The 55046-nt window shown below is 68.2% G+C and carries 63 protein-coding genes and 1 riboswitch (2 of these 64 running past the window's edge); of the genes, 18 read left to right on the forward strand and 45 right to left on the reverse strand.

Translation table 11 applies throughout. The features are described from left to right. The 9 genes from AC04MD_RS14320 to AC04MD_RS14360 all read right to left on the reverse strand — a co-directional run. Positions 1-254, reverse strand: partial view of a YbhB/YbcL family Raf kinase inhibitor-like protein gene (locus tag AC04MD_RS14320; protein ID WP_475497944.1) — the 5' portion only. The gene continues 361 nt to the left of window position 1, outside the view; only the first 254 of its 615 coding nucleotides appear in the window; the start codon lies at positions 252-254; the stop codon falls past the left edge of the window. A gap of 28 nt (positions 255-282) precedes the next feature. Then, positions 283-2346 carry a tetratricopeptide repeat protein gene (locus AC04MD_RS14325; RefSeq protein WP_475497945.1) on the reverse strand — a complete coding sequence of 688 codons (2064 nt, stop codon included), beginning with the start codon at positions 2344-2346 and terminating at the stop codon, positions 283-285. Between the two features lie 50 nt (positions 2347-2396). Further along, positions 2397-3389, reverse strand: coding sequence for a YheT family hydrolase (locus AC04MD_RS14330; protein WP_475497946.1), 993 nt, complete (start codon positions 3387-3389; stop codon positions 2397-2399). Between the two features lie 88 nt (positions 3390-3477). Beyond that, on the reverse strand, positions 3478-4275 hold the full coding sequence (locus AC04MD_RS14335; protein ID WP_475497947.1) for a lysophospholipid acyltransferase family protein: 798 nt from the start codon (positions 4273-4275) through the stop codon (positions 3478-3480). 109 nt (positions 4276-4384) lie between these two features. Beyond that, positions 4385-4807 (reverse strand): hotdog fold thioesterase, encoded by a 423-nt coding sequence (locus AC04MD_RS14340; RefSeq protein ID WP_296278608.1) that lies wholly within the window; start codon positions 4805-4807, stop codon positions 4385-4387. A 146-nt stretch (positions 4808-4953) separates the two neighbouring features. Next, the gene (locus AC04MD_RS14345; protein WP_475497948.1) at positions 4954-6918 is read right to left on the reverse strand and encodes a phospholipase D family protein; all 1965 of its coding nucleotides are present in this window, start codon (positions 6916-6918) and stop codon (positions 4954-4956) included. Next, on the reverse strand, positions 6915-7502 hold the full coding sequence (locus tag AC04MD_RS14350) for a YceI family protein (protein WP_475497949.1): 588 nt from the start codon (positions 7500-7502) through the stop codon (positions 6915-6917). Before AC04MD_RS14350 ends, AC04MD_RS14345 begins: the two co-directional genes overlap by 4 nt. Next, positions 7499-7975: a SixA phosphatase family protein gene (locus AC04MD_RS14355; RefSeq protein ID WP_475497950.1), complete on the reverse strand. Its 477-nt coding sequence runs from the start codon at positions 7973-7975 to the stop codon at positions 7499-7501. Before AC04MD_RS14355 ends, AC04MD_RS14350 begins: the two co-directional genes overlap by 4 nt. A 21-nt stretch (positions 7976-7996) precedes the next feature. Further along, positions 7997-8629, reverse strand: a complete 633-nt coding sequence (locus AC04MD_RS14360) for a ParA family protein (protein WP_192274192.1) — start codon at positions 8627-8629, stop codon at positions 7997-7999. 157 nt (positions 8630-8786) lie between these two features. Here AC04MD_RS14360 and AC04MD_RS14365 point away from each other — a divergent pair, with 157 nt between their 5' ends. After that, on the forward strand, positions 8787-10286 hold the full coding sequence (locus tag AC04MD_RS14365; protein ID WP_475497951.1) for an AAA family ATPase: 1500 nt from the start codon (positions 8787-8789) through the stop codon (positions 10284-10286). A 431-nt stretch (positions 10287-10717) separates the two neighbouring features. Here AC04MD_RS14365 and AC04MD_RS14370 read toward each other — a convergent pair whose 3' ends face one another. From AC04MD_RS14370 to AC04MD_RS14440, 15 genes are all read right to left on the reverse strand, one after another. Then, a complete protein-coding gene (locus tag AC04MD_RS14370; RefSeq protein WP_475497952.1) occupies positions 10718-11122 on the reverse strand; it encodes a VOC family protein in 405 nt (134 codons plus the stop codon). Between the two features lie 393 nt (positions 11123-11515). Beyond that, the gene (locus AC04MD_RS14375) at positions 11516-12025 is read right to left on the reverse strand and encodes an HIT family protein (RefSeq protein WP_475497953.1); all 510 of its coding nucleotides are present in this window, start codon (positions 12023-12025) and stop codon (positions 11516-11518) included. A gap of 51 nt (positions 12026-12076) precedes the next feature. Continuing rightward, positions 12077-12610: a hypothetical protein gene (locus AC04MD_RS14380; RefSeq protein WP_475497954.1), complete on the reverse strand. Its 534-nt coding sequence runs from the start codon at positions 12608-12610 to the stop codon at positions 12077-12079. Positions 12611-12645: 35 nt separating this feature from the next. Continuing rightward, positions 12646-13017 (reverse strand): hypothetical protein, encoded by a 372-nt coding sequence (locus tag AC04MD_RS14385; RefSeq protein WP_475497955.1) that lies wholly within the window; start codon positions 13015-13017, stop codon positions 12646-12648. A gap of 58 nt (positions 13018-13075) precedes the next feature. Beyond that, positions 13076-13477, reverse strand: a complete 402-nt coding sequence (locus tag AC04MD_RS14390) for a hypothetical protein (RefSeq protein WP_475497956.1) — start codon at positions 13475-13477, stop codon at positions 13076-13078. Positions 13478-13540: 63 nt separating this feature from the next. Further along, positions 13541-13780, reverse strand: coding sequence for a hypothetical protein (locus AC04MD_RS14395; RefSeq protein WP_475497957.1), 240 nt, complete (start codon positions 13778-13780; stop codon positions 13541-13543). A 6-nt stretch (positions 13781-13786) separates the two neighbouring features. Beyond that, positions 13787-14203, reverse strand: coding sequence for a hypothetical protein (locus tag AC04MD_RS14400; protein WP_475497958.1), 417 nt, complete (start codon positions 14201-14203; stop codon positions 13787-13789). 16 nt (positions 14204-14219) lie between these two features. Beyond that, positions 14220-14657, reverse strand: coding sequence for a hypothetical protein (locus tag AC04MD_RS14405; RefSeq protein ID WP_475497959.1), 438 nt, complete (start codon positions 14655-14657; stop codon positions 14220-14222). 57 nt (positions 14658-14714) lie between these two features. After that, a complete protein-coding gene (locus AC04MD_RS14410) occupies positions 14715-14996 on the reverse strand; it encodes a hypothetical protein (RefSeq protein ID WP_475497960.1) in 282 nt (93 codons plus the stop codon). Between the two features lie 13 nt (positions 14997-15009). Continuing rightward, positions 15010-15375, reverse strand: a complete 366-nt coding sequence (locus tag AC04MD_RS14415) for a hypothetical protein (RefSeq protein WP_475497961.1) — start codon at positions 15373-15375, stop codon at positions 15010-15012. A gap of 58 nt (positions 15376-15433) precedes the next feature. After that, positions 15434-15844: a hypothetical protein gene (locus tag AC04MD_RS14420; RefSeq protein ID WP_475497962.1), complete on the reverse strand. Its 411-nt coding sequence runs from the start codon at positions 15842-15844 to the stop codon at positions 15434-15436. 18 nt (positions 15845-15862) lie between these two features. Further along, on the reverse strand, positions 15863-16207 hold the full coding sequence (locus tag AC04MD_RS14425) for a hypothetical protein (protein WP_475497963.1): 345 nt from the start codon (positions 16205-16207) through the stop codon (positions 15863-15865). A gap of 55 nt (positions 16208-16262) precedes the next feature. Then, a complete protein-coding gene (locus AC04MD_RS14430) occupies positions 16263-16883 on the reverse strand; it encodes a hypothetical protein (RefSeq protein WP_475497964.1) in 621 nt (206 codons plus the stop codon). A 99-nt stretch (positions 16884-16982) separates the two neighbouring features. Then, on the reverse strand, positions 16983-17195 hold the full coding sequence (locus AC04MD_RS14435) for a hypothetical protein (protein WP_475497965.1): 213 nt from the start codon (positions 17193-17195) through the stop codon (positions 16983-16985). A gap of 517 nt (positions 17196-17712) precedes the next feature. Beyond that, positions 17713-18204: a hypothetical protein gene (locus AC04MD_RS14440; protein ID WP_475497966.1), complete on the reverse strand. Its 492-nt coding sequence runs from the start codon at positions 18202-18204 to the stop codon at positions 17713-17715. A 756-nt stretch (positions 18205-18960) separates the two neighbouring features. Between AC04MD_RS14440 and AC04MD_RS14445 the strand changes: the two genes are divergently transcribed. Genes AC04MD_RS14445 through AC04MD_RS14465 form a run of 5 tightly spaced genes read left to right on the forward strand, consistent with a single transcriptional unit; the run spans position 18961 to position 24100 of the window. Continuing rightward, entirely contained in the window at positions 18961-19635 is a 675-nt protein-coding gene (locus AC04MD_RS14445; RefSeq protein ID WP_475497967.1) for an ABC transporter ATP-binding protein, read from the forward strand. Next, entirely contained in the window at positions 19622-20599 is a 978-nt protein-coding gene (locus AC04MD_RS14450) for an HlyD family secretion protein (RefSeq protein WP_475497968.1), read from the forward strand. Before AC04MD_RS14445 ends, AC04MD_RS14450 begins: the two co-directional genes overlap by 14 nt. After that, positions 20596-21567: an HlyD family secretion protein gene (locus tag AC04MD_RS14455; RefSeq protein WP_475497969.1), complete on the forward strand. Its 972-nt coding sequence runs from the start codon at positions 20596-20598 to the stop codon at positions 21565-21567. The genes AC04MD_RS14450 and AC04MD_RS14455 overlap by 4 nt, the downstream gene beginning before the upstream one ends. Further along, the gene (locus AC04MD_RS14460; RefSeq protein WP_475497970.1) at positions 21564-22853 is read left to right on the forward strand and encodes an efflux RND transporter periplasmic adaptor subunit; all 1290 of its coding nucleotides are present in this window, start codon (positions 21564-21566) and stop codon (positions 22851-22853) included. Before AC04MD_RS14455 ends, AC04MD_RS14460 begins: the two co-directional genes overlap by 4 nt. Further along, the gene (locus AC04MD_RS14465; protein ID WP_475497971.1) at positions 22850-24100 is read left to right on the forward strand and encodes an ABC transporter permease; all 1251 of its coding nucleotides are present in this window, start codon (positions 22850-22852) and stop codon (positions 24098-24100) included. The genes AC04MD_RS14460 and AC04MD_RS14465 overlap by 4 nt, the downstream gene beginning before the upstream one ends. Before the next feature lie 198 nt (positions 24101-24298). Here the strand turns inward: AC04MD_RS14465 and AC04MD_RS14470 are convergent, their stop codons facing one another. The 13 genes from AC04MD_RS14470 to yczE all read right to left on the reverse strand — a co-directional run bounded on the left by AC04MD_RS14470 (position 24299) and on the right by yczE (position 32488). Continuing rightward, positions 24299-24790: a hypothetical protein gene (locus AC04MD_RS14470; protein ID WP_475497972.1), complete on the reverse strand. Its 492-nt coding sequence runs from the start codon at positions 24788-24790 to the stop codon at positions 24299-24301. A 105-nt stretch (positions 24791-24895) separates the two neighbouring features. Continuing rightward, entirely contained in the window at positions 24896-25243 is a 348-nt protein-coding gene (locus AC04MD_RS14475) for a hypothetical protein (RefSeq protein WP_475497973.1), read from the reverse strand. Between the two features lie 151 nt (positions 25244-25394). Continuing rightward, on the reverse strand, positions 25395-25952 hold the full coding sequence (locus tag AC04MD_RS14480) for a dihydrofolate reductase family protein (protein ID WP_475497974.1): 558 nt from the start codon (positions 25950-25952) through the stop codon (positions 25395-25397). Between the two features lie 54 nt (positions 25953-26006). Then, the gene (locus tag AC04MD_RS14485; RefSeq protein ID WP_475497975.1) at positions 26007-26354 is read right to left on the reverse strand and encodes an antibiotic biosynthesis monooxygenase family protein; all 348 of its coding nucleotides are present in this window, start codon (positions 26352-26354) and stop codon (positions 26007-26009) included. Between the two features lie 86 nt (positions 26355-26440). Next, complete coding sequence (locus AC04MD_RS14490; protein ID WP_475497976.1) at positions 26441-26848, reverse strand: hypothetical protein; 408 nt, start codon at positions 26846-26848, stop codon at positions 26441-26443. A gap of 66 nt (positions 26849-26914) precedes the next feature. Beyond that, positions 26915-27322 carry a hypothetical protein gene (locus tag AC04MD_RS14495; RefSeq protein WP_475497977.1) on the reverse strand — a complete coding sequence of 136 codons (408 nt, stop codon included), beginning with the start codon at positions 27320-27322 and terminating at the stop codon, positions 26915-26917. A gap of 54 nt (positions 27323-27376) precedes the next feature. After that, a complete protein-coding gene (locus tag AC04MD_RS14500; RefSeq protein WP_475497978.1) occupies positions 27377-27736 on the reverse strand; it encodes a hypothetical protein in 360 nt (119 codons plus the stop codon). A 76-nt stretch (positions 27737-27812) separates the two neighbouring features. Then, a complete protein-coding gene (locus AC04MD_RS14505) occupies positions 27813-28238 on the reverse strand; it encodes a hypothetical protein (RefSeq protein WP_475497979.1) in 426 nt (141 codons plus the stop codon). A gap of 366 nt (positions 28239-28604) precedes the next feature. Then, positions 28605-29105 carry a hypothetical protein gene (locus AC04MD_RS14510; RefSeq protein ID WP_475497980.1) on the reverse strand — a complete coding sequence of 167 codons (501 nt, stop codon included), beginning with the start codon at positions 29103-29105 and terminating at the stop codon, positions 28605-28607. Between the two features lie 88 nt (positions 29106-29193). After that, positions 29194-29679, reverse strand: a complete 486-nt coding sequence (locus AC04MD_RS14515) for an MgtC/SapB family protein (RefSeq protein ID WP_475497981.1) — start codon at positions 29677-29679, stop codon at positions 29194-29196. A gap of 58 nt (positions 29680-29737) precedes the next feature. Beyond that, on the reverse strand, positions 29738-30892 hold the full coding sequence (locus tag AC04MD_RS14520) for a hypothetical protein (protein WP_475497982.1): 1155 nt from the start codon (positions 30890-30892) through the stop codon (positions 29738-29740). A gap of 82 nt (positions 30893-30974) precedes the next feature. Then, positions 30975-31814, reverse strand: coding sequence for a PhzF family phenazine biosynthesis protein (locus tag AC04MD_RS14525; protein ID WP_475497983.1), 840 nt, complete (start codon positions 31812-31814; stop codon positions 30975-30977). After that, a complete protein-coding gene (gene yczE / locus AC04MD_RS14530) occupies positions 31811-32488 on the reverse strand; it encodes a membrane protein YczE (protein ID WP_475497984.1) in 678 nt (225 codons plus the stop codon). Before yczE ends, AC04MD_RS14525 begins: the two co-directional genes overlap by 4 nt. Before the next feature lie 60 nt (positions 32489-32548). Here yczE and yczR point away from each other — a divergent pair, with 60 nt between their 5' ends. After that, positions 32549-34000, forward strand: a complete 1452-nt coding sequence (yczR, locus tag AC04MD_RS14535; protein ID WP_475497985.1) for a MocR-like transcription factor YczR — start codon at positions 32549-32551, stop codon at positions 33998-34000. Positions 34001-34010: 10 nt separating this feature from the next. Here yczR and AC04MD_RS14540 read toward each other — a convergent pair whose 3' ends face one another. Continuing rightward, positions 34011-35162 carry a hypothetical protein gene (locus tag AC04MD_RS14540; RefSeq protein ID WP_475497986.1) on the reverse strand — a complete coding sequence of 384 codons (1152 nt, stop codon included), beginning with the start codon at positions 35160-35162 and terminating at the stop codon, positions 34011-34013. Positions 35163-35230: 68 nt separating this feature from the next. Further along, positions 35231-36148 (reverse strand): AEC family transporter, encoded by a 918-nt coding sequence (locus AC04MD_RS14545; protein ID WP_475497987.1) that lies wholly within the window; start codon positions 36146-36148, stop codon positions 35231-35233. Between the two features lie 319 nt (positions 36149-36467). Between AC04MD_RS14545 and AC04MD_RS14550 the strand changes: the two genes are divergently transcribed. The 4 genes from AC04MD_RS14550 (at position 36468) to AC04MD_RS14565 (ending at position 39773) form a co-directional block, all read left to right on the forward strand. Next, positions 36468-37127 carry an alpha/beta hydrolase gene (locus tag AC04MD_RS14550; protein WP_475497988.1) on the forward strand — a complete coding sequence of 220 codons (660 nt, stop codon included), beginning with the start codon at positions 36468-36470 and terminating at the stop codon, positions 37125-37127. Continuing rightward, positions 37127-38278 (forward strand): cell division protein ZapE, encoded by a 1152-nt coding sequence (gene zapE / locus AC04MD_RS14555; RefSeq protein WP_475497989.1) that lies wholly within the window; start codon positions 37127-37129, stop codon positions 38276-38278. The genes AC04MD_RS14550 and zapE overlap by 1 nt, the downstream gene beginning before the upstream one ends. A 4-nt stretch (positions 38279-38282) precedes the next feature. Continuing rightward, the gene (locus tag AC04MD_RS14560; RefSeq protein ID WP_475497990.1) at positions 38283-39038 is read left to right on the forward strand and encodes an SIR2 family NAD-dependent protein deacylase; all 756 of its coding nucleotides are present in this window, start codon (positions 38283-38285) and stop codon (positions 39036-39038) included. 66 nt (positions 39039-39104) lie between these two features. Then, positions 39105-39773: a hypothetical protein gene (locus AC04MD_RS14565; RefSeq protein WP_475497991.1), complete on the forward strand. Its 669-nt coding sequence runs from the start codon at positions 39105-39107 to the stop codon at positions 39771-39773. Positions 39774-39928: 155 nt separating this feature from the next. Here the strand turns inward: AC04MD_RS14565 and AC04MD_RS14570 are convergent, their stop codons facing one another. From AC04MD_RS14570 to ompR, 3 genes are read right to left on the reverse strand one after another with little or no spacing between them, the layout of a single operon-like run. Further along, positions 39929-40834, reverse strand: a complete 906-nt coding sequence (locus AC04MD_RS14570) for an alpha/beta hydrolase (protein WP_475497992.1) — start codon at positions 40832-40834, stop codon at positions 39929-39931. A gap of 22 nt (positions 40835-40856) precedes the next feature. Beyond that, positions 40857-42122, reverse strand: a complete 1266-nt coding sequence (locus AC04MD_RS14575; protein ID WP_475497993.1) for an ATP-binding protein — start codon at positions 42120-42122, stop codon at positions 40857-40859. Then, a complete protein-coding gene (ompR, locus tag AC04MD_RS14580) occupies positions 42119-42838 on the reverse strand; it encodes an osmolarity response regulator transcription factor OmpR (protein ID WP_475497994.1) in 720 nt (239 codons plus the stop codon). Before ompR ends, AC04MD_RS14575 begins: the two co-directional genes overlap by 4 nt. 193 nt (positions 42839-43031) lie before the next feature. On the opposite strand from ompR, the gene AC04MD_RS14585 reads away from it, so the two are divergent. The 6 genes from AC04MD_RS14585 to AC04MD_RS14610 all read left to right on the forward strand — a co-directional run bounded on the left by AC04MD_RS14585 (position 43032) and on the right by AC04MD_RS14610 (position 50578). Further along, complete coding sequence (locus AC04MD_RS14585) at positions 43032-43556, forward strand: hypothetical protein (RefSeq protein WP_475497995.1); 525 nt, start codon at positions 43032-43034, stop codon at positions 43554-43556. Between the two features lie 111 nt (positions 43557-43667). Continuing rightward, the gene (locus tag AC04MD_RS14590; RefSeq protein ID WP_475497996.1) at positions 43668-43961 is read left to right on the forward strand and encodes an EF-hand domain-containing protein; all 294 of its coding nucleotides are present in this window, start codon (positions 43668-43670) and stop codon (positions 43959-43961) included. 9 nt (positions 43962-43970) lie between these two features. After that, positions 43971-44822 (forward strand): sterol desaturase family protein, encoded by an 852-nt coding sequence (locus tag AC04MD_RS14595; protein ID WP_475497998.1) that lies wholly within the window; start codon positions 43971-43973, stop codon positions 44820-44822. Positions 44823-44895: 73 nt separating this feature from the next. Then, positions 44896-46260: a 2-oxoadipate dioxygenase/decarboxylase HglS gene (gene hglS, locus AC04MD_RS14600; protein WP_475497999.1), complete on the forward strand. Its 1365-nt coding sequence runs from the start codon at positions 44896-44898 to the stop codon at positions 46258-46260. Between the two features lie 173 nt (positions 46261-46433). Further along, positions 46434-46649, forward strand: a riboswitch (cobalamin riboswitch). 273 nt (positions 46650-46922) lie between these two features. Beyond that, positions 46923-49274, forward strand: coding sequence for a ribonucleoside-diphosphate reductase subunit alpha (locus AC04MD_RS14605; RefSeq protein ID WP_475498174.1), 2352 nt, complete (start codon positions 46923-46925; stop codon positions 49272-49274). 284 nt (positions 49275-49558) lie between these two features. Continuing rightward, entirely contained in the window at positions 49559-50578 is a 1020-nt protein-coding gene (locus AC04MD_RS14610) for a ribonucleotide-diphosphate reductase subunit beta (RefSeq protein ID WP_162336075.1), read from the forward strand. Positions 50579-50764: 186 nt separating this feature from the next. Here the strand turns inward: AC04MD_RS14610 and AC04MD_RS14615 are convergent, their stop codons facing one another. After that, complete coding sequence (locus AC04MD_RS14615; protein ID WP_475498000.1) at positions 50765-52813, reverse strand: S9 family peptidase; 2049 nt, start codon at positions 52811-52813, stop codon at positions 50765-50767. A gap of 287 nt (positions 52814-53100) precedes the next feature. On the opposite strand from AC04MD_RS14615, the gene AC04MD_RS14620 reads away from it, so the two are divergent. Beyond that, the gene (locus AC04MD_RS14620) at positions 53101-53508 is read left to right on the forward strand and encodes an acyl-CoA thioesterase (RefSeq protein WP_475498001.1); all 408 of its coding nucleotides are present in this window, start codon (positions 53101-53103) and stop codon (positions 53506-53508) included. Between the two features lie 125 nt (positions 53509-53633). Here AC04MD_RS14620 and AC04MD_RS14625 read toward each other — a convergent pair whose 3' ends face one another. Continuing rightward, positions 53634-54260: a nicotinamidase gene (locus AC04MD_RS14625; RefSeq protein WP_475498002.1), complete on the reverse strand. Its 627-nt coding sequence runs from the start codon at positions 54258-54260 to the stop codon at positions 53634-53636. Positions 54261-54359: 99 nt separating this feature from the next. Further along, positions 54360-55046, reverse strand: the end of a protein-coding gene (metE, locus tag AC04MD_RS14630) for a 5-methyltetrahydropteroyltriglutamate--homocysteine S-methyltransferase (RefSeq protein WP_475498003.1). It continues 1605 nt past the right edge of the window; only the last 687 of its 2292 coding nucleotides appear in the window; its start codon lies off the right edge, out of view — the gene reads right to left on this strand; it ends in the stop codon at positions 54360-54362.

The raw sequence follows: 55046 nt of genomic DNA on the forward strand, positions 1-55046 counted from the left end.
TCGGCCATCGCCCAGTGGATGAAATGCGCGCGAGGCTGTTCGACCGGGATCTGCAGGTCGTCGCGGCCGACCGTGTCGGGCACGGTCGGAGCGTCGGGATCGATGCACAGCAGGGCGAAGGACGCCGTCCCGTCCGGCACGCCATCCCAGGCGAGATGCGGATTGCGGTTGCCGGCGAAACCGTCCGGCTGGCCCATCGCGAACTCGGCCGGGATGGGCTTCATGTGCTCAAAACTGTCGCTCCACAGACGCATGCGTCGCTCCTGCTGGAAAAGGAAGGAATCAGGTTTCCGGATAACCCAGGCGCACCGCGACCGGCGTCAGTGCGGCGAACGGACCGGCCAACGCCTGCGCGTAGTGGCGCCAGTGGCCTTCCGGGAAGCGGCGCGCGCCGGACGACGGCGGCAGGGGCAGCTGCGCGCCCAACGCCTGGCCCAGCGCCTGCGCGACGGCACCGGCGTCGTCCTTGATCGCGTCCATGCGGATCAGGCGGCTCGGGTAGAGATCCTGTTCGTGCAGGTCGGCGATCTGCGCGAACAGGCCGGCCAGCCACGCGGCGCCGGCGTCGAGATCGTCCAGCGCCAGCGGCGCGGGCGAGCCGAACGCCAGCCAGTCGACCAGCGCATCGCGCGGATCGCGCACGGCCACGATCAGCAGCGCTTCCGGCAGGTGCGGACGCAGCGCGTGCAACAGCGCGTTGTCCCACGAGATCAGCCAGTCGACCACGCCGGTATCGACCGAGCGGTGCTTCAGCGTCGTGCGCCAGTCGGCGATCAGCGCCTCGCCGGTCAGCTCGCCCGACAGCAGGCGCGCCGGCGTGAAGTAGCTCTGGAAGCCGTCCATCGGAGGCTCCGGCAGGAAACGATCGCCGCGCAGGCGGTCGCTGACATAGCCCAGCACGCCGGCGAGCGACTCGACCACCGTGCCCGGCGGACCCCACAGCAGGATCGGGCGCGGCTGCGACGACGCGGCGACGTCGCCCAGCTCGGGCCACGGCCCGGTCGCGCCGGTCTGGGTCCACAGCGGCAGGCGCGACGGCGCGAGTTCGTGCGCCAGCGCGGCCCAGCCGTTGACCGCTTCGGCGTAGCGACCGGCGCGATCGCGCACGAACGCCTGCCAGCCACGCAGGCTGCGCTGCTGGTCGGGATTCTGCGCCTTGCTCGCCAGCTCGCCGACGCGCGCGATCGCCGCCACCGGATCGCGGCGCAGCAGGCCTTCCACCAACCGCTGCTCGCCGCTGGCGCGGCCCGGATCCAGCTCGACGATGCGGCGCGCCACCGCTTCGGCGGCCCCGTCGTCGCCGGCGGCGTCCAGCACCGACATCTGCGCTTCCAGCGCGGGTACGTGCTGCGGCATGGCCGCCACCCAGCGGTCGACGACGGTGCGCGCTTCCGCGCTGCCGACGGCTTCGAACAGCAGGCGCGCCAGCCACAGGTCGTGCGCATCGGCGGTGGTGGCGAGCGCGGCGTCCAGCGTATTGCGCGCGTCGTCCTGCGCGCCGAGACGGCTCCACGCTTCGATGATCGCCAGCACGGTGTCGCGGTCGCGCGGCTGCCCGGCGAGGGCGATGCGCAATGCAGCGAGGGCTTCCTCGTTCTGGCCAGCCGCCAGGCGCAGGTGGCCGATGTAGCGGTGCAGCGCCGGCGCGTTGTTGATCGCGACCAGCGGCAGCAGTTCGTCGGCCGCCTCGGCGGGACGGCCCTGCCGGCGGATCAGGTCGGCGATCAGGCTGCGCAGGCTGTCGGAGCCGGGCACCTTCTCGACCACGCCGCGGAACGCCTGCTCGGCGAACGCCCAGTGGCCCAGCGCCATGTGGATGAAGCCCAGCGCGTAGCGCAGCTGCACGTCGTCCGGCGCGTCCTGCAGCGCGGCCGACACGATCTTCAGCGCGGCGTCCGCGTTGCCGCGGCGCAGGGCGACCATGCCGGTGATCGCCGCCAGCTGCGGATGGTCCGGCGCCACGCGCGCGGCCAGGCGGGCGAGGCGTTCGGCTTCGTCCAGGTCGCCGCGGCCCAGCGCCAGCTGGCCCTGGATCAGGTAGGCGGTGAACTGGTTGGGATCGAGCACCGTCGCCTGGCTCAGCGCGGCCTGCGCGTCCTCGTTGCGGCGGCTGCCCACCAGCACGCCGGCGCGGGCCAGGTGCAGGTCGGCATTCTCGGGCGCCAGTGCGATGGCGCGGTCGATGGTCGCCAGCGCCGCGTCGGCCTGGCCGCCCTGCATCTGCGCGGTAGACAACCAGCGCAGCGCCTGCGCGTCGTCGGGGCGTTCGGCCACCAGGGCTTCGGCAGCGGTCAGGGCTTCCGCCACGGCGCCACGGCGCAGAGCGTCCAGAATCGGGTCGTACATTGCGGTTACCAGCGTTCGGTCAAACGCCGATTGTACCGGGGCTTCCCGGCTCAGGCGGCGCTGCCGGCCAGGCGCTCGGCCACCCAGCGCTCGGCGTAGCCATCGCCGGCGGCGTTTTCGATGAAGGCGCAGTGGCCGCCCCACGGCGCGATCTCCAGCGTGGCCTGCGCCGGCAGCGCCCAGTCGCGGAAGGTGTCGAAGGGGATCACCGGGTCGTCCTCGGCCATCAGGATGTGCGTGGGCACGGTGAGGCCGGCCAGTCGCTCGCCGGCGATGGCGTAACCGTCGAAGTAGGCGTCCAGGGTGCCGAACCCGGTGTGCCGCTGCACCAGCCAGTCGGTCAGCGCGCGGATGTCCAGCGCCAGCACGGTGTCGTCGAAGTCGTGCCGCTGCGGGAACAGGCTGCGCTTGCGCAGCAGCGAGCGGCGCCATTTGCGCGCGAAGTACCAGTCGTACAGCGGCAGCCCGTTCTCGATGCTGTCCATCGTCGTGGCCGGGTCCAGCAGCGGGCAGACCGCCGCCACGTGCGCCAGCGCCAGCCCGGCCTGCGGCGCGCGCAGCGCCAGCCGCAGGGCGAAGTTGCCGCCCAGCGAGTACCCCGCCACCCGCATCGGCAGGTCGCCGGCGAAGCGCCGCGACACGTCGAGCGCAGCATGCACCACTTCGTCCAGCCGGTTGGAGTGGAACAGGTCTTCGTTGAGGTGGTGGGTGTCGCCGTGGTCGCGGAAGTTCAGCCGGAACACGTCGAAGCCGCGCGCCAGCAGCTGCGCCGCGGTCAGCCGCATGTAGCTGGAATCGGCGCTGCCCTCCCAGCCGTGCAGCAGCAGCACCAGGCCGCGCGACGTCCGTCCGGCCACCTGGCTGTGGAAGCCCTGCAACCGCACGCCGTCGCCACCGTCGACGATGTGCTCCAGCGTCACCGCGCCGCTGCCCGCCAGCGCGCGCAGGCCGCGACGCCGGCGCAGCGCACTGGAACCCAGCACCGATTGCAGGTGCGGGTTGCGCAGCCAGCGCGGGGGGCGGAAATCGGCGGCAGTGATCATGGGCTCATCGCGGCAGCGTTGGTGCGAATGTGGCACCGGAGGATGGAGTATTCCCTCGAATACGTCGCAATGCCGTCACGGCGGCCGCTCAGGCCTCGGCCATCGCCTGCACGATGCGTTCGCGCGAGAGGTCGGCGATGCGCCGGCGACCTTCGACGTCGGCGACGCGGATCGGCTCGAGGAAACAGATGTCGGCCGTGCGCGCCGGTTCGCCCAGCAGGCGCAGGAAGTTGGCAAAGAAGCTTTCCTTCGGCCCGAACGCCACCACCGGCTGCGCGCTGCCACGGGCGCCGTAGCGCAGCGCCACCGGCTGCACCGGCACGCCCGCCTCGACCGCGGCCAGGAAGATGCGCGCGTGGAACGGGCCCACCGCATGGCCGTCGCGGGTGCGGCCTTCGGGGAACACGCCGACCGGCCGGCCCTCGCGCAGGCGCTGCATCATCGCCTGCAGCACGCCGCCCAGCGATTCCTGGCTGCCGCGCTGGTGGAAGATGGTGTGCCCCTGCGCCGCCAGCCAACCCACCACCGGCCAGCCGCGGATCTCCTGCTTGGCCACGAAGCCCATCATGCGCTGACTGTGCAGCGCCTCGATGTCGATCCAGCTGACATGGTTGGCCACGAACATCGTGGGACCCGGCAACGGCGTGCCGACCCGGCGCAGGCGGAATCCGAAGATCCGCATCAGCCCACCGGACCAATGCCGTACCGCCACGTCGCCGATGCTCTCGTCGCGCACGCGGATCCACACCAGCACCGGCGACAGGCACAGCAGGACGATCGGCAGGAAGAGCAGCAGGTGGATGAGCAGCAACGGCACGCGGTACGCGTAACGGAATACCCGTGCCACGCCGCTGCCGCCAGCAACATGAACAGGGGGCGGCGTCATGCGCTCAAGATAGCAGGAGTGAGGGGGGGAGGGGCAGGAGTGAGTGAAGAGGAGTGAGGAGAGCCACAGCCTTTGCCTTCGCTCACTCCTCACTCCTCTCCGCTCCCCACTAGCTCCTGGGTACAACCGCCAGCGTCAGCCGCGACACGCAGACCAGCTTGCCGTCGTCGTTTTCGATGCGGATCTCCCACAGCTGGGTGCTGCGACCGACATGCAGCGCCCGCGCCGTACCGGTGACCACGCCGCTGCGCATCGCGCGCACGTGGTTGGCATTGATCTCCAGGCCCACGACCATCTCCTTCGTGGTGTCCACGCACAGGTTGCCGGCGACGCTGCCCAGCGTCTCGGCCAGCGCCACCGACGCGCCGCCGTGCAGGATGCCGTACGGCTGCACCGTACGCGCATCCACCGGCATGGTGCCGCGCAGCCAGTCCTCGCCCGCTTCGGTCATCACGATGCCGAGGTTCGACACCAGCGTATTGGCCGCATGCGCGTTGACGGCGGCGAGATCGACGGGAGCGCGGAAAGCCATGGGGCAAGGACCGGAATGGATGTCGCCACGATTCTACGCAAGCCGTGGTAGGAGGGGCTTCAGCCCCGATGCTTTCCGATGACGAACGCGTCCTCGGCATCCGGTCGCCAGGAAAAAGCATCGGGGCTGAAGCCCCTCCTACACGTCTACAGGATCGGCACCAGGCCCGCGCCGAATGCGGTCAGCACGCGCGTATACAGCCACTTCGGGCCGACATCGACTTCGGGAAAGTCGCCCACGGCCACGTAGCAGCGCTGGAAGGCCGGATCCTTCGGACCGACCGGCAGCGGGCATTCCGGACCCGGCCGGAACTCGTAGCTGGTCGCGTAGCGCCAAGGCCAGATGTCGAAGATCGGCAACGCCTCGGAGACCTTGCCCAGGCTGTAGTCCAGGCCGGAGAACACCGGCGGCTTGGCGCGCGGCGCGATCGTCCACGCATTCTTGGGCGACATGTCGCGGCGGATGCTGCCGGCCAGCGCCTGCGCGAACGCCGGATCGTCGATCACCACCGCCGCCTCGGTGTTGTAGTTCTCCGAGCGCGGGTCGAAGTTGTGCGTGCCGATCACCGCGATCCCGCCGTCGATCACCATCGACTTCGCATGCAGGCCCATGCGCACGCCGGCGCGCTTCAGCGGCAGCGGCTCGGCAGCGGCGCCGCTGCTGAAGAACGACGGCCGCGACTCGGTGCGCTGCAGGCGGCGCGTGTTCTCGCCACTGGCGTCGGAGGCGCTTCCGCCCGACGGCCCGATCGACCCCGACGGTCCGCGCAGCGCGCTGCCGGTGTTGCCGTCCGGCGACGCCACCGGCGGCCCTTCCGGCATCAGCGCGGCGTAGTCGACCGGCGCATCTTCCGGGAACGGCTTGTATTCGTGGATCTGGAAACCGAACTCGCGCAGGTAGCGGCGCTTGTACTTGAACGACATCGAATAGACGATCGGGTTGTCGGTCGCGGCCAGGCTGTTGGTCGACACGATCACCTGCGGCGGGGGCTGCCGCTTGCGCATGTCGCGGAACATCCTCTGCGCCTGCTTCGACATCACCAGGTACGGCGTCTGCAACAGCACTTCCTTCTGCGCGCCGCGGATCAGGGCCTCCAGTTCCGGTGCCGCGGGCGCATCGTCGTCGCGGCGCTCGCGCCGGTGCTTCTGCGGCAGGTCGGCGATGTAGCGCACGGCGCCGACGGCGAACGCCGGTTCCACGAAGCGCGCCCGCACCACCTCCGGATCGCTCGCCTCCGCGATGGCTTCCTGCACGCGCTCGGGACGCAGGTAGCGTGGTACCGGCATCGCCGGCACGCCTTCGTCCAGCAGCGTGCGGCCGACATCGTTCAGGCGCTCGGCCGGCACGCTGCGCCGCGCATCCCAGAACGCCTGGAAGTTGGTCGCCATCGCCGCCGCTTCCGGCCCGGCGACCAGCACGTCGCGGTCGCGGAAGTTGTACTCCGCATCCCAGTCGTAATAGTCGTCCTGGTAGTTGCGACCGCCGCTGATGCCGATGCGGTCGTCGACGAGCAGGAGTTTGGTGTGCATGCGCTGGTTGAAGCGGCGGAAGCAGCACAGCACGCTGCCCGCGTAGTCCAGGTAATTGAGCTTGGCCTTGCCGAAGCTGGGGTTGTAGATGCGGATGGCGAAGTTCCGGTGCGAACCGGACAGCGCGGCCAGGATCTCCAGGTCGGCGATCGCCGACAGCTGGTCGATCAGCAGCCGCACCTTCACCCCGCGCCGCGCCGCGGCCAGCAGTTCGTCCAGCACCAGCCGCGCGCTGTCGTCCTTGTCGAAGATGTAGGTCTGCAGGTCGATGCGTTCGCGCGCACTGCGGATCAGGTTCAAGCGCGCCAGCAGCGCGTCCGAGCCCTTGTCCAGCATCACCGCATAGTGGCGCGGTGCGGTCGGCGTGGAATCGGCGTTCGCCTTCCCGGCCAGGTCGTACAGCGGCGACGGCAGCGCACAGGCATCGGCCTGCGTGCAGTCGACCACCTCCGAGCGGGCGGCGGCGGCGATGCCCGCCGCGCGGTCGCGCTGGCGGTCGGACAGGCTGGCGCAGGCCGTGCCCAGCAGCGCAAGGCAGAGCACCGCGCAGCGCACGGCGAGCGTGGGAAAACGGGCGGTCACTGGCGTTTTCCGCTCCGGACGCGCGCGCGCAGCACGAACACCACGCGGTCGCTGACCGCCAGCATCCAGTCGTCCATGTCGTAGTCGCTGCGGCGCACCGCGCCGGTCGCCACCACGTCGCAGTCCACGGCAGGACGCGAACACGTCGACGCCGCCACCTCCAGGCTGCGCGGCCGGCTGATGCCCTTGATGCTCAGGTCGCCCTCCAGCGTGCCGCCGTCGTACAGCAGCATCGGGTCATAGGGTTTGGAGGTGAAGGTGACCACCGGGTAGCGGTCGGCATCGAAGAACTTCTCGCTGCGCGCCCAGTCGCCGTAGCGCGGGTGGTCGACGATCTCCACCTCGCGCGTGTACATGCGCAGGCGCACCTGCTGGCGACCGTCCGGCAGGTGCTCGACCGAACCCTCGTAACGCGGGAACACGCCATCCAGCACCTGGCCCCAGCGAGTGCGCAGTTCGAAGCCCAGCCGCGTATGCGCGGGATCGAAATCGTTCCGCCCCTGCTGCGCCCACGCGGGCGCGGCGCACAGCAGGGCCAGGCACAGCAGGGCCAGCCAGACGGCCAGCGGCAGATCCGACTTCATGGCCACCAGAAAGCGGAGAGCTGCGCCACGCCGGGTTCGATCGCCGCATCCACCGGCAGCGTCAGCACCACCACGCCGCCGGGCGGCATGCCGCGGTACTCGCTGGTCACGCCGGAATACATCAGCGCCGCCAGCTGCTCGAAGCCGGGGTTGTGCCCGACCATCAGCAGGCGCTCGGCCTCGCGGTGCTGGTCGGCCAGGTCGGCCAGCGTGCCGGGCGTGGCTTCGTAGATGCGCTCTTCCAGCCGCTGCTCCACGTAGCCGATCGCGGCCAGCACCGCTTCCAGCGTCTCGCGGGTGCGGCGCGCCGGCGAACACAGCACGCGGTCCGGCACCAGGCCCTGCTCCTTCAGCCAGCGCGCGGCGGCCTCGGCCTCGGCCAGGCCCTGCGGCGACAGGGGACGGTCCAGGTCGGATTGGCCGGTGGTCGCCGGTTCGGCATGCGCATGGCGCAGCAGGATCAGTTCACGCATGGGACGCTTTCTCCTTAGGCCTCAGGCCTTCTTGATCCATTTCAGCAACGGTTCCCAGTCGGCCTGGTGCTCCCGCACCTGCGCCGAGCGGTAGTCGAACAGGCTGCGGCCCAGCCCGGCCATGACCACGTAGGCCTGCGTATCCCGCAACTGGGTGATGACCGGGTAGGGCCAGGTCTTCAGCATCTCCACCGCCTGCTGCGAGGCGTTGGTCCACGGCTTGCTGCGGTTGACCACCAGCCCGACCGGCAGCTTGCGCTTGTGCACGCGCGGCACCTTGGCCATGGTGTTCAGGAAACCGACCGTCGCCTCGATATCGAGCGCCGACGGCAGCACCGGCACCACCACGGCGTCGGCCTGTTCCAGGAAGCTTTCCAGGTCGTCGGCCATCGCACCGGCCGGGGCATCGATCACCACGCGCTCGGCGTCTTCCGGCAGCCAGGCCTTCCAGGCGCGCTTGCCGCTGGCGTCGATCGGCAGCACCGCGGTTTCCAGTTCCGCCCGGCGCTCGGCCCAGCGGGTGGAGGAATGCTGGGGATCCACGTCCACCAGCACGGTGCGCTTGCCATCGAGTGCGAAGTACGCGGCCAGATTGGTCGCCAGGGTGGTCTTGCCCGCGCCGCCCTTGGAGCTGGCGACCAGAATCGTCTTCATGCGCGCACCTCGTTGCTGGAGAACCCGGAGGGTACACCGCGACAAGTGAAGCGGGAACCGGCGTGTCCGGCCCCCGCGACCCGCTGTCGCGCGGCGTCCGCCTCCCCGTTCCGTACGCCGCTTGCTATCGTGCCGGTCCCCACGGACCGGACGCCCCATGAACGAGCTGCAGGACCTGACCGCGCTGATCCGCGCCAACACCCCGCTGATCGTCATCGAGACCCAGGACGAGGGCCGCGTGGTGGAACTGTTCCGGCAGGCGCTGGGCCAGGTGTGGCGGGCGCTGTTCCGCTGGAGCATCACCGAGGGCCTGCGCCGGCTGGACATGGACCGCGAGGACGACGCCGTCGGCCCGCCCGATGCCAGCGCCGCCCTGCAGGCCATCAAGCAGGCCGAGCAGCGCGGCATCTACCTGCTGCTCGATTTCCACCCTTACCTGGGCTACGCCAGCAGCCAGCGCCAGCTGCGCGACATCATGCAGCGCCGCCACAGCCTGCCGCACGTGGTGGTGCTGGTCGGCGCGAAGATCGAGCTGCCGGCCGAACTCGAAGCCCTGGCGGTGCGCTTCAACCCGCGCCTGCCCGACGGCCCGGCGCTGTTGAAGATGGTGCGCGAGGAAGCCGAGCACTACGCCCGCGAACACGGCGGCCGTCGCGTCGAGGCCGATGGCGAGGCGGTGAAGCAGATCGTGCGCAACCTCCAGGGCCTGAGCCTGGTCGACGCGCGCCGCATCGCCCGCCAGCTGATCTTTGCCGACGGTGCGCTGACCGCCAGCGACCTGCCGGCGCTGAACAAGCTGAAGTTCGAGCTGCTCAACCGCAGCGGCCACCTGCATTACGAATACGACACGGCGAAGTTCGCCGACGTCGCCGGCGCCAGCCGCCTGAAGCGCTGGATCGAGCAGCGCCGCGCGGTGTTCGTCTCCGGCAATCCGCCGCCCGGCCTGGACCTGCCCAAGGGCGTGCTGCTGCTCGGCGTGCAGGGCTGCGGCAAGTCGATGCTGGCCAAGGCCACCGCCGCCGGCTTCGGCGTGCCGCTGCTGCGGCTGGACTTCGGCACGCTGTACGACAAGTACCACGGCGAAACCGAGAAGAACCTGCGTGCCGCGCTCGCCTCGGCCGAGCAGCTGGCGCCGTGCGTGCTGTGGATCGACGAGATCGAGAAGGGCCTGGCCAGCGGTGGCGACGAGGACGGCGGCGTCTCGCGCCGGGTGCTCGGCTACCTGCTCACGTGGATGGCCGAGCGCAAGGCCGGTGCCGGCAGTGGACAAGTCTTCCTGGTGGCCACCGCCAACCAGGTGCAGGACCTGCCGCCGGAGCTGCTGCGCAAGGGCCGCTTCGACGAGATCTTCTTCGTCGACCTGCCCTCGCCCGGCGCGCGCGTCGAGGTGCTGCGCGTGCACCTCTCGCGCCGCGCGCTCGACCCGGAAGGCTTCAACCTGCCGGCGCTGGCCGCGGCGGCGAACGGCTTCTCCGGCGCCGAACTGGAACAGGCCATCGTCTCGGCGATGTACGCCGCGCACGCCGAACAGAAACCGCTCGACACCGACCTGGTCATGCACGAGATCCGCAGCACCCGCCCGCTGTCCGTGCTGATGGCCGAGCAGGTGCAGGCACTGCGCGAATGGGCGCGGGAGCGGACAGTTCCTGCAGACTGACGACGGGTTCCGCTGTGGAGCGACGTCAGTCGCGAACTGTCGACGGCGTCGTTCAGCGCGTGCGGCTGTAACAGGCGGACGACGCGTCCGTATCGTAAAGACCACCGTTGCGTCGGATGTCCTCGTCCGTCTGTCCGGCTCCTCCGCCTTGGCAGACATGTGCGCAACCACCGCCTACCCAAGACATTCCACCGTTCGCCTCACATGAGATCTGGCACTGGTCGGACAGCGCGCAACGCTGGGCGAGCGCCCTCAGTTCGCATATCCGCTGCGTGGACAGCCGGCCGCCCTCCTTGATCCACGAGACGTCGCACGCCGGGTTCACCGCGTGTTCCTGGCTTGCCGCGCAACCCGCCAGCAAGAGCAAGAGAACGGATATACAAGCGACGCCGATGACGGAGTTCGGTCGATGTGCGCGCATCTTCAGCCGCTCACCCCTGCTTGTTCTTCTCGTCCCACGCCATCGGCTCCCACAGCTCCACCTTGTTGCCTTCCGGATCCATGATCCAGGCGAACTTGCCGTTCTCGTGCGACTCCGGGCCCTTGAGGACCGGCACGTCGGCGGCGCGGAGCTGGGCGAGCAGCGCGTCGAGGTCGTCGACGCGGTAGTTGATCATGAAGGCGCTGTCGCTGGGGCTGAACCACTGGCTGTCCTTCTCCGCGACCGTCCATACCGTCAGGCCCTGGTCGTTGGCCGTATCGTCCGGCCAGCGCAGAACGGCCCCGCCCCACGACTCCAGCGGCAACCCCAGGTGCGTGTGGTACCACGCTGCCAGCGCCGCGCTATCGCTGCGGCTCTTGAAGAACACCCCGCCGATTCCCGTCACCTTCGCCATCGCCTCTCCCTCCCGGTTGATCGTTGAACACCTTGCATCACGTGTCGGTCCGCGCTCCATCCTGCGTTGCGCGGCTCAACCCGCGTGTCACGCCTCTATCCAATGCGCGATCCCGGACGTCTGCCCATCCACCTCGTCCGGATAGTGGTACCAGCTTTCATGCGGCGAGAAGGCCGCGCATGCAAGGCACTGCGTGTTCCGCCATTGATAACTGCATCCCGGGCACACGCCCCGGGTCCAGAACGTGTTCCAGACCGTATCGCACTCGTTCTTCGTGCACATCCACAGGTCGCTGCCGGACGGTCGCCATGCGCATTCTGGGCAGTAGATTTCGGGTTCCGGCATGGCGGATAGCAAGGCCTTCGATAGGGAGGGTCCGAATGGACGAACTCGTTAAATGGGCAGATTCGAACGTATCAGACCGACCGCTTCAACCAGTTGCTCGCGGGACGCCCGCACCCGGGTCCTGCGCTCGACGTCTCCCGCAGGATCGTGCGACATACCCCGCTGCCGCCCCGCATCCTCGAAGGTCGCGAGCTGCGGCGGGCCGATGCCCCAGTCGCTGCCCGCCTGCCGCGGCACGACGTGGAAGTGGAAGTGCGGGGTTTCCTGCCCGCTGTACACACCGTTGTTCTGGAACGTCAGGATGCCGAGCGGCTGGTAGGCCGCATCCAGCGCCCGCGCAACGCGCTGCGCAGCGATCATGACCGCCTCGCATTCCTCGCGGGTGAGATCGAGCAGCAGCGCGACATGCCGGCGCGTGATCACGCAGCACTGCCCGACTTCGAACTGCCAGGGATTGATCACGGTGAGCGTGTGCCCGCTCTCGTCGATGATCTTCCACGACTCGTCGCGCGCGGCGACGCACAGGTCGCACGGATCTCTTGAGGGAAGCTGGATCAAGGGTCACCTCCAGTGCGCGGACAGGGGAACGGCATCCATCCGAACGAACGATCACGTCTCAGGTCCATCGTATGAACCGCCGAACGCCTGCCCGTCCGCCAGCATCACCCTGAAGCTATGCCAGGCGCCATCGAAGTGGCCAGCCTCGCCCGCGACGAAGTCGTCTGCAAACTGGACCATGCGGATGCCATCCCACGCCAGGCGCCGGGTATGCCACGAACGGGTGGCGCCGAGCAGTTCAAGACGGACGTGATCCGAAAAAAGCAGGCCGCAGGAGAGGGTCAGGCAGGATTCCACCGATACGGTGAGGATCCCGACGTACCGTCTCGCATCGGGATCGACGACATAGGCGGTTCCGCCTGCAACGACGACGACATGTCGCTTGTCGGGGTGGAGGAAGGCGCCGCTGAAGGACGTGATGCCCGGCTGGAAGTTGCCGACCCATGCCTCGGACGCGTCCGGAAAGAACTTGACCACGAAACCTTCCCGATGCGTGTCCGAACCGGTCTCGCTGAACAACTCCGGGAGTGGGCCGTACGGCGGAAGGCCCGGCAGAATGTCAAGGCGCAACGACGGGTCTTCCACGTTCCACTGCCTGCACAGAGGTGTCTGGCAGCATCCTACGGCCAGGCCGGATCGGCCACCAGCGCAGCGGTGATCCCGATGCCGAGCACGGCGAAAAACGCCATCGCCATCGTCAGCCCGATCGCCACGATGGTCATCCGCACGAACCCGACCCGTGCCGGGAACCGTTGCAGATGTGCCGACAGCACCCAGGACAGTGGACCCAGCCAGGCAAGCAAGGCCACCACCGGAAACAGCTCAAGCGGCGCATGCAGCACAACCAATCCGTAGAAGACTGCCGGCGCACCTACCAGGCATCCCAGACAGGCGACCCAGAACCGGATGCGCGGTGACGCAAGCCGCTGGTCGCCACCCAGGTCGGCCGTGGGTGGCGCGTACGCGGCTGGATTGCTGTCGTTCTCGTCCATGGTCCCGGATGTTCGCGTTGTCGCTCCGCCAGGCGGACGGGGCATGGGTGATCAACGGCTAAGCCGTACTGCCTTCTGAGAAGGTGACCGCATAGACGTTGCCTTCGGTCGTCGTCAGCTCGATACGGCAGCCGTACCTCACCGATGCGCCTCGCTCGGGCGACGCGCCGCGGAACTCATAGATCGCGGTAGCACTGGCGATCAGCCCCGCCGCCACGGCCTCCTTCGCGAGCAGCTCGGGTAGCGCCTGGGAGAGCTGCTGCACGGCGTGCGCTCCATTTCCGGACAGCGCCGGGCGCGACGTGCCGGTGAGAAGGCCGATCGTGACGAGATCCCCCGCGCCGACGACCGCGCGCGCCAGATGATTGATGCCGTAGTCGTCGTCCCAGTAGTTCAGTGTGCTCGCGAACTGGTGACAGACGTTGTGGGCGACGGATTTCAACGGTTTCAGCGATGGCATTGTTCAAATCTCTGACGCCGGGATGACGACACGTCGTCAATGGGCGTTCCAGTGCACAGAAGGTCAGCTCGCCGCACCGGACACCCAATCGCTGTCCGCCGAGAGCCGCGGCGGCAGGGTATCGATGACGGCCGCCGGGCCTTCGACGTTCCACAGGACGACGCAACAACCACACCCTCCTCCATCGGACACATGCGTCAGCGTGCCCGCGTGCTCGGCGAGCCAGGCCTCCGCGAAGTCCAGCTCACCCTCCGCGTCCAACGAAACACAGATCGTGGTGCGAATGTTTTCAATGCAGCACATGCCTTCTCAAAGCACGTCGGTCGTCGTCTTTCCATCGATCTCGTACTCGAGGGTCGTTCCCTGCGGTGCGCCGAGACGCTTGAGCTCCGATTTCAGCAGCGGCAGGCCGGTGGCCGGGTCGGTCAGATCCACATCGATCCCCACCCAGTCGATCGTGGGCGATCCGTCCTTGCCCGGCTCAGCGAGCTGACTGCCGCCACCCGTGACCTCGCCGACGCCGGCCTTCTTGAGCGCGATGTCGAGCGGGTCCTCGTACTTCTCGCCCCGCTCGACGGGCATGATCGATTCGGGAATCTTGACGAAGACCCTAGACGCGCCCGGCTCGTCCTGCGTACTGGCCGCTGCGGAGGTTTCGCCACAGGCGGACAGGAGCACGGCCACGATCGCGGCCAGGAACAACGGCAGGTACGAGGTGGGCTTCAAATCTTGCTCCTTGGCGTCAGCGCCTGGATTGAGCCGGCTTGAACGGATGGTTCGATGGCAGTGCCGAGATCACCGAGCGGAGATCTTCCACGGCACGTTGGCGCATCTTGGGGGACTTGATGTGGCCGGGCAACCGGCTGAGCCAGTGGCTGTTGGGGCCGTGTCCACCGCCACGCCTCGCGGACAGGCGCCGCGAGGTCGGGAGCGGCTTGCGACCGAGCACGTCGACGCACTCGGTCAGTTGCGCCGCCGAAGAGAAGCGGAAGACGAAGCCCCGCGACTCGACGCACAACACGGGATAGCCACGGCGGCCCTCGGGCGTCGGGGCGGGTGGACGGTAGGACGTGGCCGCGCGCCATACAGCGCCGTCGACCTCCACGTGGACCCAGTACGCCATCGGCTCGCTGCGCCAATCGTCTGTGTGCTCTATCCAGTGGCGGGCAACATGCTTCATGACGTCGAATACCGGGACTGTGGATCCGGCCGGGGTGAAATGTCGGATGCCGACGGCCTAGCCCGCATACGCCGTGCAGACGATGAGGATCCCCGACAGGGCGAACACCCCCGCCAGCATCAACCACTCGCGGCCGTTGAAGTCGGCGATCGGGAAACTTCGTGGGTCAAGGATCGACTTCAGCACCGGCTTTCCGACGCGGCGGTAATGGAGGGCGACCACGCCATTGCCACCCACCACGGCGACGAACATGAAGAGGACGAGCAGCACGGTTTGCGCAGCGGGCATGTTCCGCAGGCCTTCCATGATCATCTGCCAGAGGTGGGACGTGGTGTCCATGCGGTCCAATGCCTCATCTATGCCGGCGCGACGCGGGTCCGGCTTGACTGATTGCTCGGGTCGCGTCACCGCGTCGCTCTTTGGCGGACGATAGCACTCTTGCCAGCAACCAGAGTGCCGCCCCGATGAGGGCATAAAGCAGGGCGTTGAGGCCGGCGATGACGAGCGCGATCTGCGCCATGCACCAGGAAAGCCAGCCCGAACACGTCTCGGCCGCCATCAGCAGAATCGACGGGGGACAGAGGAACAGGAAGGGGGTTTCCAGATGCCGGTGCCACGGGTCGGGGGACGCGGCGAGCACCGCCGTGAGCACGAAGGTGATGCCGGCTCCCATCGCTGCCGGAACAAGCATCCACCGCCACAGCGATCGTGTTGTCATGGCGTCCTAGCGACCAAGGTGAGGCGAGCCAAGAAGCGAACCCGGACCTGATGAATGCTCAGGTCGCATGTTCAGCCCGCGCGAGGTACGCGCGGTTGGCTTGGCTTACCGGACCAAGCGCATCGATCAGTTGCGATGCCAAGGCACGGATCGGGCCCCATGCCGGGTGCTGCATGGCGGCCAGATTGACGGCCCGGCCAGCGCCGGACGGCATCGAAGCCACCGGAATCGGGTCGACCGACGCCAGGAACTCGAGCACGGCAGCTTCCTGCTGTTCGGTCAGGAATCCGGTGTCCATCAGATCGTGCGCCGCGAGCGCATCATCCCTCAGCTCCCACGCCGTATTGAAATCGCCCATCTGCTCGCATTGCGCGTCGGCGGGGCTGGCCAGAACTTCAAGCATGAAGAGGAGCACGTGATAGGCGTTGTGCAACGCTTCTTCTGCGGAGATCTCGGGGTAGTCGGACATGCGATCCAATGCTTTGGGTTAGGTCGATCTTCGAGGCGAACTCGGCTTCAGCGGATTCCGCGCCTCACGACGGCCGCGACGACCGATGAGCGCCGCCATCGCGAACAGTACAGCAGCCTGGCCGGCTCCACAGAGCGCAGCCCAGGCGGTCTGGGTGAAAGGCCTGGAGAAGAATGCGGGCCACGCCTCATACATCGGAGCGATAGACAGCGAGGCGGGGAAGGCGACGAGCGCAAGGACAATGTCGGGAAGAAGATGTTCCCGGACGGAGTGCATCAGGCGGACATCCACGTAGAACGCCCAGATCATGGCAAGCGCAACGATGATGGAGTAAGCGATGGCAAGTTTTCGGAGTACCGGCATGATCGCTGGCGCCTGAGTTAAGCAGACTCTAGAAGTGGGCCACGAACCAGGATCTCTACCAGGGCTCGCTTTTGCGGGCCACATTCTTGCAAAGCCCTTCCGCCGCGCCACAGTGTCTGGTTGTCAGATAGGTCCCTGTCATGTCAAAGATCATGAGCCTATCTGGAAGTCGAACGGAATATCTTGGAGGAAACGAGGAGTGCCGAATATCAGGCCACCTTCTTACTTCGGGATAGTAGCCAGGGAAGTCCGCTGCGAGCTCGCTAACGGCTTGATATTGACCTTTGTATTCAAGGTTGATTGCCTCTTGTAATAGATTTCTTGCATTGATTTTCTCTGTCCGAAACGAACATAAGATCCCTCGACAGATCATTTTGCGAACTCCAGCACATCGATTGAGAATTGAAGTGCGCAACACGACGATCTCATCGTTCTCCAGAAGATTGACAAAAGTATCGGTCGACGCAGGACAACTTTCGGTTGCCCCTGCCGTGAGGGGTACGACATAGAGAATCGACTTGTCTTCATTGAGCAAGCGAAGTGCGCTTGTGTCGATTTCCTTCAGAAAAAGACGATCAAGCGCTAGAACAAGTTGGCTGAGAAGGAACAGCAAAGAACAAGCTACTAGAACTGCCACAATATTCTTGGACTTTGATCGTTTGCGAAAATGGCGCATTCTGGGCCTGGCGCCTGAGTTAAGCCGAACCGCGAAGCGGATTCGAATTGAATGAACTGTTAGGCCTCAGCCACGAAAGCTGGGCCAGACGATTTCGACTCATGGTTTACAACCAATGGAGCGCATGTCGAGCACAGGCACATCAAGTGCCTCTAGCATAAGGTGGAGCTGCGCTCTCAAATCCTCCACGGTCTGGCCATATACATATGCCGGGACAGTGTGGATCGCGATCGGCTCATCTTGTTCGTTGTAGTAGACGTCATAGATCCGTAGATCACCGTCTTCTTTCACGACGCGATAATTGAAGGTCATATGAGGGCTAACGCCCGACTTAAGCCAGTCCGCGAAGCGGGTTCGGCTTAGATGAATGGTTAGGCGCGCCCGTCATCATGCGCTCCTTTGACGAGCGAGCCGTCTCTGGCGACTTTGGCTCCACACCCGCTGCAAGTCCAGCCGCCAAACATTGCCTGCTGCACGCTGGTAGGCCTGCGAAAGCGCGGAAGAGTTGAGCTGCACCCTGGGCAGGACTTGCGGGGGATCAAAAAGATAATGGAGAGCGCCGCGAGTGCCCCTACAACGGCACCTATTGCTGAAGATGTGAGAACGGTATCCATACTTTTCTCCGTAAGTGCCCAACGCCTAGTAGACCCCATTCCGGGGTAATAACGTGGATGGTCATGGGCCCGCCGGGGAACGTCAAGGCGTGCGCTGCCTTGCCTTACAAGGAGCGGGCGGTCATGGCGGGGACCCCGGTCCGGCAATTGTCATGGGCATGATGCACATCGGCGTCATCACCCCCGTGCGGAGGTGGTAATGCCGCGGCGAAGGCTCACGACTCGCTCGCCGCCGGCTCCTTCGCCCTTTCCGACTTGGTGCGCCGCGACGGCCGGGCGAACCGCGCCGCCAGGTCCGTTATCCCGCTATCCAGTCCCTCGCGGTCGCCGGTGATCTTGAAGATCGCGTAGACCTGCAGCGCGGCGACCATCACGTCGCTGCCCAGCGCGGTTTCGGTGTCGGCCAGGCGTTCGTAGAGGCGGGTGAAGCGGGCCCGCCACTGCCGTACGTGTTCCAGTGCACGCAGGTCGCGCAGGCAGGCGGCTTCATCGAAGTCGCGCGGCATCAGGCTGGCATGCTGCTGCGCCAGCTGCAGCGCCTGCCGGCAGAACGCTTCCGAGTTGCTGCCCATCTTGGTGAGGTGCCGGCGCTGCCGTGGCGTGAGGCCCACCAGCTCGGCCAGGCGCAGGTCCAGCGTATCCAGCGCATGTTCGATGTCTTGCACGGCCTCGGCCGCGAAGCTGAGGTCCACCAGGTTCTGAAGCATCGTCTCTCCTTGAATCCCTGTCAGGGTGCGCCGCCATCCTGCGGCCCGTGCAGGCTAGCGCGTCGCGCGCGGTCTGGCGCGTGCACCGCAATAATGTGAGAGCGTGGCCGTGCACGACGCGATCGCCACCCGCACGACGCGATGTCTCACGTTCCCCATGCCGAAGGCCGTGCATCGCGTGCGACGGTCCACGTTCCCGAGTCGGCGCATCACGTTCGACACCCGGCGATCCGGGTTCCGAACCCGGTTTGCCGGGTTGCGAACGTCGCACACGGTCTGCCGAACCCGGCGCGGCGCGTTCCCCATCCCCGCGCGCCGCGTCGCGGACCCGGCACATCGCGTCCCGAACACCGCGCACCGCGTCCAGAAGGCGACACGCCGGGTACCAAAACACGAGGCGCCGCGTGTCCGACCCGATCCACGGCGTTCCGGACCCCGGCATGCCGGGCTCCGGACTCCATCGACCACGTTTCGGACGCGACACGCCGCACAACGAACACGGCGTGGCGCGCTGCAGACCCCGCATGTCACCTCGATGACACGACGCATCGCGAAGAGAGCGCGGTGCGCGGCGTGCCGCGCCCGCAGAACGGTTCGTGAGGCATGACCTTCCGCGGTTGCCACGTCGCGCGTGCATCTGGGATGCTCGCGGTCCGCCCGGGACGACACGCGACCGGCGCCCGCCGCCTGGTGAGAGCGACGGGGACCTCGGCGGAAGGCGGCGGTCGACAGAGACGAAGGAGCGAAGGGGACGCGATGATCGAGTTGCAGGGCGTGCAGCGGCACTACGCCATGAGCGGGCAGACGGTGCGGGCGCTGGCGGGCGTGGACCTGCATATCGGCCAGGGCGAATTCGTCGCCATCACCGGCGCCTCGGGCTCCGGCAAGTCCAGCCTGCTCAACATCCTCGGCTGCCTGGACCGCCCCAGCACCGGCACCTACCGCTTCGAAGGTGGCGACGTCGCCACCTTCGACGACGAAGCCAGCAGCGACCTGCGCAACCGGCGCATCGGCTTCGTGTTCCAGAGCTTCCACCTGCTGCCACGGCTGACCGTGCTGGAGAACGTCATGCTGCCGCTGCGCTTCCACCGCCAGCCGCCGCCGGGCACGCACGACCGCGCGGTGTCGCTGCTCGACCGCGTCGGCCTGGGCGAGCGCCGCGACCACCGCCCCAGCGAACTCTCCGGCGGACAGATGCAGCGCGCCGCCATCGCCCGCGCCCTGCTGCTGCAACCGGCGCTGCTGCTGGCCGACGAACCGACCGGCAACCTGGATTCCAAGAGCGCCGCCGACGTGCTGGCGCTGATCGACGAGGTGCATGCCGGCGGCCAGACCGTGGTGCTGGTGACCCACGACAACGACATCGCCGCGCGCGCCCCGCGCCAGGTGAAGCTGCGCGACGGCAAGGTGGAATCCGATGCGCTCCAGTAAGCCGCTGTGGGCCGCGCTCGCCCTGATGACGATGGCGCGCGCGCACGCCGTGGTGCTGACCGGCGAAGTGCGCGCGATCGACGCGCAGCAGATCCTCACCCCGCAGTCGAACAGCGCGCCGGTGGTCATCCGCTATTACGTGCCCGAGGGCGAACGGGTGAAGAAGGGCGAGGTGGTGCTGCGCATCGACCCCGGCCAGTCGGCCAGCCGCATCCCCGACCTGGAAGCGCAGATCGAACAGGGCCGCGCCAAGGACGCCAAGGACATCGCCGAACTGCAGGTCAAGGCGGTGACCGCCGAGATGGCGCTGGTCGATGCCGAGGCGGAACTCGCCACCGCCAGGCTCGATGCCACCATTCCCCCGGACCTGATCTCCGGCCTGGACTACGACCGTCATCAGGGCGAGCTGGACCGCGCCACCCGCGAGGTCGCGCTGAAGCGCAAGGACCTGGACGCCGCGCGCACCGCCGTGCAACGGCGCATCCACGACGGCCGCCTGCAGATCGACAAGCTGGTGCTGCAGCGCGACTACCACGCCGCGCTGGTGCGCACCTCGGAAGTGGTCGCCGACCGCGACGGCGTGGTGGTGCACGGCTTCAACAACAACTGGATCGGCGGGCGCATCGACGAAGGCGCGTCGACCATGCCCGGCAGCAAGGCCGGCGAGGTGGTCAGCAGCGGGCGCATGAACGTGCGGGCGTGGGCGCTGGAACCCGACCGCCGCGGCCTGGCCGTCGACCAGCCGGTCGACCTGGCCTTCGACGCGATGCCCGGCCGCAAGGTCGCGGGCCGCATCGCCTTCATCTCCGGCGCGCCCGAGCGGCGCCCGGAATGGGGCGAAGGCCGCTACTTCACCATCGACATCACGCTGGACGCGCACACGCTGGCGCTGATGCCGGGCATGAGCGTGCGCGTGATCGCCAAGCCGGGCAACGCGCCGGCCGCCCAGGGGAAGGCACCATGACGTTGCGCGTTTCCGTTCTTTCGCTGGTGCTGCTGGCCGCCCTGCCGATGGCGCACGCCGCCACGCTGCGCGTCGACGGCGAGGTCTATGCCCAGCGCAGCGTGCAGCTGGTGCCGCCGGCGGTGGACCGTTTGTGGCAGTTCAACCTGACCCAGCTGGCGCCCGATGGCAGCACGGTGAAGAAGGGCGAGATCGTGGTCGCCTTCGACACCAACGAGCTGGTGCGCCAGCTGGCCGAGAAGCAGAGCCTGCTGCAGGAAAAGAAGCGCGAGCTGGAAAACCTCACGCTCGACGTGGCCGAACGCGAGCGCAGCCAGCGGCTGGAAACCGCCGAGGCCGAAGCCGAGCGCGACAAGGCCGGCCGCAAGACCCAGCAGCCGCGCGAGCTGATCGCCGCACTGGAATACGACAAGCTGGTGGAAGACCGTCGCCGCACCGAACGCCGCGCCATGCTGGCGCAGCAGGCCGAACGCGCCGCCACCGAACAGCGCCGCGCCGAGCTGCAGCTGGTCGGCGCGGAACTGCAGCAGGCGCAGGCCGACGTCACCCGCCTGCAGACCTCGATCGCCGCGCTCAACCTGCCGGCGCCGCGCGACGGCGTGATCATGCACAAGAGCAACTGGAACGGCGAGAAGTTCGACGTCGGTTCGCAGGTGTGGCGCGGCCAGACCGTGGCCGAGATCCCCGACCCCGCCACGCTGGCCGTGCGCGCGCAGTTGCCCGAGCGCGACCTGCAGCGGGTGAAGGAAGGCGTGCGCGCGCGCATCGTGGTGGAAGGCGGCGGCGGCAGCGCGTACCACGGCAGAGTGGCCGGCATCGGCCGCGCCGTGCGCAGCAAGTCGCAGGTGCAACCGGTGCCGGTGCTCGACCTGGAGATCCGCCTGGACGATGCGAAAGCGAAACTGCGTCCCGGCCAGGCGGTGCGCGTGGAACTGACCGTGCCCGACGTCGCCGGAGGCGGGAAATGAGCCGCTTGCTGCGACCCGCACTGATGGTGGCGCTGACCGCCGCGCTGGCCGCCTGCGGCAGCGACGAGATGCCCGTCGCCAGCGAAACGGTGGTGCAGGGCCCGCTGACGATCAGCGTGCGCGGCGAAGGCGAACTGCGGTCTGCCAAGCCCACGCCGTTGAACGTGCCCGGCAAGAACTGGGCGCAGCGGCAGGTGGCGTGGATGCTGCCGGAAGGCACGCTGGTGAAGAAGGGCGACGTGCTGGCGCGCTTCGTCTCGCCGGAAGGCGAACAGCAGCTCGCGCAGGCGATGATCGACCTGCAGCGCAACGCGCTGGCGCGCGCGGCGAAGGAAAGCGGACTGGAGTCCACCCAGGGCCGCGTGGAAGTCGACCTGTCGCTGGTGGCCGTGCAGCTCGGCATCGCCCAGCGCTACGCCGACGCCGACCTCAGCACGGTCGCGCGCAACCAGGTGCTGGACGCGATCGAGGACAAGGAATACCTGCAGGTCCGCCAGGGCACGCTGCAATGGCAGCGCGACCAGTCCGGCGTGCGCGGTGGCGCCGAACTGGCGGTGCTGGACGCGCAGCGCGCCACCTTCGACATGGCCGCGAAGACGCGCAAGGACGACCTGGACGCGCTGGAACTGCGCGCGCCCAACGACGGCGTGCTGCTGCTCGCCACCAACTGGTCGGGCGACAAGCCCATGGTCGGCGCCAACCTGCGTGCGGGCTTCGAGTTCGGCAGCCTGCCCGACACCTCGACGATGGAAGTGGAGATCGACCTGCCGCAGATCGAAGCGCAGGGCGTGCAGGCCGGCGATGCGGTGGTGCTGCACCCGCTCGGCCGCCCGGACCAGCGCATCGCCAGCAAACTCTCGTGGGTGGCCAGTGCCGCCAAGGTGCGCAACCGCGAAAGCCCGGTGAAGTTCCTGTCGATGCGCGCGCCGATCCCGGCCGACGCGATCGAACGCTATCGGCTGATCCCCGGCCAGCGCTTCGCCGCCTCGGTGGTGCTGCTGGACGCGAAGGACGCGATGGCGGTGCCGAACGTCGCCATCGAGCAGCGCGACGACCGCCACTGGGTGCAGGTGAAACAGGGCAACGACTACGTGGCGCGCGAAGTGAAACTCGGCGTGCGCGGCACCGCGCGTTCGCAGGTGCTGACGGGCCTGAAACCGGGCGACGAGGTGCGGCTGTCGCAGGTCGAGGTACCCGCGCCCGGTGACGACGCGGACGACAAGGACAAGGCCGACGCCGACGGTGGCGACGGCCAGGGCGACGACGCCGAAGGGAAGACCGCATGACCGGCCTGTTCAACCGCCTGCCCACCGTCTGGCGCGAAGCGGTCGAGGAACTGTGGCGGCGCCGCCTGCGCACGCTGCTCACGCTGCTCGGCATGATCTTCGGCGTGGGCGCGATCGTGGCGATGCAGGCGGTGGGCGAAGGCAGCCGGCGCGAAGCCCTGCGGCTGGTCGAAGGCCTGGGCCTGCACAACCTGATCGCCGAGGCGAAGTCGCAGGACGAGGACACGCTGAAGGAAACCCGCGAACGCAGCCTGGGCCTGACCGTCGCCGATGCCGACGCCGCGCTCAGCGTCGTGCCCGGCGCCGAGCGCCATGCCGCCGAGAAGCAGGTGCGCACGCACACGGTGTTCAGCGACAGCGGCCGCAGCGATGCGCAGGCCAGCGGCGTCAGCGCGGCGTGGTTCGAACTGTCCTCGCTGAAGATCGCGAAAGGCCGCGCGTTCACCGCCGACGACGAAGCCGCGCTGGCGGCGGTCGCGGTGCTCGGCCACCAGGCGGCGGCCGACCTGTTCCCGAAGGGCGATGCGGTGGGCGGGCTGATCAAGGTCAACCATGTGTGGCTGGAGGTGATCGGCGTGCTCGCCGACCGCGACCTGGGCCAGGACGATTTCGAAGGCGTGCAGCTGGGCTCGGAGAGCAACCGCATCTACGCGCCGCTGGCCAGCGTGCGCGCGCGCTTCCGCTTCCAGCCGCAGGAGGACGAGGTAGACCGCTTCCTGCTGCGGCTGAACGATCCGCAGCGCCTGGCCGCCGGTGCCGGCGTGCTGTCGGCGGTGCTGGACCAGCGCCATGCCGGCATGGCGGACTACCAGCTGATCGTGCCGCAGCAGTTGTTCCAGCAGCACCAGCAGACGCAGCGCATCTTCCAGGTGGTGATGGGCGCGATCGCCGGCGTCAGCCTGCTCGTCGGCGGCATCGGCATCATGAACATCATGCTGGCCAACGTGCTGGAGCGGCGTCGCGAGATCGGCCTGCTGCGCGCGCTCGGTGCGCGCCGCCGCGACGTGATCGCGCAGTTCCTGCGCGAGGCCACGGTCATCTGCATCGCCGGCGCGCTGCTGGGCCTGCTGTTCGGCGGCGTGCTGGCCTACCTGATCGCCACGTTCGCCGGCTGGCAGGTCGCCTGGGCCCCGCTGCCGATCCTGCTGTCGGCCGGCTTCTGCGCCGTCGTCGGCCTCGGCTTCGGCGTCTACCCCGCGCGCCAGGCCGCGCAGCTGGATCCCATCGCGGCATTGCGGCACGACTGAGCAGACTTCGTAGGATGGGTGGAGCCGAAGGCGGCTTTCAACGGCGAAGCAGGTCTACCCATCGGCGCTCTACCTTGAGCCCGTGCGGTGCGCACCTTGCGGCCGAGCTTCTTTGACCGTGAGCAGAGCGCCCGGTGTCTCATGTCAAACGCGATGGGTATCGCCTTCGGCTCCACCCATCCTACGGAAGGCTTCAACTCACTTGGCTTGCTGCCATTGGGAACACTTGTCGGCTGGATCGATGATGCGACCCTGTGGGCGACCGATCAGCGGCTTCCACATCCGTGTACCCATAAGGATTCGACCGTCCACGAGCGAGTAGGTGACGGAGGAATACTGGTTGTCCCGACTTCCCGGATCGTAGGGATCCGAGTAGAAGTCCAGCGACACGTACGGCGGGAGACGGCCTGGCTCGTGGTACCACGAGCCGCTTGCCTCTACGTGCGTGACGTTTCCGAGGAGATCGATCACGCACTTGTTGAGGGCGACCCGAAACTTCGGTGAAGAAAGGACAACCTGCTGGACTTCGCTGGCATTGTCCCTGGAGCGGACGATGCTGATTCTGACGGGACCGTATTCGGCGGGAAGATCCGCCAGCGTGCCGTCCGGCTTGATGGGCAGGATGCGGTCCTGGTGAGCGAAAGCCATGCCCGGCAGGAAGCCAAGCAGCACGATGGCGACGCGTTTCATCATGATGCTTCCTCTCCGAAACCTTGTTCGACGGATGGGTGGAGCCGAAAGCGGGCCAACAAGGGCGACTGAGCCGGACAAGACTCAATCCGCCCTTGCGGGGCATCACTCGCGCGCGGGCTCGGCGGTGACGGTGGATACGCGGTCGGCCAGCGCGATGATCTCTTCGGCGGTCATGCCCGACACCTTGTCCTTGATCCCAGTGATGCCGATGCTCTGCAATGCCGGGTCGCGTACCGCATCGTAGGCCGAGTGGGTGCCGGCCAGGTTGATCTTGAGCATGGCCAGCGCGAGCTTCTGCTTCTGCTCGGGGGAGGCCTCTTCGTGCATGGCCTTCCAGCTCGCCTCGGCGGTGGCGTCCGTGGAAGCATCGAGCCGCAGCGGCTCCTTCGCGCCTACCGACGACATGGCGAGCAGGCCGGCAAACACGGCAAATGCAAAGCGGTATTTCATCCTCGTCCTCCTTGAGTGGCCCTCATGGGCCTCGCAAGCCTAGCAGCCCGCGGGCGAGCAATTTCATTGCGGCGTCCATCAGAGGTGCCGGTCACGGAAATGACCGGGCTCGGCTCCACCCAGCCTGCATGTCACGCCAATAACGCCGACGTCACTGCGCGCGCCGATAATGCATGGCGACCGCGCCACAGCGCAGCGGCGTCGCGGAGACGAGGTCGAGCCGTCGCGTGGCCGGCAATCCATCCTGGTACAGCGTCGGGCCATGGCCGGCGATCCGGGGATGGACGAGGAAACGGTATTCGTCGATCAGGCCGAGCCGGTCCAGTGCGTTGGCGAGCAGGCCGCTGCCGAGCAGTACGCCGTCCGGAGTCGCGTCCTTGAGCGCCTGCACGCCGCTGCGCAGGTCGCCGGTGATGCGGTGGCTGTTGTTCCACGGGAAGTCGGTGCGCGTCGACGACACCACGTACTTCGGCTTGGCCTGCAGCTTGTCCGCCCATTCGCGCAGGGCCGGCGGCGCATCCACCTCGCCGCGGGCGACCGCCGGCCAGTAGCCTTCCATCATTTCGTAGGTGACGCGGCCCCACAGCATCGCGCCGTGTTCGTCCATCAGCCGGGTGAAGAAGGCATGCGTCTCGTCGTCGGCGATGCCTTCCTCGTGGTCGACGCAGCCGTCGAGGGTGAGGTTGAGGCTGAAGGTCAGGAGGCCCATGGTGTCCCTGGTTCCGGAAGGTCGATGCTCACGCAGTACGACATGCAACGAGGATCAGCCCGATGACGTGCGGGACGCCAGCTCGGAGGCCGGCACCAGCTGGTCTTCGATCGGATCGAGCGGTATCTCGGAAAGGAACCCGATGATGCAGTCCATCATGTCCGCCTGGGCCTCGGGATGCACGGACGGCAGCGCGAAGGCATCGGAGCGCGCCTGCGCACTTTCCCACTGCGCATACGCATACCAGATGCCATCGGCGCCCTTGTGCAGCCGCGACCCCAGGCCGCCACGCTGCGAGCGGATCAGCGATGTCAGCGTGGACCAGGCCGCGACGTACTTCGCCTCCTTGTCGGGATGCACCCTCGCCCGATAGATCACGCAGAAGCCCAGCCCATCGATCATGCTTGATGCTCCATGATGCTCCTTGATGCGGAATTGGCATCGAATGCCCATGTTGAACCGACTTGCGAGGATCCAGCAAAAAAGTGCTACACGCTGCGCTTGTCTGAGCGAATGACCGCGGCAACAATGCAACTTCCATCCCGCAACTCCATGCGATAGGAGATGCCGCCTGTCGTACTGTCGTCGATCCTGTAACAGGTGGTGCCTTCGGTGAACTCCCGGATCCAGCACAGATATTCCACCATGTAGAAGCCCAGGCGAGAGCGGGTGTCGAGACCAAGAACCTCGTCTGCCATTCCGCAGAGCTCGCGGCTCCAGTTGTCGACAGGAATGCCACCGGAGCGAAGCTGGGTGCCGACTTCCACCCTTGTACCGAAGAATTTGCACGTAAGCGAGACCAGCTCCGTGCCGGTGGTCAGGGATCGACCAACGGCATCGAGGTAGCCGGCCAGGAATCGGGCATGCTCAGGCGGGGAGAAAGCAAACGTATCCATTTGGTCAGAGCCTACCCGGCGACCGCGTTTGGTGCAGGCCGATCAGCGAAGCGGGTTCCTCGTGGATCACGTGCCGAAGCCAGGAAGATTGATGTTGTTACGCAAGCACCTCACCTGCTTTGCCAACCAGAACTTGGGGATCCAGTTGGATATGTGTGCGAACGGAGTCCATTCTCCGCCTTGCAACTCTTCCAGTGTCCAGGAAACATCCTTGCCGCCCCGGGAGGTCACGATCAGCCGGGTCTGGTCGGACAGGCAGTGCGCAAAAAGTCCGGCCGCGATGCTCGCTTCTGCCGGATCGAAACAATCCAGGCCCCACTTGTCGAACCCGACGCAATAGCGGCCATCCAGGAACAGCATCGAAACATCGAAGCCCTCATCCGAGGTCGCCGGGACAATGATGCCGTCGGCATGCTTCCGAACGACGACAGACATCCCGGCGAGATCCTCTCCAAGTTGCTCGATCAACTTCATCCTGGTCCCACGACTGGCTAAGCCGACCCGCGAAATGGGGTCGGATCGATTGATCTACTTGCGACCGTGGCGGAATGCGTCCCTGAAGCGTTCCTCGAAGTCCTTTGCCGGATAGACATAGAACTTGCCGCGCCAGGCAGCAACGACCACCCGTTGGCCCAACTCGATCGGCTCGGAACAAGGCGACTGTGCCCTGACGCCTTTGTCAGCCCGACCCTTGAGCGTCTCCGACGGCGTGACGTAAACGAAAAGCTCGTAGTTCGGCTCTACCGTTTGAAGCCTGGTTGCCTCTCCGATGAACACGATTTCTGCACGCCTGGCCTCCGTAATGCCGACATGCGTGGCAGTGCATGCCAGCGCCGTACTCGACATCGTGAGCAATACGACGATGAGGGCGAGAGATACCGCTTTCACGGGCGCCAACCTCCGACGTGAGCCGACCCGCCTAGCAGGGTCGGCTCGGATGAGGTTTCAGGTGCGAGAACGCAGATCACTTGGGCGGCGGCGGCGGTGCTTCCGCCAGCGTTCCCGTGCTGTAGTGGCCGCCTGCGGCCGCGCAGTCGACGTCACGCGCGGGCTCCCACTTGATGGCGGTGCCGGTGACGACAGGACGCACGAAGCGCCATGGCCAGAAGCCGAAGCGCTGCGAGCCGTTGTAGTGGATGACGGCATCGGCGCCCGCGGCCTTGGCATCGGCGATGACCATCGGAAGGATGTCGTTGACGCTGCCGTAGCTGCCTTTGCCGTACTTCAGTTTCCTGACCGTGGTGTAGGTGTGGTCGGCGGGCGGCGTGCCGGTGAACAGGCAGAGGCCGCCGCCCTGGCTTTGTTGTGCCGGTGCCGACCCCGTCGTCTGGGCGCTACAGACTTGCGAGGCGCAGACGAGTGCCGCGCCGACCATCAGTTTTCCGAACATAGTGGAATCCCCTTCCCCTGTTGGTGTTGTTGCGTTGTTGAACTTGCATGAAACGTGCCGTTGGATTGTCGAAATCTGGTCAAACCTCGCCACGAAGAGCACCCCTCTGATCGATTTGTCACGTCGACCAGTCGACCGACCAACCCGCTTCAGCGAAGAACTGACGAAGGGCATCCCCGTCCTTTACCCATGAGTCGAACACGGCAAGCGCATTGGGGCCATCTGATCCCTCCCACCATTCATGGATCAGAAGCCCACCAGTGCACTCAGCATCATCCACGACCCGAATCTTATGCCCGGGCCTGGTGCTGTTGAGCACCTGCCCAACAGTGCCCACCTGAATTTCGATGGCCGTTCGCGCCTGAGTTACGCTGGCCCACCAAACGGGTTTGGCTTGATTGAGTTGTCGGATTGCCTTTCCCGATCTCGATGCAGACGCCAAAGGACGAATGCATTGGCGGCCGGGATGTAGAACACAGCGAGCGCAAACGGGACGATCGCCGGATCCTTCGCGCCAGATGCGTAGTCAGTCAGTCCTTGCAGGCTGAGAATGGCCGTCGCCAGTACCAATAGCGCGTAGGCGACAGCCAACACGCAGTATTTCGGACCGGTCAGGAAATGCCTGATGGGGACAAGTAGAACCACCCCCGCCAGCATTGAAGGTAGCGCGGCGATGAAGCGCGCTGTCCACGGCGGAGTCTCATAGGAGTGCGGAATGAAACCCAGAACGTCCGCTGCGCCGGAGAGCAGGGCGAAACCACCAAGCAGATAGCCCAACAGCCGTATCAGGCCAAGAACGACCTTCATGATAGGTAGACCACCTGTCGCCGCTGGACCCCGTTCCGGGGTGATGACGCGGATGTTCATCTCGAACCCGAGGGCAGGTCAAGGCATGGTCAGGATGCTGCTACGCGATTCCAGCGTTGGCGATGGCCGCGCACCAGCCACACGCGGGTCAGCGCGTAACGTCTTCGTCCTTCGTAGACCGCCGAGACACGCGCCGCTCCATCCACGCCAGCACCGACAGCACGGCGAGCGTCAGCAGCGTGGCGAGCAGGGCGAGCCAGCCGTGGCCGAAGCCGACCGCCACGCCGATCACCGCGACCATCAGCAGGGAGGCGGCGGTGGTGATGCCGGCGACCACGCGGCCGCGGTGGGCGATCATGGTGCCGGCACCGATGAAGGCCACGCCGGCGATCACCGCTTCCACCAGCCGGAACGGATCGATCTGCACGCGGCCGTCGTGGTCGTGCTGCGCCTGCGCGAGCATCATGTCGCCCATGCCGGTGAGCATGGCGGCCGCACCGGCGACCAGCGTATGCGTGCGGAAGCCGGCGGGCCGGTCCTTCATCTCCCGCTCCAGGCCGATCATGCCGCCCAGCAGCATCGCGAACGCGATGCGCGCGACCACCGACACCTGCGCTTCCCACCCGTCGAACATGGCACGACCCTCCTGCCCCGATGCTTCCACCGGCGCGGTCAACGCGGTGCGAAGGCGATCAGCGGGCTGCAGGCACCGGCGTGGCCGTCAGCAATGCACGCCACTTCGTGTTCTCCGGCAGCCAACCGGCGGGCGGCGCGGTTGCGATGCCGTTGATTTCCAGCCGGCGTCGCAAGGCTGCGAACTCGCCTTCCAGGAACAGACGGTCAACGTAGTCATCGGGGACCTTCTGCTCCTCCATGAAAGGCGGATACAGATGCCGCAGGCGCTCGTATACCCAGGCGAAGCGGCGCAGGCGTTCGCGCGCCGCTTCGCGCTCGGCGTCGCTGTTCGCCCACTCGACTAACCTGGGCAATGCCACCATGGCGCTCAGCAGCAGGGATTCGTCGGCCGCCAACAACGCGTAGATACGCTTGCAGTCGGACAACGCGGCGGCAGACAGACTGCCGACCTGCGGACTGCACCGGCGGGTGATCGGATCCAGCGTGGGCAACGCGATCACCGCATTGAGCGCGACGGCCGCCGTGTCGGCCATGTCTTGGGTCGTTGCACCGCGACCCAGCGCCAGATCCTCGCCTATCGCTGCTGCCAGTGCGGGATCGAGTGGCGGGGCCGGCACTCTCCGCAGCGTCGAGAGCATGAGCGTGCCGACGTCGTTGCCGCGCGACCGGTAATGGGTCGCGGCGGCGGCGGCCTGCCAGAGCCGTTCGGCGTCGACCGCATCCTCACGCTGGAGGGCAGCGTAATGGGCGGCCAGCAGGACCTCGGCATTGCCCGGATCGGCGCGCAGTTGGCGCTGCAGCAACATGCCCCTATCGCAGGTGGCGCCCGTCATCCTGCAGGCATCCGGCAGCGCCCAATCCACCAGCGCATCTTCGCCGCGGGCGCTGTCGTAGGCGGCCTGTATCCACGCGCGGGCCTGCGGCCTGGAGGCGGTCCCCTGTCGCTGGACGATCGTCTCGTCCGTCTCCATCGGCCACAACCAGCCGGCCACCAGCAGGTCACGCGGTGTGCCGCGCGCAGCGACCGTGCGCAGGTGCGCTTCGATATTCGTGCGCCATGCGTCCTGCCAAGCCTCGTAGGACGCCATCAGCTTCGGATCGGACTCGACCCGACTGTGTGCGAGGCGTGGCTCGTCTTCCTGCGCCAGTGCCGGCGCCGAAAGACACGCCATCGCGATCACCCACAACCCCGCTCGCCCTGCCTTGCGCATTACCCACTCCTGTCGGGTCACGAGCGGACACGTTCGCACGCGGTAGGTCGCCGCTTCAAGCACGCGCGCGACGCGAAGGCGGTCAGGCCGCGACGATCTCCACCGCCGTCCCGCTGACCCGCACGCCATCGCGCAGGTCGTGGGGAACCTCCACCTTCAACAGGCTCGGTCGTCCGATGTCGTGGCCCTGGTGGATGGTGAAGGCGCGGCGCGCGGGCAACAGGTCGTGCGAGGCCAGGTAGGCACCGAGCGCGGCGGCGGCGGCGCCGGTCGCGGGATCTTCCACCACGCCGCCCGGCGGGAACGGATTGCGCGCATGGAACGTCTGCGCGTCCTCGCGCCAGACCAGGTCGATCGTCGTCCAGCCGCGCGCCTTCATCAGCGCGGCGAGCGCATCGAAGTCGTAGTGCAGGTCGGCGAGGCGTGCGCGCGTGGCGGCAGCGATGACCGGATGCCACGCACCCGCATAGGCCAGCCCCGGCGGCAGATGGGGATCGAGCTCGTCGTGGCGCCAGCCGAGCGTCGCGAGCAGCGCATCGAGATCCGCCGCATCGAGCGGTGCGGTACGTGGTGGCACGCTGGTCAGCGTGGCGGCGAAAGCGGCGTCGACCGTCACCGGCACGCGCCCGGCCTGCGTGTGCAGCACGACCTCGCCGGGACCGTGTTGGCGCGCATGCGCCACCATCGCCGCGATGGTGGCGTGCCCGCAGAAGCTCACTTCGGCCAGCGGACTGAAATAGCGCACATCGAGATCGCCGTCCGCGCGCGGCGACAGGAACGCCGTTTCCGAGTAGCCCACCTCGGTGGCGATGCGCTGCATGCCGTCATCGCTCAGGCCTCGCGCATCCAGCACCACGCCCGCGGGATTGCCGCCGTCGGGATCGGTGGTGAACGCGCTGTAGCGCCGGACCGTCGGCGTCATGGCGTGTCTCCGGCGACCGCGGCGGGCGGATCGAGGCGCACCACCAGGTAGCGCAGGAAGAACTGGTTCAGCGGACCCACGCCGAACGCGAACAGCACCGTGCCGACGCCGGCGACGCCGCCGAGCAGCACACCGATGACCAGCACGGTGACTTCGATCAGCGTGCGGATGCTGCGGATCGACCAGCCGGTGCGGCGCGCGAGTCCCGTCATCAATCCATCGCGCGGACCCGGCCCCAGCTGCGCGCCGATGTACATCGCCGTGGCGACCGCGCACAGCACCACGCCGGCGACGAGATAAGCGCAGCGCAGCGGCAGGCCTTGCGGCGTATCGAGCAGGGCGAGGTTGAGGTCGGCGAACGGACCCAGCAGCAGCGTGTTGGCGACCGTGCCCACGCCCGGCATCTGCCGCAGCGGAATCCAGGCCAGCAGCACACCCACCGCGGTCAGCACCATGACCATGCCGAACGACAGCGGCAGGTGGTGCGAGACGCCGAGGTGGAAGACGTCCCACGGCGAGGCGCCGACCGCGCCTTCGATCATCAGCGCGATGGCCAAGCCGTACAGCCACAGGCCGACGAGGAGGCGCAGCAGGCGTTCCGGCAGGCGGCCGGCCTTCAGTTGCGCGAGGGGGCCGAGGTTGGCGAGTCCGATGGACGTGGTGGGCGGTTTCATGGGGCCACGATCCACCCGATTGGCCCTTTCTTCCAGAGCCAATCCTGCGATAGTGGCCCCATGGAACGATCATTGGCCCCGGACCGTCTCGCCACGCTGGTCGGCGACTTCCCGCGCGCACCCGCCTACCGCGGCCTGCGCCAGGCGCTGCAGGAACTGATCGGCGACGGCCGCATTCCACTGGGCACGCGACTGCCCAGTGAGCGCGCGGTGACCCAGGCGCTGGGCGTGTCGCGCAACACCGTCACCCGCGCCTATGCGGACCTGGTGGCGGCCGGCTTCGCCACCGCCCGCCAGGGCGCGGGCACCTACGCCACCGTGCCGGTCGACCGGCGTCGTGCGCACGACCACGCGCTGCATTCGGTTGGCCAAGCGCACGCGATGGACGGCACGATCGACCTCAACTGCGCCGCCGGCGCGGCCACGCCGGGCGTCGCCGCCGCCTACGCGCGCGCCATGGACGCCCTGCCCGCCTATCTCGCCAGCGATGGCTATCTGCCCTCGGGGCTGCCGGCGCTGCGCGGACTGGTCGCGGCGGACTACGCGCGACGCGGCCTGCCCACCGCGCCGGAGCAGATCGTCATCACCTCGGGCGCGCTGTCGGCCATCGCCATCGTCGCGCGCGCCCTGACCCGCCCCGGCGACCGCGTGATGATCGAATCGCCGGTGTACTCGAACGCGATCGAAGCGCTGCGCCTCGGCGGCGGCCGCCTGGTCAGCGCACCGATGGCTGATCCGCTCGGCGACGAAGGCTGGGACCTCGCCGCGATCGAAGCGACGCTGCGGCAGACCGCGCCGCGCATCGCCTACCTGATTCCCGACTTCCAGAATCCCACCGGGTTCCTGATGCACGACGCGCAGCGCGCCCGCTATGCCGCGGCCCTGCATGCGACGCGCACCATCGCGATCGTCGACGAGACGCTGCAGTCGACCTGCCTGTCGGACGCGCCGATGCCCGCGCCGTTCGCGACGCATTCTCCGAGCGCGTACACCGTCGGCGGTGCATCGAAGCTGTGCTGGGGCGGCCTGCGCGTGGGCTGGATCCGCGCACCGCGCGAGGCCGTCGACCGCATCATCGCCGCGCGCGTGCAGATGGACCTGGGCAGCTCATTGTTCGATCAGCTGGTGGTGGCCGAAATGCTCGGCACCGACCGCTTCCTCGCGGTACGTCGCGAACAGCTGCGGCAGCGACGCGACGCGCTGGCGCAGGCGCTGCGCGAGCACCTGCCGGACTGGCGCTTCCGCCTGCCCGACGGCGGCCTGACGCTGTGGGCGCGGATGCCGCACGGCAGCGCCACGCAATTGGCCGCCGACATGGAACGGCAAGGCATCTACCTGGCGCCCGGTCCGGTCTTCAGCGTCGAAGGCGGCGCCGACAGCTGGCTGCGGATCCCGTACGCCAAGCCGGAGGAGCAGCTGGTGCAGGCGGTGCGCGCGATGGCGGCGACCTGGTCGACGCGTGCGCAGGAAGAGGCGCGGCCTCCACGCCGCGACAGGCGACTGATCGCTTGACGGCTTACCGTCAGCGCGTCGCGGCTGGACTTCCGCCCGGCTGTCCGCGGTACTCCGGATTCTCCGACTGCCAACCTGCCGGCGGTTCGGTGGCGATGCCGTTGATCTTCAACTGGTGTCGCATGGCGGCGAGTTCGCCATCGCGCAGGAAGACGTCGATGTAGTCCTCCGGCAAGCGCCGCGCGTCCGCAGGGCGCTGGTAGAGCTGCATCAGGCTGTCGTGGACCCAGGCGAACTGGCGCAGGCGCTCGCGTGCGGCCTCGCGTTCGGCATCGGTATCGGCCCATTCCACCAGGCGCGGCAGCGCGATGGCGGGAAACAGCAGGGTCGACGTGTCATCGGCCAGCAGCGTGTAGAGCCGCTTGCATGCGGACAAGGTATCGGCCGGCAACTGGCCGACCTGCGCACGGCAGCGCTGGGTGATGGGATGCAGGGCGGGAATCGCGATGGCCGCATTGATCGCCATCACCACGACATCGGGCATGTCGTGCGGCGTGGCCGCACGCCCCAGCATGAAGTCCTCGCCGATCGCCGCTGCCAGTGCAGGATCGAGCGGAGGCATCGGCACCTCTCGCAGCGTCTCGGCCATCAGCAGGCCCGTCTCGTTGGCACGGGAACGGTATCGCGTCGCGCTGGTCGCGGCCCGCCAGTCCCGCTCGGCCGACACGATATCGTTGCGCTGGACGGCATCGGAGTAGCGGGTGAGCAACGGCTCGGCGTTGCCGGGGTCGGCCACCGCCAGGCGCTCCAGCAGCACCTCCCGGTCGCACCCTGCGTCCGTCTTCGCACAGGCGTTCAGCAGCGCCCAATCCACCAGCGGATCTTCGCCGCGACTGGCCGCGTAGGCGGCCTGGATCCATCCGCGCGCCAATCGCGAGGAGGCCGCTTCCGGCCGCCCCGCTTCGTCGTACTGCATCGGCCACAACCAGCCCGCGACGAGCAGGTCGCGCGGCGTGCCCCGCGCCGCGACGGAACGCAGATGCGTCTCGACATTCGCGCGCCATGCGTCATGCCAGGCCTTGCTGGCCGCCGCGAGCTGCGGATCGGACGCGACCCGGCCCGGCACCTCCGGTGGCGGACCTTCCTGCGCGAGTGCCGGCAATGGCACGGACACGGACGCCATCAACACCAACCAGAGACACACCTTGCCTGCCTTGCGCATTGCCCACTCCTGTCGGGAAATCAGGACGCACGTTCGCATGCAACCGCCTCGTGCGCCAACTCCTGCGGCTATGACGCCCACCGCTGCACGATCCACGCCCACATAGGCAGCGTGACCAGCGACAGCAGGATGCCGTAGCCGACCAGCGCGGCGGCCAGACGCGGGGCTAGCTGGTGCGAGATGGCGAGCGCGGCGGCGGTGATCATCGTCGGCATGGCCGACTCCAGCACGTTGGCCTGCAGCATCTCGCCGCGCATGCCGAACGCCAGCGAGAGCGGCACCGCGAGTGCCGGCATCACCAGCAGGCGCAGCAGCAGGCCGACGGCGAGCGGCTTCAGTTCGTCGCGCGGCAATTTCAGCTGCAGGGTCAGTCCCACCGCCAGCATCACCAGCGGCAACATCGCGTCGGCCAGCTTCTGCAGGGCGGACGCGATCCATGCCGGCGGCTGTTCCGGCATCAGCGTCAGGCCGAACAGCAGCGCCCACACCGGGGGGAACTTCACGATGCGCAGGCCGATCTCGCGCGCGGTCGGCGGTGCGTCGCCACCGTAGCGCGCCAGCACGTACAGCCCGAACGTCGACAGCAGGATGAAGGTGCCGAACTGGTCGTAGACCACGGCGTAGGGCAGCGCGTGTTCGCCCAGCAGCGCGCGCACCATGGGATACCCGATGAAGCTGCTGTTGCACAGCGCCACGCACAGCAGCAGCACCGCGTGTTCGTCGCGGCGAAACTTCAGCACGCGCGTGGCCAGCGCCACCAGCGCGACCGTGGCCACGGTCAGCAGCCATGGCGTGACCACCACGCCCATCAGCGAGGTGTCCAGGCGCAGGCGCGGCACGTAGGTCAGCATCGCCGCCGGCAGGCAGACGTAGAGCACGACGCGGTTGATGACGTCGCCCGCGTTGTCGGGGAAGGCGCGCAAGCGCGCGAACACCATGCCGAGCGCCAGCATGGTCAGGATCAGGGCGAAGGCATCGAATGCCATGGTGCAGCGGGATACGACGTGGGGACCGGCAGCATCGCACAGCGGCGCGCGCCACGCTGCCGGACCTTGGTCGCACGCCTGACGGCGTCGTTCCGGCGCAGGCCGGAACCCAGTGCCTTTGCGACGCCATGCATGAAGTCGCTGGATGACCGGCCATCCGGCCGTTGTGAAGCGCTTCCGGCTCGACCAGCCGTTCGGCTGTTGCGAGCCGCCGGAATGACGGGGGAGAAGGCACCGCCCACACGGCTTCCCGTGCGCGCAAGGACCACACGCGCAAGGACCGCACTCGATACACGAACACAAGGCTTATCATGGCCGCATGACGAACCCCGCCTTCCCCTCGGCCTCCGGCCCGCTCACCCTCGACGGCCCCGACGGCGCGCTCGAGGCCCACGTCGACTGGCCGGAAGACGGCGAGCCGGTGGCGCCCATCACCGCGGTGGTCTGCCACCCGCTGCCCACCGAGGGCGGCACGATGCACAACAAGGTCGTGGTGATGGCCGCGCGCAGCCTGCGCGAGCTCGGCGCGTTGACGGTGCGCTTCAACTTCCGCGGCACCGGCGCATCGGATGGCCTGTTCGACCACGGCGACGGCGAGGCCGACGACCTGCGCGCGGTGGTGCAGTGGATACGCGAGCAACGGCCCGGCACGCAGCTGTGGCTGGCCGGCTTCAGCTTCGGCGCGTACGTGTCGCTGCGCGCCAGCGCTGACCTGCAGCCGGATGCGCTGGTCTCGATCGCGCCGCCGGCCGGCCGCTGGAACTTCGCCGCGATCGAGCCGCCGACCTGCCCGTGGCTGGTGATCCAGGGCGAGCAGGACGAGATCGTCGAGCCGCAGGCGGTCTACGACTGGATCGATACGCTGAAGCAGCCGCCGGAACTGATCCGCATGCCGGAGACCAGCCACTTCTTCCACCGCAAGCTGATGGACCTGCGCGGCGCCATCAAGCACGCGATGAAAGGCTACGTGCCGGCGTGATGGCGGACGACGCACGGACCACGGCGCCCACGCCGTCGCAGGTATACGCGCGCGGCGCGGCGCAGGGCCAATGGCAGGACGACCCGGCGCAGCATCCCGCGCTGGCGCAGCTGGACCGCATCCACACCGCGCTGCTGGCGGAGCCGGCATCGCCGGGCCTGTTCGGCCGGCTGTTCAACAAGGCGCCGGAAACGGTGCAGGGCCTGTACTACTGGGGCGACGTCGGGCGCGGCAAGACCTTCCTGGTCGACCTGTTCTACGACGCCCTGCCGCTACCGACCTATTCGGTGTCGCAGAACAAGGCGCACGGCGAGGGTGGCGGCAAGTACCGCACGCATTTCCACCGCTTCATGCGTGGCGTGCATGAGCGGTTGCGCGAGCATGCCGGCGAGAGCGACCCGCTGGCGAAGATCGTGCGAGAGGCGCGCGGCAAGCTGCGCGTGCTGGTGCTGGACGAGTTCTTCGTCACCGACATCGGCGATGCGATGCTGCTGGCGCGGCTGCTGGAGCGTATGTTCGCCGAAGGCATCACCCTGGTGACCACGTCGAACACGGCACCGGAGAACCTGTACAGGGACGGCCTGCAGCGCGCCGGCTTCCTGCCGGCCATCGACCTGCTTCAGCAGCATTGTTTCGTGCTGCGTTCCGACGGGCAGGAAGACTATCGCCTGCGTGCGCTGACGCGTTCGCCGGTGTACCGCACGCCGCTGGATGGCGAGTCCGATGCATGGCTGGCGTCGCGCTGGCGCGAGCTGACCGGCGGCGAGGACGCGCATGCGGGCAACATCGAGATCGACAGCCGCAAGATCCCGGTGCGCGGCCGCGGCAAGAGCATCGCGTGGTTCGATTTCGTCGCGCTGTGCGAAGGCCCGCGCGGCACGGCGGACTACATCGAGATCGCGCACGAGTTCAACACGGTGCTGCTGGGCGGCATCCCGACCTTCGACCGCATGAACGAGGACGCGGCGCGCCGCTTCGTCAACCTGATCGACGAGTTGTACGACCGCCACGTCAACCTGGTCTGCACGTCGGCCGCCGCGCCGACCGCGCTGTACACCGGCACGCGGTTGCAGGGCGCGTTCGAACGCACGGCGTCGCGCCTGATCGAGATGCAGAGCGCCGACTACCTGGCCACACCGCACAAGGCCTGAGCGCGTGGACACCGTGCCTGCCGCGATCGCCGACGCGCTACAGCGGACGATCGACATTGGCGGCCGCGTCTGCGTACTGACCGGCGCCGGCATGTCGGCCGAGAGCGGCATCCCGACATTCCGTGGTACCCACGACAGCCTGTGGTCGCGCTTCGACCCGATGCGGCTGGCGACGGCCGAAGCCTGGCGCGCGTATCCCGCGCTGGTCTGGGGCTGGTACCGCTGGCGGATGCAGCTCGTCCGCGAGGCGCAACCGAACGCGGGGCACGTGGCGCTGGCGGATCTCGCGCGCCGCGTGCCGCTGTCGCTGGTCACCCAGAACGTGGACGACCTGCACGAACGCGCCGGCAGCATCGTCGACGCGCACGTGCACGGCAGCCTGTTCGCGTTGCGCTGCTTCGCCTGCGGGCGTGCGCATGAGGGTGAGCTCGACGACTACATTGACGGACGGCAGCAGGTAGCGCCGATGCGCTGCACGGCCTGCGGCGATGCCATCCGTCCGGGTGTGGTGTGGTTCGGCGAAGCGCTGCCGGACGATGCGTGGAATGCGGCGACCGATGCGGCCACGCGCTGCGCGCTGATGCTGGTGGTCGGCACGTCGGGACTGGTGTATCCCGCCGCCGGCCTGCCCGCGCTGGCACGCCGCCATGGCGCGACCGTGGTCGAGATCAATCCGGAATCGACCGCGCTGTCGGCGGAGGCCGATCATGTGTGGCGCTCGACGGCAGCGCTGGCACTGCCTCAGCTGCTGGCGACCTGACCGTCCAAGCGAAAGCTTCACGCACGGCTTGCCAGACTCCGGGCAATCGTCGCGGAGGAGACCTCCATGAAACCCATCGTCCGTGTTCCGCTGTTCGCCGCGCTCGCGGCCGCACTGCTCGCCGGCTGCGAACGCGCGCCGAAGCAGGCAGAGGTCGAAGCCGCCACGCAGACCGCCGCCGAGATCGCCGATCCCGCACCGCCGGTGACGGGACGCGAAGCGCCGCAGTTCCAGTTCTCGGACGACGAGATCGGGATTGCGCTCGCGCCAACACCGGGGTTCACGCTGCGTCGGGAGCCCGACAGCGCCCCGTCCGAAGGCGGCTGGAATGGCTTGAGCGGCCCCGGTGTGCGAGGGCAGCCATTGCTGAGACTGGTGCTCGAAGGCTCGGGCCCGGGAATCGCCGCCGAGCTGCACATCGGCACCAGCACCGACAGCCATGCCGTGGTGACATGCCTGCAGCCATCCGAGGCTTCCATTGTCGGCCTCTCGGATGAGATTCGCATCGATGGGCAGCCATTCCGCCATTTCCGTGTCGTCGACGCGGGGACGGGCCATTACCCACCTCGAACGATGGATGCCTACCGTTCTGTACGGAACGAACGCTGCATCGCGATCGACCTTGTGGTGTTCCCCTCTCTTGCCAACAACTCGGCCGCTACGCCGCCGTTCGACGAAGCGACGGCGCGCGCGCGATTGCAGGAAGCGCTGGCAGCGGTGCGGATCACGCGGTGATGGCTTCGCCCCCTCTCCCCCGATACGGGGGAGAGGGTTGGGGTGAGGGGGAAGGCGTAGGTCACGTGCGGGGTTTCTGTGGGAGCGACGTAAGTCGCGATCGGCCATCGGTAGCGCCTCATCGCGACTTACGTCGCTCCCACAACGAGGTCCTACTACAGGTGACGCCTTACGAACGCATCCACCGCCTTCGTGTAATCGGACGGCAACCCCAGCTCGCGATTCACCTCGCCATGCGAGAGATCCTCGGGCAGTACCTCCATCGCCACGCCCAGTGACGTCGCCTTCTCCGCCATCGCGAGGCCCTGCGGACAGGCGTCCTTGCGGCGCGAGGAGCAGACGAACAGCATCGGCACCGCGTCGCGGGTGAGCTGGTGGTACGGCGAGGCGGCGATCCAGTCGGCGGGATTCTGGCCGAAGGCGGCGTCGTAGATGCGTCGCAGCGGCGGATTCTTCATCGTCAGCGGTACGTCCAGCGCGCCGCTGTCCAGCGAGACCACGCCGCGCGGCTTTGTTGCGCCCGCCTCGCGCCACAACGTAGACGACGCACCGACCAGCGCGGCGAGATGCGCGCCGGCGGAGTGGCCCATCAGCAGCACGCGCGACGCATCGCCCTGCCACTCCGGTGCGCGCTGCTGCACGGCAGCCAGGGCACGCGCGACATCGCGTGCCTGGTCCAGCGGTGCGGTGTCGGGCCGCATGCGGTAGTTGGTGGACACCAGGATGTAGCCCTTCGGCAGCCAGTACGCCGCCTTGTGCTCGACCACGCCGGGATTGTCCTTGTTGCCGTTGGCCCAGCCACCGCCGTGCACGAACAGGAGGATTGGCGCGTTGCGTGGCTGGGCCGGCAGGTAGACGTCGAAGCGCTGGCGCGGATCGTTGCCGTAGGACACGTCGCGCAGCGCGCGTGCGCCGGCCGGCAACGTGGGTGCGCGCGCCGACGGTTGGCGCGAGGTCTCGCGTGCCTGCTGCAGGCGTTCGCGGAAGGTCTGCGCTGCCAGCGGCAAGGCGGTGAGCAGGGCGCAGGCCAGCAGGCCGGCGTGGAGCAGGCGCATCTTCATCGGCTACCTCGTGATGGGAACGTCAGCCCGCGCGCAACCACAACTGCGCACGCAGGCCGTGGGGGGAATTCGGCGACAGCCGCAGTTCGCCGCCGTGCTGGCGGGCGACGCGGTCGACGATGGGCAGGCCCAGGCCGCTGCCGCCCTGCGCCTGGTCGTGGACGAAGGGCTGGCGCGCGCGCTCGGCGGCTTCGGCGGACAGGCCCGGGCCGCCGTCGGCCACCTCGACCACCCACGCCGGACCTTCCGCCCACACCCGCAACGACAACGGCAACGCACCGTGCCGCTCGGCGTTGACCAGCAGGTTCTCCACCGCGCGCAGCAGCGCCATCGGCTTGCCGGGCAGCAGCGCATGCTCGGGCAGTTCGACGTGCCACGCCTTCGACATCGCCGCGACCGCGTGGCGGCAGATCGCCGCGAGGTCGACGGACTCGCTGCCTTCGTCGCGGCCATCGCGGGCGAAGGCGATGAACTGGCCGAGGATGGCATCCATCTCGGCGATGTCGCGGTGCATGCTGGCGGTCAGGTCCGGATCGGTGCCGGGCACCATCTCCAATGCGAACTGCAGGCGCGTCAGCGGCGTGCGCAGGTCGTGCGAGATGCCGGCCAGCAGCAGCGCGCGCTCTTCGGCGGCGGCGCGCACGTCGCGGCTGGCGTCGCCCAGCGCCTGGGCCAGTTCCGCGACTTCGCGCGGTCCGCGTGCATGCGCCGGCGGTGGCGCGTCGCCGCGCACGATGGCCGGGGCGGCGGCGGCGAGTTCGCGCAACGGCTGCACCAATCGGCGTGCGTAGTACGCGGCCGCCAGCCACACCAGGACCACGCAGCCGACCAGCATCAGCATGGGGAAGCGCCGCGCGCCGGTCATCGGCCGGTCGTAGGAGAACGCCACCCACATCGGTTCGCGCGTCGCCGGTTTCAGCCAGATCACCCGCGAACGGCGGTCCGCGTCGATCCGCAGCGCGCGCCCGGTGCCGAGCGTGTCGCCGGCCTGTTCGCGGAGTTCGCGCAACAACGGCGCGAAGCGGGGCCGCGCATCCGCGGGCGGCGTCGTGCGCACCTCCAGCCCAGCATCGCGCAGCTGCTGCACGGTGCGCGCATGCGGCTGGTGGCGGTCGAGCGCTTCCACCACCTCGGCGAAGCCCTGCATCGCGCGCAACAACTGGTCCGCCGCCGGGCGCGTGGCGAGTTCGCGGCCGAGCAGGAGCGCCAGCACGCCGGCACCGACCAGCACCAGCGCGATCACCAGCACCAGCTGGCCGAACACGCTGCGTGGCACGGGCGCCTTCATGCCACGGTCTCCGGCGGCACGAACACATAGCCCACGCCCCACACCGTCTGGATCAGGCGCGGCTGGCGCGGATCATCTTCCAGCAGGCGGCGCAGGCGCGCGATGGTCACGTCCATGCTGCGCTCGAAGGCCTCGTGCTCGCGGCCGCGCGCCAGGCTCATCAGACGGTCGCGGCTGAGCGACTGACGCGGATGCCGCAGCAGCACCGACAGCACGGCGAACTCGCCGCTGGTCAGCCGCAGCAACGCGCCGTCGCGGGTCAGCTCGCGCCGGCCGAGGTCGAGGCGGAACGGGCCGAACACCACCTCGCCGCCCTCGGCCTGCGGCGCACCGGCCACCGGACGCGTGCGACGCAGCACCGAGCGGATGCGCGCCAGCAGTTCGCGTGGATTGACCGGCTTGGGCACGTAGTCGTCGGCACCGATCTCCAGCCCGACGATGCGGTCGATCTCGTCGCCCTTCGCGGTGAGCATCACGATGGGCGTGGCATCGCCCTGTCCGCGCAGGCGGCGGCAGATCTCCAGCCCGTTCTCGCCCGGCAGCATCAGGTCGAGCACGATCAGGTCGAAGTGGCCGCGATCCAGCGCCTGCCGCAACTGCGCCGCATCGCCCACGCCACGCACCTCGAAGCCCTGCGACTGCAGGTAGCGCTGCAGCAGCTCGCGCAGGCGCACGTCGTCGTCGACCAGCAGCAGGCGGGGGGAAGTCTCGTCCATGCAGCCACTATCGCCCGCCGTCGCGACGGCCCGCAAACCCCGTCGCGGGCCGGTGTGTAAGCAGATGTTTCAGACGTCCGTGGCAGACACATCCGCTGGCAAGTCCGACACACCTGCGGCCGTGGCGCCGCCTACCGTGGTCCTGCCGCCGCTTCCCCCGTGCGGCCACCCCATCCCCGACGAGGATTCCGCCGTGAGCAAGACCCCGTTCCTGATCGCCACCGTATTCGCCCTGTGCGCCACCACCACGTTCGCCGACCATGCCGAAGCCCGCGAGCGCAGCCGCGCCGTGCAGCGCACCGCGCAGGGCGGCAGCGTCGCCGTCGACCGCAACAACGCGCGCTTCGACAGCCAGCGCCAGCGTGCGTGGCAGGCCGATGGCCAGGGCAATGCCACCGGTTCGCGCAGCGGCAGCATCGCCGGCACCAACGGCGGCAACGCCGGTTACGAGCGCAGCGCCTACCGCAACGCCGACGGCAGCGCCGGCCGCCAGGGCAGTGCCTACGCCAACGGCCCCAACGGCGGCACCGCCAGCACCAGCGGCGGCATCGGCCGCGATGCCGATGGCAACGTCAGCGGCGCGCGCGACACCACCGCCACGGGCGCCAACGGCAACGGCTACACCGGCAGCACGACGGTGTCCGGCGGCACGGTGACGCATACCGGCACCTGCACGAACGCCAGCGGCGAAACCATCACCTGCCCGCGCGGCCACTGAGCCGCTTCTGCATGCGTTTCAAGCAGGCGCGGCGGACTGGCGAACCCCCTACGCCGCACGGATGCAGTCCCGCACCGCCGCGCCTGCCCCTCTTCCCCCATGGAGATACCGATGTCCCGTTCCATCCTGCTTCCCTTCGCCACCGCGCTGTCCGTGTTCGCGCTGGCGGCGCCCGCCACCGCGCAGCAGCGCACGCTCACCGACGAACAGAAGGCGACGCTGCTCGAACGCCTGAAGGACGCCGACGCCAACGGCGATGGCCTGATCGACAAGGCCGAGGCCGAGGCGAAACTGCCGCGCGTGGCCAAGCGCTTCGACACGCTGGACGCCAATGGCGACGGCAAGCTCTCGCCCGAGGAACTGCGTGACGCCGGCCAGAAGATGGCCGGTCGGCGCGGGCAGTAAGGCAGCGCCATGGACGGCCTGCGCGCCTTCGCCGGCCTGCCGCTGCTGGTACTGGCATTGATCGCGGCGGTGGAGGCCGCCTGGCTGGTGCGGCGAGGACGCCGCTACGACTGGAAGGGCTACTGGGCCTCGCTCGGCGATGCCGTCGGGCGCGCGCTGCTCGGACTGCTGCTCCAGGGCGGCGTGGTCGGCGTGCTGCTGTTCGCGATCTGGGAGTTCCGCCTGACCACGATCGCGATGGACCAGGCCTGGCACTGGTTCGCGCTCTTCCTCGGCCAGGAACTCTGCTACTACGCGATGCACCGCGCCGACCACCGCGTGCGCTGGTTCTGGTTGAACCATTCGGTGCACCACTCGGCCGAGCAGTACAACCTGTCCACGGCCTACCGGCTGGGCTGGACCGGCAAGCTGACCGGCGCGGCGGTATTCTTCGGCCCGCTGGTGTGGCTGGGATTTCCGGTGCCATACGTGGTCGGTGCGCTGGCGGCGAACCTGTTCTACCAGTTCTGGTTGCATACCGAACTGGTGCCGCGGCTGCCGCGTGCCATCGAGTTCGTCTTCAACACGCCCTCGCACCACCGCGTGCACCACGCCAGCAATCCCGACTACCTGGACTGCAACTACGGCGGCGTGCTGATCGTGTTCGACCGCCTGTTCGGCACCTGCCGTGAAGCGCAGCCCGACGTGCCGATCCGCTACGGTCTGGTGGAGCCGGTGCGCAGCTACAACCCGGTGAAGATCGCCTTCCACGCCTGGGCCAAGCTGGCCCGTGACCTGCGCCGCGCCCGTGGACCGGGCGAGGTGGCGCGGACGCTGTTCGGTCCGCCGGGCTACGTGCCGGGCGCCGACGCCGACCGCTGAACTGGCCCGCGTGCGCGGGGGCGGCGACAATATGCGCCCCCGGCGGCCCCACGCCGCCCGCACGCCGAGCCCCATGACCGCCTTCGTTACGCCCGACCGCATCCGCAGCCTGTTCGCCCAGGCCATGTCCGACATGTATCGCGCCGAGGTACCGCTGTACGGCGACCTGATCGAGCTGGTCGGCGAGATCAACGACGCGACGCTGCAGCGGGATACCGCGCTGGGGGCGCGCCTGCAGCGCAATGCGGAAACCGAGCGCCTGGACCTGGAGCGCCATGGCGCGATCCGCGTCGGCACGCCGGCCGAGCTGGCGATGCTGGGCCGCGTGTTCGCGCTGATGGGCATGCATCCGGTCGGCTACTACGACCTGACCGTGGCCGGCGTACCGGTGCACGCCACCGCGTTCCGCCCGCTGACGGAAGCCGCGCTGGCGGCCAATCCGTTCCGCATCTTCACCTCGCTGCTGCGGCTGGAGCTGATCGCGGACGAAGCACTGCGCGCGGAAGCGGAGAAGATCCTCGCCAGGCGCGACATCTTCACCGCTGGCGCGCGTGCGCTGGTCGCGCAGGCAGAACGCGATGGCGGACTGGACGACGCGGATGCGCAGCGCTTCGTCGCCGAGGTGCTGGAAACCTTCCGCTGGCACGGCGATGCCACGGTGGCGCTGGACACGTACCGCGCGCTGCTCGGCCTGCACCGGCTGGTCGCCGACGTGGTCAGCTTCCGCGGCCCGCACATCAACCACCTCACCCCGCGCACGCTGGACATCGACGCCGCGCAGGCCGCGATGCTGGCGCGCGGCATCCAGGCCAAGGCGCAGATCGAAGGCCCGCCGCGCCGCGCGGTGCCGATCCTGCTGCGGCAGACCAGCTTCAAGGCGCTGGAAGAGGAAGTCGCCTTCCCCGACGCCACCGGCACGCTGGTGCCCGGCAGCCACAGCGCGCGCTTCGGCGAGATCGAACAGCGCGGGCTGGCGCTGACGCCGGCCGGCCGCGAACTCTACGACCGCCTGCTGGCGCAGGTGCGCCAGGCCGGCGGTGCGGGCAATACGTCGGCGGACTATCCGCAGCGACTGGCGGAGGCGTTCGCGGCCTTCCCGGACGACGAGACAACGCTGCGCCAGCAAGGCCTGGGCTATTTCCGTTACCGCCTGACCGACAGCGGCACCGCCCTGCCGGCCACCGAGCGCGCGGGCATGACGCCGGACGCGCTGGTCGAGGCGGGCCACGCCGTCGTCGATCCCATCGTCTACGAGGACTTCCTGCCGGTCAGCGCCGCGGGCATCTTCCAGTCCAACCTCGGCGGCGGCGAACAGCGCGCGTACGACGCGCACGCCAACCAGGACGCGTTCGAAGCCGCCCTGGGCGCGAAGATCCACGACCCGTTCGCCCTGTACGCGCAGGCGCAGGACGCCTCGATCGCGGCGCTGCGGTCGTAGGGCGGGCCTCGCGACAAGAACCGAATGACGTCATCGTCGCAGCTCCACGACGCCGAACGCGTGCGATGGTGGGCCGAGGCCCACCCTACGGCGCACTGCAAACCGTGAAACCCGCGCCCTGCCGACGCCCGCTGTTCCACACTACATTTGGTGTTGACGCCTCCCGGACCCCCCACTATCTTGTGGCTGTCGGTTCCGGCGGTGGCTAGCCTCCGGATGAAAAGGGAAGCCGGTGACGCCTCGCGCCACTCCGGCACTGCCCCGCAGCGGTAATTGGGAACGACCCCGCCACCAGCACTGAGGCTTGGCCTCGGGAAGCGGCGGACTAGGAGGAAGGCCTGCCTTCCGCGCCCATGAGTCCGAAGACCTGCCGACAGCCGCGCGATGCACACCGCGCGGTGCCGGCCGCGGAATCTCCGGGGGGAGATGGCTGGCGAAGCAGGGCGCCCGCAGTCCGTCTGCGTGGTCTCGGTCCCTGCGACGCCGCTTCCCCACTGTGACTCTCCATCCGGCCTGACGCGACCCCGCGAGGGACGGGCCGCCGCGTGCACCACGCATGGAGAAACTTCGTGACCCAGATCGACAGCGCCGTCGCCGACGCCGGCACCACCCCGTCCCAGAAGGACGCGTTCTCGCTGACACCCCCGCCCACCGCCACCGCGATGAGCGTGACCAAGCGCAATGGCGGCCGCGAGCCGGTGGACCTCAACAAGATCGTGCGCGCGGTGCAGCGCAACTGCGAAGGCCTGCACGCCATCGACCCGATGCGCGTGGCCACCCGCACCATCTCCGGCCTGTACGACGGTGCCAGCACGCGCGAACTGGACGAGCTGTCGATCCGCACCGCCGCGCTGCTGACCGGCGAAGAGCCCGAGTACAGCCGCCTGGCCGCACGCCTGCTGGCCGCCTACATCGCCAAGGAGGTCACCGGCCAGGAGATCCACGCGTTCTCGCAGTCGGTGACCCGCGGCCACGAGGTCGGCCTGATCAACGACCGCCTGCTGAACTTCGTGCAGACCAACGCACGCAAGCTCAACGACGCGCTGGACGCCTCGCTCGACCTGCACTTCGACTACTTCGGCCTGCGCACGCTGTACGACCGCTATCTGCTGCGCCACCCGCACACGCGCAAGGTCATCGAGACCCCGCAGCAGTTCTTCCTGCGCATCGCCTGCGCGCTCAGCGAGGACGTGCCGGAAGCGATGGCCCTGTACCGCCGCATGGGCAACCTGGACTACCTGCCCAGCTCGCCGACGCTGTTCAACAGCGGCACCACGCACGAGCAGCTGTCGTCGTGCTTCCTGCTGGACTCGCCGCAGGACACGCTGGAATCCATCTACGCCAAGTACGGCGACATCGCCCAGCTGAGCAAGTTCAGCGGCGGCATCGGCGTGAGCTACACGCGCGTGCGTTCGCGCGGCTCGCTGATCAAGTCCACCAACGGCCACAGCAACGGCATCGTGCCGTGGCTGAAGACGCTGGACTCTTCGGTCGCCGCGGTCAACCAGGGCGGCAAGCGCAAGGGCGCTGCCTGCGTGTACCTGGAAACCTGGCACGCCGACATCGAGGACTTCCTGGAACTTCGCGACAACACCGGCGACGAGGCGCGCCGCACGCACAACCTCAACCTCGCGAATTGGGTCCCGGACCTCTTCATGAAGCGCGTCGAGGCCGACCAGGAATGGTCGCTGTTCGATCCACGCGTGGTGCCGGAACTGACCGACCTGTATGGCGCGGCGTTCGAACTCGCCTATACGCAGGCCGAAACGCAGGGCAAGGCGATGAAGACCATCTCCGCCCGCAAGCTGTACGGCCGGATGATGCGCACGCTGGCCGAGACCGGCAACGGCTGGATGACGTTCAAGGACAAGTGCAACGCGGCCAGCAACCAGACGCTGCGCGCCGGCAACGTGATCCACCTGTCCAACCTGTGCACCGAGATCCTCGAGGTCACCTCGGCGGAAGAGACCGCGGTGTGCAACCTCGGCTCGATCAACCTGGCCAAGCACGTCGACCGCGATCCGGACAACGGCCGCACCTGGTTCGATTTCGACAAGCTCGCCGAGACCGTGCGCCTGGCCGTGCGCCAGCTGGACCGCGTGATCGACCTGAACTTCTATCCGATCGAAACCGCGCGCCGCGGCAACCTGCGCTGGCGCCCGGTCGGCCTGGGCTGCATGGGCCTGCAGGACGTGTTCTTCAAGCTGCGCCTGCCGTTCGACAGCGCCGAAGCACGCACGCTGTCGGCGAAGATCGCCGAGACCATCTATTTCCACGCGCTGGAAACCTCGGTGGAACTGGCGCAGGAACGCGGCCGCCATCCATCGTTCGCCGACACCCGCGCCGCCAACGGCGAGCTGCAGTTCGATGCCTGGAACGTCGTGCCCGAGAACACGGAGCGCTGGGACGCGCTGCGCGAGCGCATCAAGGAACACGGCCTGCGCAACTCGCTGCTGATCGCGATCGCGCCGACCGCGACCATCGCCTCGATCGCCGGCTGCTACGAGTGCGTGGAGCCGCAGGTGTCCAATCTGTTCAAGCGCGAGACGCTGTCGGGCGACTTCCTGCAGGTCAACCGCTACCTGGTGGACGAGCTGAAGAAGCTGGGCCTGTGGACGCCGGAAACGCGCGACGCGATCAAGCTGTCCGAAGGGTCGGTGCAGGGCCTGGCGCAGGTGCCGGAAGCGCTGCAGCAGGTCTACCGCACCGCGTGGGAACTGCCGATGCGTTCGCTGATCGACATGGCGGCCGGCCGCGGCGCCTTCATCGACCAGTCGGCCTCGCTCAACCTGTTCATGGAGAGCCCGAACATCGGCGCGATGTCGTCCATGTACATGTACGCGTGGAAGCAAGGCATCAAGACCACGTACTACCTGCGCTCGCGCCCGGCGACGAAGATCGCGAAGACAACGGTCAGCACCGTCGCGGCCACCGAGCCCAAGCGCGAGTACACGCCAACCGAGGCCATCGCCTGCTCGCTGGAGAACCCGGAAGCGTGCGAGGCGTGCCAGTAACCTAACCCCTGCGTCGGCTCCGGCCGACGACCCCTGGAACAGGAACACGGATGTTCCCGGCGCATGGATGCGCCAACTTCACGTGTACGACCCCCTCCCCCGCGCGCGGGGGAGGGCTGGGGTGGGGGCAGACCGAAGCCGCAGGAGGCCAACCGACGCGCTCCGACCGGCGTGATCGCGCCCTTCCCCATCCTCCACGCGAGCCGATGCACACCTGCTTCGTTCGCCCCCATCCCAACCTTCCCCCGCATGCGGGGGAAGGAGCAGAACAGGACCACCGCACCATGTCCGCACAACCCAAGCAGATGCTGCTCGATCCCGGTTTCGAACTGACGCTGCGCCCGATGCGCTACCCGCAGTTCTATGACATGTACCGCGACGCCATCAAGAACACGTGGACGGTGGAGGAGATCAACTTCCAGATCGACATCACCGACCTGCACTCCAAGATGACGCCGGCCGACCGCCACCTGATCCACCGGCTGGTCGCCTTCTTCGCCACCGGCGATTCCATCGTGTCGAACAACCTGGTGCTGAACCTGTACCAGCACCTCAACGCGCCGGAAGCGCGCATGTACCTGTCGCGCCAGCTGTACGAAGAAGCGCTGCACGTGCAGTTCTACCTGACCCTGCTGGACAACTACCTGCCCGACCCGTCCGAGCGCTTCAAGGCGTTCGCTGCGGTGGAGAACATCCCGGCGATCAAGAAGAAGGCCGACTTCTGCTTCAAGTGGATCGACAGCATCCAGGACCTGAAGCGCATCGAGACGCGCGAGCAGCGCCGCCAGTTCCTGCTCAACCAGATCTGCTTCGCCGCGTGCATCGAGGGCCTGTTCTTCTTCGCCGCGTTCGCCTACGTGTACTACTTCCGCTCGCGCGGCCTGCTGCCGGGCCTGGCCAGTGGCACCAACTGGGTGTTCCGCGACGAGAGTTGCCACATGGAATTCGCGTTCGAGTGCGTGCGCACCGTGCGCGAGGAAGAGCCTGACCTGTTCGACGACCGCATGCAGCAGCAGGTCTACGACATGCTGGAAGAGGCGATCGAGTGCGAAGTGCAGTTCGCCGAAGACGTGCTGTCCGGCGGCGTGGCCGGTATCTCCACGCGCGACATGCGCCAGTACCTGCAGCACTGCGCCGACCAGCACTTCGCCAAGCTCGGCATGCCCAAGCGCTACGACGTGCGCAATCCGCTGCCCTTCATGGAGCTGCAGGACGTGCAGGAGCTGACCAACTTCTTCGAGCGCCGCGTGTCCGCCTACCAGCTGGGCGTGCAGGGCGAGGTCGGCTTCGACCACGCGTTCTGAGGCGTCTTCTGTCGCTTCTTGTAGGAGCGACGTCAGTCGCGACCGCAGCAATGACATCCCATGGCGCCACATCGCCATGGGTGCGTATCCGACAAGCGTTTCATCATCCGGAGATCCCTCAGATCTCCGGACCATTCGTTCGCGCGGTCGCGACTGACGTCGCTCCTACAACAGCCGCATGGACCGCTACTTCGCCTTGTGCCGGTTGAAGAAGTCGATGGGCGCGAGCACCGACTGCAGCCACTGGCTGGGCCGGCCCATGCCGTGGCCGGCACCCGGCAGGCGCACCATCTCGGTCTCCACGCCGCGCAGCTTCAGCGCGCCGAACATCTGTTCGGTCTGGCTGATCGGCGTGCGATAGTCCTGCTCGCCGGTGATCAGCATGGTGGGCGTTTTCACCTGGCCCGCCAGGCTGTAGGGCGAACGCGCGAAGTAGAGCTCCGGCTTGTCCCACGGCGCCGCGCCCATCCAGTGCTTCATGAAGAACGACGGCAGGTCGGCGGTGGTGACCTGATCGGTCCAGTCCACCACCGGCCGCAATGCCACCGCCGCGCGGAACTTGTCCGGTTCCTTGCCGATGCCCCACAGGGTCAGCACGCCGCCGCCGGAACCGCCGCCGATGAACAGGTTCCTGCGGTCGACGTAGGGCCGCTTGGCCACTTCGTCCACGATCGACATCAGGTCGTCGTGGTCCTGGCCCGGATAGGCGTTGGTGATCGCATTGGCGAACGCGTCGCCGTAGCCGATCGAACCACGCGGATTGGCGAACACCACGATGTAGCCCGCCGCCGCGTACAGGCTGTGGGTGATCGAGAAGAACGGCCCGTAGTCGGTGTTCGGTCCGCCGTGGATGTCGAGGATCAGCGGGTAACGCTTGCCCGCGCTGAAGTCGGGCGGGAACGCGACCCAACCCTGCACCGGCAGGCCGCCGGCGCGGCTGGCCACGGTCACTTCCTCGATCCGTGCGGGCTTCCTGCCGTCGGCCCAGGCACGGTTGAAATCGATGGCGCCACTCTCGCCGTTGCCGCGGCTCACGCTCAGGCCTGCGGGACGGTCGGTGAAGCTGGAGGTGTAGGCGAACGTGCCCTGCGCCGCCGAGAACTGCCCGCCCGACGAGGGCAGGTAGAGGCGCGTACCGCCGACGGACGCCACGACATCCTTGCGCGTGCCGGTGGCGCCGTCGATGGTCGCAATGCGTTGCACGCCGCGGTCGTAGTACAGCGTGTGGAGCGCCGCGCCGTCTTCGCGCCAGAGGATGCCCGCCACCGGGCGGTCGAGGTCGGCGGCCAGTGCGCCGATCGGCGCGCCTGGCGCCGGCGTGGTCGTCCACAGGCGTGGCATGTCGTAGAACGCGGTGGACGCCTCGCTGCCGAGGAACGCAAGACGACGACCGTCGGGCGAGACTTCCGGCGCGTACTCGCTGCCGGCGCGCGAGGTCAGCCGTTTCTTCGGCGCCTTGCCGGCGACGTCGTAGAGATAGAGATCGCTTTCCAGCGGCCCGTGGATCGGATCGGCGGTATGACTGCCGACCACCTGCCTGCCGTCCGGCATCCACGCGATGCCGGTCCTGTCGATCTGGTTCGTGTCGCCCTGGGTCATGCGGGTCACGGCCGCCGTCGCCACCTCCACCGCATAGAGATGGTTGGCGCCGGGCTTGCTCTCGCCGGCGCCATCGAAGCGCCAGAACAAGTCGGTGACGATCTTCGCGTCCGCCGCCGCCTCCGCGCCCTTCGGCTTCTCGGGCATGCCGGGAATCGTCGCGGGCTTGGCCTCTTCCCTGCCGATGAAGGCGATGCGGGCGCCATCCGGCGACCAGCGCAGACCGCCCGGCGCCAACTCGCCGGTCGTCAACGGCTGGCCGACGCCCTCGGACAGCACCATCACGAAGATCTGCGGCTTGTCGATGGAGGTCGCGACATAGGCGATGCGGCGACCGTCCGGCGAGAACACCGCGTCGCGCGCACCGACGTCGCGGGCCACCAGCAGCCGCTGGTCGACGATCGCGCCGCGGTCGTCCAGGTGCGCCAGCCACAGCTCGCCGTTGCGACGGTCCTGCGCGCGGTCGAACGTGGCGCGGGTGAACAGCACGCGCTTGCCGTCGGGCGAGACGACCGGATTGGTCACCATCGACAGCGCGTAGATGTCCTCCGGCTTGATGGGCTCCTTGGCGAAGGCGGGAACCAGGCAGGTAGAGGCGAGCGTCGCGACCAGCGCGAAAGAGAGGGTGGTCTTCATGCCTGCAGCCTACCGGGGCCGGAGGCATCCTCGCAACGCGCATGACGCCTGACGTACTGCCATCCTGACGCAGTCGGCTGTTGTAGGAGCGACGTCAGTCGCGACCACGGCAACGAATGCCCCAAGTCGGCGCATGGTGTGGGGAGATGAAGGCACACGTCATTACACCTTGTTGCTCGAACAGTGGACGATTCGTTCATGCGGTCGCGACTGACGTCGCTCCTACACCAGCCCATGACGTGCCCGCGCTATGCTTCCGGCAGCAAGATGCGAACCGGAGCAACCCGATGTCCGAACTTCCCAACGCCGAAGCGCGCCCCACCGAAGCACGGCTGCTGCACATGGTCTTCCCCGACCACACCAATCACCTGGGCACGCTGTTCGGCGGACAGGCGCTGGCGTGGATGGACATGTCGGCTTTCATCGCCGCCTCGCGCTACGCGCGCACCACGGTGGTCACCGCGCGCTCGGAACAGGTCGACTTCAACCAGCCCATCCACAAGGGCGACCTGGTGGAAGTGGTGGCGCGCGTGGTCAAGGTCGGGCGTAGCTCGATGAATGTCGACGTCGAAGTCATCACCGAGAACCTGCTCACCGGCGAACGCAAGCTGTGCACGCGCGGCCACTTCGTGATGATCGCGCTCGACCCGCTGGGCCGACCGACCCAGGCACCGCCGTTGACACCCACACCGTAGGGCGGGCTCAAGCCCGCCGTCGTACGGCTTGGATCATCGTGAGGTTGATCGGAGAAGTGCGCCCCGATGCTTGCCATCGCGAGCGTCGGGATGGCAACGGCGGGCCTGGGCCCGCCCTACGTGCGTTAGATGGCGATGCCAGCGGCTTCGAGCGCGGCCTGCGTCGGCGCATCGCCTGACGGCGTGACCGGACGGGTCAGGTCCCACAGGAAGCGCACGCGGAATCCGGCCGTGGCCGCATCCTGCGCCGACCACAGCACGCAGTAGTCGCGCGCCAATCCGCAGACGTGGACCTCTTCGATGCCGCGCTCACGCAGCCAGCCGGCCAGGCCGGTGGTCGGTCGCGTGCCATCCGGCCCGTGGTTTTCCTGGAAGGCACTGTACGAATCAACCTGCGGGCGCGTGCCCTTGCGCAGGATCAGGTCGGCCGGCGTCCAGTCCACGTCCGCCGCCAGCGCCGAACCCGGCGTGCCCTGCACGCAATGGTCCGGCCACAGCACCTGCGGCTGGCCGTGCAGCGCGATCGTGTCGAAGGGCGAGCGACCTGCATGGCTCGACGCGAAGGAGGCATGCCCCGGCGGGTGCCAGTCCTGCGTCGCCACGACGGTGGTGTAGCGTCGCGAAGCCAGCAACGCCGCGATACCGGGCACGATGGCGTCGCCGTCGTGGCAGGCGAGCGCGCCGCCCGGCATGAAGTCGGGCTGCAGGTCGATGACCAGCAGGGCGATGGACGGAGCGTACGGCGTCGACATGGCAGCAGCAGGAATCCGGGGCAGCGACGTGCAGCCTAGCAGCCGCGTCGTCGCGGTGCCTTGCGTTCGCGCAAGGCACCGCGCTTCGCTCCGCCTGCGTTACGCCGCGCGGACCAGTCCGGCCCGCAGCGCGTGCGCGGCCGCCACCATCCGCGTCAATGCCTCGCGCACTTCCGGCCAGCCACGCGTCTTCAGTCCGCAGTCCGGGTTGACCCAGATCTGCTCCGGCGCCAGCACCGCGCGCGCCTTCTCCAGCAGGTCGATCATCTCCCCGCTGGTCGGGATGCGCGGCGAATGGATGTCATAGACACCCGGCCCGATCTCGTTGGGATAGTGGAACTTCACGAACGCATCCAGCAGTTCCATGCGCGAACGCGAGGTCTCGATGGAGATCACGTCGGCGTCCATCGCCGCGACTGCGTCGATGATGTCGTTGAACTCGGAGTAGCACATGTGCGTATGCACCTGGGTGTCGTCGGCCACGCCGGCAGCGGTGATGCGGAAACATTCCACGGCCCAGTCCAGGTAGGCCTGCCAGTCCACGCGACGCAGCGGCAGGCCTTCGCGCAGGGCCGGCTCGTCGATCTGGATGACGCGGATGCCCGCGGCTTCCAGGTCCAGCACTTCGTCGCGCAGGGCCAGCGCGATCTGCCGGCAGGTCTGTGCACGCGTCTGGTCGTCGCGCACGAACGACCATTGCAGCACCGTCACCGGCCCGGTCAGCATGCCCTTCATCGGCCGGTCGGTCAGCGACTGTGCGTACTGCGACCAGCCCACCGTCATCGG

Source organism: Pseudoxanthomonas sp. LjRoot206 (assembly GCF_056175725.1).

Coding starts and splice junctions, on each gene's coding strand:
- AC04MD_RS14325 (WP_475497945.1), bottom strand. CDS start 2,346: ATGTACGACCCGATTCTGGACGCTCTGCGCCGTGGCGCCGTGGCGGAA.
- AC04MD_RS14330 (WP_475497946.1), bottom strand. CDS start 3,389: ATGATCACTGCCGCCGATTTCCGCCCCCCGCGCTGGCTGCGCAACCCG.
- AC04MD_RS14335 (WP_475497947.1), bottom strand. CDS start 4,275: ATGACGCCGCCCCCTGTTCATGTTGCTGGCGGCAGCGGCGTGGCACGG.
- AC04MD_RS14340 (WP_296278608.1), bottom strand. CDS start 4,807: ATGGCTTTCCGCGCTCCCGTCGATCTCGCCGCCGTCAACGCGCATGCG.
- AC04MD_RS14350 (WP_475497949.1), bottom strand. CDS start 7,502: ATGAAGTCGGATCTGCCGCTGGCCGTCTGGCTGGCCCTGCTGTGCCTG.
- AC04MD_RS14355 (WP_475497950.1), bottom strand. CDS start 7,975: ATGCGTGAACTGATCCTGCTGCGCCATGCGCATGCCGAACCGGCGACC.
- AC04MD_RS14360 (WP_192274192.1), bottom strand. CDS start 8,629: ATGAAGACGATTCTGGTCGCCAGCTCCAAGGGCGGCGCGGGCAAGACC.
- AC04MD_RS14365 (WP_475497951.1), top strand. CDS start 8,787: ATGAACGAGCTGCAGGACCTGACCGCGCTGATCCGCGCCAACACCCCG.
- AC04MD_RS14370 (WP_475497952.1), bottom strand. CDS start 11,122: ATGGCGAAGGTGACGGGAATCGGCGGGGTGTTCTTCAAGAGCCGCAGC.
- AC04MD_RS14385 (WP_475497955.1), bottom strand. CDS start 13,017: ATGGACGAGAACGACAGCAATCCAGCCGCGTACGCGCCACCCACGGCC.
- AC04MD_RS14390 (WP_475497956.1), bottom strand. CDS start 13,477: ATGCCATCGCTGAAACCGTTGAAATCCGTCGCCCACAACGTCTGTCAC.
- AC04MD_RS14395 (WP_475497957.1), bottom strand. CDS start 13,780: ATGTGCTGCATTGAAAACATTCGCACCACGATCTGTGTTTCGTTGGAC.
- AC04MD_RS14405 (WP_475497959.1), bottom strand. CDS start 14,657: ATGAAGCATGTTGCCCGCCACTGGATAGAGCACACAGACGATTGGCGC.
- AC04MD_RS14410 (WP_475497960.1), bottom strand. CDS start 14,996: ATGGACACCACGTCCCACCTCTGGCAGATGATCATGGAAGGCCTGCGG.
- AC04MD_RS14415 (WP_475497961.1), bottom strand. CDS start 15,375: ATGACAACACGATCGCTGTGGCGGTGGATGCTTGTTCCGGCAGCGATG.
- AC04MD_RS14420 (WP_475497962.1), bottom strand. CDS start 15,844: ATGTCCGACTACCCCGAGATCTCCGCAGAAGAAGCGTTGCACAACGCC.
- AC04MD_RS14425 (WP_475497963.1), bottom strand. CDS start 16,207: ATGCCGGTACTCCGAAAACTTGCCATCGCTTACTCCATCATCGTTGCG.
- AC04MD_RS14430 (WP_475497964.1), bottom strand. CDS start 16,883: ATGCGCCATTTTCGCAAACGATCAAAGTCCAAGAATATTGTGGCAGTT.
- AC04MD_RS14435 (WP_475497965.1), bottom strand. CDS start 17,195: ATGACCTTCAATTATCGCGTCGTGAAAGAAGACGGTGATCTACGGATC.
- AC04MD_RS14440 (WP_475497966.1), bottom strand. CDS start 18,204: ATGCTTCAGAACCTGGTGGACCTCAGCTTCGCGGCCGAGGCCGTGCAA.
- AC04MD_RS14445 (WP_475497967.1), top strand. CDS start 18,961: ATGATCGAGTTGCAGGGCGTGCAGCGGCACTACGCCATGAGCGGGCAG.
- AC04MD_RS14450 (WP_475497968.1), top strand. CDS start 19,622: ATGCGCTCCAGTAAGCCGCTGTGGGCCGCGCTCGCCCTGATGACGATG.
- AC04MD_RS14455 (WP_475497969.1), top strand. CDS start 20,596: ATGACGTTGCGCGTTTCCGTTCTTTCGCTGGTGCTGCTGGCCGCCCTG.
- AC04MD_RS14460 (WP_475497970.1), top strand. CDS start 21,564: ATGAGCCGCTTGCTGCGACCCGCACTGATGGTGGCGCTGACCGCCGCG.
- AC04MD_RS14465 (WP_475497971.1), top strand. CDS start 22,850: ATGACCGGCCTGTTCAACCGCCTGCCCACCGTCTGGCGCGAAGCGGTC.
- AC04MD_RS14470 (WP_475497972.1), bottom strand. CDS start 24,790: ATGAAACGCGTCGCCATCGTGCTGCTTGGCTTCCTGCCGGGCATGGCT.
- AC04MD_RS14475 (WP_475497973.1), bottom strand. CDS start 25,243: ATGAAATACCGCTTTGCATTTGCCGTGTTTGCCGGCCTGCTCGCCATG.
- AC04MD_RS14480 (WP_475497974.1), bottom strand. CDS start 25,952: ATGGGCCTCCTGACCTTCAGCCTCAACCTCACCCTCGACGGCTGCGTC.
- AC04MD_RS14485 (WP_475497975.1), bottom strand. CDS start 26,354: ATGATCGATGGGCTGGGCTTCTGCGTGATCTATCGGGCGAGGGTGCAT.
- AC04MD_RS14490 (WP_475497976.1), bottom strand. CDS start 26,848: ATGGATACGTTTGCTTTCTCCCCGCCTGAGCATGCCCGATTCCTGGCC.
- AC04MD_RS14495 (WP_475497977.1), bottom strand. CDS start 27,322: ATGAAGTTGATCGAGCAACTTGGAGAGGATCTCGCCGGGATGTCTGTC.
- AC04MD_RS14505 (WP_475497979.1), bottom strand. CDS start 28,238: ATGTTCGGAAAACTGATGGTCGGCGCGGCACTCGTCTGCGCCTCGCAA.
- AC04MD_RS14510 (WP_475497980.1), bottom strand. CDS start 29,105: ATGAACATCCGCGTCATCACCCCGGAACGGGGTCCAGCGGCGACAGGT.
- AC04MD_RS14515 (WP_475497981.1), bottom strand. CDS start 29,679: ATGTTCGACGGGTGGGAAGCGCAGGTGTCGGTGGTCGCGCGCATCGCG.
- AC04MD_RS14520 (WP_475497982.1), bottom strand. CDS start 30,892: ATGCGCAAGGCAGGGCGAGCGGGGTTGTGGGTGATCGCGATGGCGTGT.
- AC04MD_RS14525 (WP_475497983.1), bottom strand. CDS start 31,814: ATGACGCCGACGGTCCGGCGCTACAGCGCGTTCACCACCGATCCCGAC.
- yczE (WP_475497984.1), bottom strand. CDS start 32,488: ATGAAACCGCCCACCACGTCCATCGGACTCGCCAACCTCGGCCCCCTC.
- yczR (WP_475497985.1), top strand. CDS start 32,549: ATGGAACGATCATTGGCCCCGGACCGTCTCGCCACGCTGGTCGGCGAC.
- AC04MD_RS14540 (WP_475497986.1), bottom strand. CDS start 35,162: ATGCGCAAGGCAGGCAAGGTGTGTCTCTGGTTGGTGTTGATGGCGTCC.
- AC04MD_RS14545 (WP_475497987.1), bottom strand. CDS start 36,148: ATGGCATTCGATGCCTTCGCCCTGATCCTGACCATGCTGGCGCTCGGC.
- AC04MD_RS14550 (WP_475497988.1), top strand. CDS start 36,468: ATGACGAACCCCGCCTTCCCCTCGGCCTCCGGCCCGCTCACCCTCGAC.
- zapE (WP_475497989.1), top strand. CDS start 37,127: ATGGCGGACGACGCACGGACCACGGCGCCCACGCCGTCGCAGGTATAC.
- AC04MD_RS14565 (WP_475497991.1), top strand. CDS start 39,105: ATGAAACCCATCGTCCGTGTTCCGCTGTTCGCCGCGCTCGCGGCCGCA.
- AC04MD_RS14570 (WP_475497992.1), bottom strand. CDS start 40,834: ATGAAGATGCGCCTGCTCCACGCCGGCCTGCTGGCCTGCGCCCTGCTC.
- AC04MD_RS14575 (WP_475497993.1), bottom strand. CDS start 42,122: ATGAAGGCGCCCGTGCCACGCAGCGTGTTCGGCCAGCTGGTGCTGGTG.
- ompR (WP_475497994.1), bottom strand. CDS start 42,838: ATGGACGAGACTTCCCCCCGCCTGCTGCTGGTCGACGACGACGTGCGC.
- AC04MD_RS14590 (WP_475497996.1), top strand. CDS start 43,668: ATGTCCCGTTCCATCCTGCTTCCCTTCGCCACCGCGCTGTCCGTGTTC.
- AC04MD_RS14595 (WP_475497998.1), top strand. CDS start 43,971: ATGGACGGCCTGCGCGCCTTCGCCGGCCTGCCGCTGCTGGTACTGGCA.
- hglS (WP_475497999.1), top strand. CDS start 44,896: ATGACCGCCTTCGTTACGCCCGACCGCATCCGCAGCCTGTTCGCCCAG.
- AC04MD_RS14605 (WP_475498174.1), top strand. CDS start 46,923: ATGAGCGTGACCAAGCGCAATGGCGGCCGCGAGCCGGTGGACCTCAAC.
- AC04MD_RS14610 (WP_162336075.1), top strand. CDS start 49,559: ATGTCCGCACAACCCAAGCAGATGCTGCTCGATCCCGGTTTCGAACTG.
- AC04MD_RS14615 (WP_475498000.1), bottom strand. CDS start 52,813: ATGAAGACCACCCTCTCTTTCGCGCTGGTCGCGACGCTCGCCTCTACC.
- AC04MD_RS14620 (WP_475498001.1), top strand. CDS start 53,101: ATGTCCGAACTTCCCAACGCCGAAGCGCGCCCCACCGAAGCACGGCTG.
- AC04MD_RS14625 (WP_475498002.1), bottom strand. CDS start 54,260: ATGTCGACGCCGTACGCTCCGTCCATCGCCCTGCTGGTCATCGACCTG.